This is a genomic window from Methanoculleus sediminis, assembly GCF_001017125.1.
Classification (GTDB): Archaea; Halobacteriota; Methanomicrobia; order Methanomicrobiales; family Methanoculleaceae; genus Methanoculleus; species Methanoculleus sediminis.
In genome coordinates this window covers 425,242-482,678 of record NZ_JXOJ01000001.1, presented here as the reverse complement: position 1 = coordinate 482,678, position 57,437 = coordinate 425,242, and the positions used below count along the sequence as shown (strand labels likewise).

The following is a 57,437-nucleotide window of genomic DNA, read 5'->3' as shown; positions in this document are numbered from 1 at the left end:
AGTCGGGCGGAGTGGCACGGGTTGCATACGACATCTCCCGGACCCTGCACGAGAACGGGCACGACATCACCGTCTACACGACGAACCGCAGCATCTACCCAAACGACCTTCCAACGAACCGCGCCACCACCGTCGACGGGATGAACGTCTATTATTTTGAGAACTTACGGAGATACGCCCGTGGGGCGGCCCTGCCGGTGATGCCCTACCGGATGCCGGCGGTCGCAAGAAGGGAGATTGCCGGGTTCGACCTGGTCCACATCCACGACCACCGCACCATGCTCACCGTCATCGCCTCCCACTACGCGAGGAAGTACGGCGTGCCCTACGTGCTCCAGGCGCACGGGGCGCTCCCGCAGGATACGGGCTCTGCGCGGATGAAGCGGCTCTTCGACCGGTTCTGGTCGGAGAAGGTGATCCTCGGCGCCGCGGGGGTTATCGCGCTCAACGAGACGGAAGCGGAGCGGTATCGCGAGCTGGGTGTCACCGATGAGAAGGTCGCGATCGTCCCGAACGGCATCGACCTCGCCGAGTACCCCGACCTTCCCGCCCGCGGCAGGTTCCGTGCGGCATGGGGGATCGACGACGCCGCGAAGGTCGTGCTCTACCTCGGGAGACTCGACCCGACGAAGGGGATCGATCTTCTGATCCGCTCGTTTGCCGTGGTCGCGCGGGAGTTCGACGACGCCGTTCTCATGCTGGTTGGGGGGGACATGGGCCACAACGACGAGTTCAGGCAGCGGGTCGGGTCGCTCGGTCTCGACGACCGGGTGGTCTTCACGGGGTTCGTGAGCAAGGAGGACAAGATGGCCGCATACACCGACGCCGACGTCTTCGTGACGCCGAGTTTCACCGGCTTTCCGGTCACGTTCCTCGAAGCGTGCCTCTGCGGGACACCCATCGTGACGACGGGCAAGGGGGACCTGCTCGGGTGGATCGACAACTCCGTCGGGTTCAATGCCGGGTACACGCCGGAGGCGCTCGCCGCCGCCATCGGACGCCTGCTTGCCGACGAAACACTGCGGGCAGGGTTCGGGGAACGGGCGAAAGAACTCGTCCGGACCAGGTACAACTGGGAGGCGATCGTCAGCGATATCGAGACGTTCTACGCGAAGGTTGCCGGGAAGGCGGAAGGGAGTATGCCAGCGGGGGTCTCGAAAGGGGTAACCCCGAAGGCTCCGGATACCTTTTGATCTTTCTTCCAGCCCGGCAAGAGCCGCTCCCGGGAATATCCGGCATACTACCAATAGAGGCCGGAGCATGAGAAGAACGAAGTTCTTCGAGGGCGCGAAGTCCGGATAGGTATTGACAGCCTCTCGAAACCCTTCGGGTTTCTCGTGCTCATGCTCCTGTCCGTTGACCGATCGTTCTTCGCGTTCTTCGCGTCTTCGCGTGAGGCAATTGTGCGAGAACAGCGATGCAGTCTCGCGCGAAGCCGCGAAGGCGCGAAATTGGTGAAGGTGTTAGCGGTTCCTTTCGCGTTCTCGCCGGAAGGTGCTCGAACTCCCGCTCTCATCCGGGGGTGCTCACGCTCCGGCCCTTTGGCTCATCGCACTTCGCGTTCTTCGCGTGAATCAGAGGTATGAATAATCCGGAGGGGATTCATCCTCAGGAGGGTTTTAACAAAACTTAAAAAAAGATTGGGACCGGGCCCGTCAGGCCCGATAGTATCGACCGGTTTACGCGCCGGCAGACGCAACCGTCATGCCGTCCGTCCGGACGTTCTGGCCGCCTTCGACCAGGAACGCTTTCTCGGAGCCGGAGGTTATATCTCCGGTGTACTGGACGTTCTGGTTGTTCTTCGCCCAGACGAGCGTCTCGGCCCGGTCACCGGAGGCGTGGATGTCCACTTCGGCATTGCTGAACTGGCCGTTCGTGCCGCCGAGGCTTGCACCCTTGCCGTCGATTCCTGCCGGGTTCACGAGCTCGAAGTTCTCGATCCGGATGTTGCTCGCGAGGTCGACCTGGAGGCCGTAGCCGTGCGAGTCGGTGCTCGAACAGTTCTCGAGCACCAGGGCGGGATCGGTCGAGCGGCACGGGATGCTGTAGTAGCCGGCCGGCTTACGGTAGGTGTAGTCGGTCTTCCCGGCGCCGGTGTCCTTCTCGACACAGTCGTAGAGTTTGCCGCCGTTGGTCGCGTAGAACCCATACAGCGAGTTGCTCTCCGCAACGCAGTTCTTGAACGTCACGTCGCAGTTCGGGGCGTAGTAGCCGCACCCGAAGTAGTGGGTCGACATGTCGCTCTGTTTGTAGGGCACCGTCGGGTAGGGCTTCTGCCCGTTGTTTACGCTCGTGCAGTTCTCGAGGACCGCGTTCGTCACGGTGGGGTCGAACTCGAAGTGGAACCCGGACTCCAGGTTACCTTCTGCATGGCAGTTCGTCACGCGAAGGCCGTCCATGTCGTTTAACTCCGCAAAGTCGAACCCGGTGATCCAGGGGTTGAACACACCTGTGCTCCCGCAGTTGATCGCAGCACAGTTGTCGTAGCGGACGTTCTTGATCACCTTGTTGGACGAACCCCATGCGTTGTGGATGAACCCGTAGGTGCCGGTGTCCACGGCCTTGCAGTCGACGAACTCGACATCTTCGAGGGTCGGGGCATAGACCGCCGGATCGTGGATCAGGAGGAAGACCGCCTGGATGCTTGCGTCGGCGGTTCCCGTGATGTTGTGGATCTTCGCGTGGCTTGCCCGGATGGTCATCACGCCGAGCCACTTGACGCCGCTGCTGTAGCCGCCGCCCTCGATGTGGAACCCGTCCAGGGTCACGTTCTCCTGGTCGACGCTGATACGCCCGTCGTTTGTGAACACGAGGTTCGTCGCATCCGGACCCTGCCCGGAGAGCGTCGTGCCTGCCGGCGGCGCGATGACGCCGGCGCAGTTGAACGTACCGTCCGAAAGGACTACTTTTCCGCCGTCGGGCAGCGCGGCAAGCGCCGCCTGGATCTCGGCCTGATCGTCGACTCCGTCACAGACATAGTCTGCCTGGTTCTTCGACAGTTCGGTGCTATCGCTTGCAGCCACGGTGAGCGTGGCCGGACTTGCGGACTCGGCTGCACTTACCGGGGAGAGTGCCGGAATAATCAGGCAGCACGCCAGAAGTGCTGCAGCCAGTCTCAGTATATTCTGCCTGTCTATCATGCCATTCAGCCTCTCTGTGAGGTATCACTACCGTCTTTCAATTGGCATATAAATATTTTATTGCGGAAATAAAATTGATTTAAGGGATTAATCGGCAATATAAGCCGTAAAAATGCAATCCGTTAAGACGATACCGCATCAAAACGGAGATCGATTCCTGCAAAAAGATATTATATAATTGATGGAATTAAAATCGAAGAATACAAATACTCGCGCTTTCTGCTATCGTTCGCCGGGAGTGACCCTCCCCGAAACGCTTTCATCCGGAACTGATGGGAATTCGGTTTGATGCGCCTGCATGGCACGGGCCCTCCGGCCCTCGCTACGGGGCGACGGCGTGAAACGGCACGGATTCCATCCGACCCCGACGAATCGGGAAGCACGGATACCGGATACGGCAGGCCGACCATGCGAATGCGCCCGGAAGAGAACGGACAGCGGGGCGGCTGCCGCAGAACCCACGCACACCTGCCGGGGGCGGATCCGCCCGGCAACGCCCCGCGACACAATCTCTATATAGGGCATCCTCCCAGAGAGAGCCCCTATGCGAGTGGCGTGCCTGACCTTCTGGTTCTACGACTACACCATCCAGATGGCGAACGAACTTGCCCGGCATGCCGAGGTGCTCCTCCTCCTCCCCGACTACAGGTCGGAGGAGTACGTGGAGAGCATCGACCCGGAGGTGAACGTCCACATCTTCGGCTACTCCCGGTATGCCGGGAGGCCGGGGCCGTCGTGCTACCCGATGCTCAAAGATATCGTGGCCGCAATCAACGACTTCAGGCCCGACGTCGTCCACTTCCAGGTGAACAATCCCATGCTCTGCCCGCTCCTCCCGATGCTCCGGAAATACCCGCTTGTGGCGACGTTTCACGACATCGAACCCCACCCTGGCGAAGACCGTCTCCTCGATGCAGGTTCGCTGCTCTACCGGCTCACCCTCTTCGTATCAAGGGTCATGCCCGACCGGATCTTCGTTCACGGGAAAGCCCTCCGCGAGACCCTGGTGAAAGACTACCGGGTCCCGGAACGGAAAGTGCACGTCATCCCCATCGGCGAGCACGAAGTGGCGCCGTTTGTGAAGTTCGAACAGGCCGACCGGGAGCCCGACGGCCGCCGGATCCTCTTCTTCGGAAGAATCCACCGCTACAAAGGGCTCGACTGCCTGATCCGGGCGGAACCGCTCATCACCCGGGAGATCCCGGACGCCCGGATAGTCATCGCCGGAACGGGCGAGGATTTCAGCAGGTACGAGGAAGCGATGGCCGGCCGGGATGCGTTCGAGGTCTACAACTACCGGATACCCTACGAAGAGGGCGCCCGGCTCTTCCAGCAGGCGAGCGTCGTGGCGCTCCCGTATCTCGAAGCGTCCCAGAGCGGCGTCATCCCGACCGCATACGGGTTCCGGCGGCCGGTGGTGGTGACGGACGTGGGGAGCCTGCCCGAAGTCGTCGATGACGGGGTGACCGGCTACGTCGTGCCGCCGCGGGACCCACAAGCGCTGGCAGCCGCGATCGTCCGCCTGCTGAAGGACCCCGGGGCGTGCCGCCGCATGGGGGAGCAGGGTTACGCGAAACTGAAGACGGACATGGCCTGGTCGACGATAGCACGATCTCTCCTCGCGGTTTACAGCGAACTCGGGTCCGCTCCGGGAAGGGGAACCGTTCCCGCGGATGAGGCATTCGCCGATACCGCCCCTGCCGCCGGGAAAGAGCGATGACCTGAACCTCCTTCCGCAACGGGGCCCGGACAGGCGCAACACATTAATAGGTTGACCGGAGAGTAGGTGCACCGATGCAGCGCACAGCCTGTCAGGTGTCACCGAAGGAAAAGACTCGTTGTCCATGCACGTAGCCGACCAGAGACAGAACAAGGGATACCATGCGCCTTCCAAACCCGTTCCGGATGAATGACTGGAATAACAAAACGTTTTTCTGGGTATTCCAGGCGATCCAGATCGTCTTCCTCGGGGTAGTCTGCCTCGATCTCGTCGGGTATTACATACCGATTGCAAGGGAAGCCCTGGCATTTCTTTATCTCACCTTCATCCCCGGAGTCCTCGTGCTGAAGGCGCTCAGGCTCCACGATCTCGGCACGATCGAGACGGTGCTCTACTCCGCCGGGCTGAGCCTCGTGGTCGTCATGCTCACCGGCCTTACGGCAAACTTCGTGTACCCGCTGCTCGGGTATACGCGGCCGTTCTCGTTCGCGATCCTCCTCCTCACGCTCGTCGCCGTCGTGCAGGTTCTGCTCTACCTCGCGCTCACCAGGGATAAGGGGCGTACCGGTGAGAGCCCGGGGCTGGCCGTCCCCTCCTCTCCTGCGGTGCCGTTCCTGATGCTGCTCCCGTTCCTCGCGATCATCGGGACGTACCTGCGCGACAACTACCACATGGTCACGCTCCTCTTCCTGCTCCTCGTCCTGATCGCCGTCATCGGCCTCGCCGTCGGATTCGATCGCCTCATTCCGAAATCCTGTTACGGGCTCGGGATCTACACCATCGCGCTATCGCTCCTCTACCATACCTCGCTGATATCGGAGTATGTCTGGGGCTACGATATCCACCACGAACTCCACCTCGCCAACGGCGTGCTGATACCGGGGCTCTGGGATATGACCATCCCGTATAACACGAACGGGATGCTCTCCGTCGTTGCGCTCGTCCCCATCTACTCGCTCATATGCGACCTGGACCCCGTCTGGATCTTCAAGATCGTCTACCCCCTTCTCTTCGCGCTCGTGCCGCTCGGCCTCTACCGGGCGGTTGAGAAACAGACGGACGCGAGGATCGGGTTTCTCTCAATCTTCTTCTTCTTCTCGTTCTTCACGTTTTATACGGAGATGATCTCCCTCGCCCGCCAGCAGATCGCGGAACTCTTCCTCGCGCTGACCGTTCTTGCGATGATCGACAAGACCATGGACCGGGGGAAGCGGGCGTTTCTCATGATCGCCTTCGCATTCGCCATGATCGTCTCGCACTACGGGCTCTCGTACATCTACCTCTTCTCGCTCGTTCCGGCATGGCTGCTTCTTGCCGTCCCCGAACGGCTGTACTCCTGGCTGCCGGAGAGGCTCGCCCGGGGCATCTCCCTCATGAGGCCCGATCCCCTCGTTCCGGCGAGAACCGGCGGGAGGGCACCGGTGAGGACCCTCGTCCTCCCCTACATCCTCATCTTTGCCGCCCTTACCTACCTCTGGTACTCAACGGTCGCCGAAGGCACGGCGCTCGCTACCGTCACGGGCATCGGGGACAAGATATGGAACACCCTCTTTACGGACTCGTTTAACCCGACAACCGCCCAGGGGATGCATATCCTCACCAGCCAGTCGACGACGCTCCTGCACGGCCTGGCGAAGGTCGTCCATATCGCCACCCAGGGCCTCATCGCCGTGGGGCTGCTTGCAACCCTTGCAAGACGCGAGCGGTGGCGGATCGAACCCGAGTATCTCGCCGTCTCGCTCGTCTTCCTCCTCATCAACGTAGCCGGTATCGTCGTCCCGTTCTTCGCAAGCTCGCTCAATACCAGCAGGCTCTACCACATCACCCTGATCTTCCTCGCCCCGTTCGCGATCATCGGCGGCATAGCGCTGTACGAGAGGTTGACCGGGTGGATACACGCGATCAGGGCCGCCCCGTTCATGGGGACGGCGTATCAGGCGCTGGCGGCATTCTTCGTCGTCTTCTTCCTCTTCAACAGCGGGCTCCTCTACCAGGTGATGGACGACAACCCGACGTCGATGGCGCTCGACACCGCCGGCGATAAACCGGTCTTCAACGGCAGGGAAGTACAGGGAGCGGTATGGCTCTTTTCCGAGGGAAACGAGCGCCCGATCTACGTCGACGGCACACGCTGGTGGCTTCTGCTGGGATTCAACCCGGGCAGCCAGCGGTACGTTCCGGCAAATGCATCGCTGCTGGAGCCCAACTCCTATCTCTACTTCGGCACGTACAACCTCATGCGGGAGAGCATCCGTATAGAGACGCAGGCGCACGCAGTCACCACGGCAACGTATACGGATGCGGAGAGGTTCATCCGGGACCACCACCGGATCTACGACAACGCCGGCTCCGCCGTCTACTACCGGTGAAGAGCCGGCTCCCGCAGCCCGCGCGAAAAATTATAGCCATCCCTTCTTCTTCAGGATCAGGCCGACGAGGAGCGTTCCCGCCACGTAGGTGGCGAGCCACGCGTATCCCATGCCGATGAGGCCGAACCGGTTCATCATGGCGTAGCCGAGACCGAGCAGGGCGACGCTGATGAAGCCGCTGAGGACGACGAGGCTCTGGATATCGTTTCGGACCTTTGCGATGGATATGAACGTCTGGCAGATGGAGACGAAGAGGGCGGATGCGGCAAGCACGCGGAGCAGGGCCATCCCTTCGACGTAGTCCTTGCCGATCAGGTTGAGGATCTGCTCCCCGAAGAGGGAGAGGCCGATGATCGCGGGTATCAGGAGGGCGAACATGCTCGCGAGCGTCCGGAGAACGCTTCTTTTCATCTCTCCTCCGTGGCTTCCCTCGACGAAGAGCGAGGTCGTGAACGCGTAGGGGATCATGAAGAGGATCGAGACGATCGCGTAGGTGATGTAGTAGTTGGCGGTGCTCTCCGCCCCGAGCACGTTGAGCACCATGATCGGGATGACCATGTTGGGGGCGGACATCAGGATCCCGGCGACGTACGCGCCGGCGGAGAACTGCCATGCCTCCCGCAGGAAGACCCGGTCGACGCACGGCGCCGGCCTCACGGAGCACCGGGCAAGGAGGACGAGAGCCAGGACGAGACCGAGGATGAACGAGAGGCCGAAGGCACCGAAGATGCCCATCGCGCCGAGGAAGACCAGGGGGACGAGGAAGAAGATCCTCGTCCCGTAGAGCAGGTTCAGGGCGAAGTAGTGTTCGGACTTCCGCAGGGCGTTGAACGCACCCTCAAAGACCCAGGTAATGGAGTAAGCACCGAGAATGACGAGGTAGAGCGGCGCGATCGATCTGACGATCGCGAGCTCGGGAGCCAGGACGTCGACCGCGGCGATGAAGAAGAGGCCCGCACCGAGCGCAACCGCCGTCGGGACGAGGACGGCGGTTCCGAGCACCCGGTTCTTGTCGCGGGTCGGGAAGAACCGGATCACCGACTGGTCGAGACCCAGGCGGGAGATGAGGATGAGGAGGCCCATCGACGACATCAGGGCGGTTGCAATGCCCACGTCCGCCTGCGAGTAGAACCGGGCCGCGATCATCCAGAAGAAGAACCCGAACCCGGCTGCAGCGAACGATGAAGCCATGATGAAGAACGAATTCCGGATAAGCGGCTGCTCTAAGTGCTGTCTGACCTCGCTGAAGTTTTTCGGGAATGCTACTGCCATTCGGTCGCCAGTATCGGTCGGCACCTATATAGATGTATCCACCGCTCCGGCCCCGGGAGAGCCGGAGATTCTCCAGGAACGAACGCTCAGGGCCGTGTTGCGCGATGCGGCAGCGGACAACGCTCACCGGAGGGGGTGAAAAGACCCGTCCATAACCAATATGTTCACGTACCGTACAGGTGTTAGGGGGCGGCACCTGTGGCAAAACCAGGAGGAGAGGAGGGATCAACCACTGCTCCTGGTAGACGCTTTAGAGAGAAGAGGTCCTGCCGAAGAAGAGATCGGCGAGCAGGGCAACGTCCTTCCAGTCCACAGTGCCGTCTCCATTAAAGTCGGCAGCAGGGTCGGACGGAGCGGTTTTCTGCGCCATGCCGGCGGCGATCGTCACGTCGGCCCAGTCGACGCTGCCGTCTCCGTTAAGGTCGCCCCTGACGGGAACCGGCAGGCTTCCGACGACGATCTCTTTGCTCATGACGTTGTTGTTTTCGTTCGACTCAGCAATCCTGTTGACATCGTCCACGTGCGCCTTCACGGTGTGCGTGCCGCCGGCGGCCTTCCAGGTTGCACCGCTTGAGCCGCCGCTCGCGGTCACGGTGACCGATGCGCCCGGGGCGAGGGCCGTGGTGTGAGTGTCGGACCAGACGCCGGGCCCGGCGGCGCCGTCATCGAACGTGAAGAGGACGCCGTGTTTCGTGCCCGCAGGCGTCGGGGCGGTACCCTGGTTCTTGATCGTGGCCTTCATCGTCACCGCATCCCCGGAGGCGGGGTTCGCCGGTGTCCAGGAGATGCCGGTCACCACGAGATCGGGCTTCCCGGCGGGTGTCGGGGTGGGGGTCGGGGTAGACCCCGACGCGGTCTTCGAGACCGTGATCTGTTCGGAACGAACGTTGTTAGCATCGTTCGACTCCGCAATCCTGTTGACATCGTCCACGTGCGCCTTCACGGTGTGCGTGCCTTCGACGGCCTTCCAGGTTGCACCGCTTGAGCCGCCGTTCGCGGTCACGGTGACCCAGGACCCGGGGGCAATCGATGCCGTGTGGGCATCGGACCAGACACCGGATCCGGCGGCACCGTCATCGAAGGTGAAGAGGACGCCGTGTTTCGTGCCCGCAGGCGTCGGGGCGTCGCCCTGGTTCTTGATCGTGGCCTTCATCGTCACCGCATTCCCGGTGGCGGGGTTCGCCGGTGTCCAGGAGATGTCGGTCACCACGAGGTCCGGCTTCCCGGAGGGAGCCGGGGTGGTGGGGACGGTCGGGGTCGCAGTCGGGGTCGGTGCCGGCACCGACGAGCCGGTGGACGTCACCTTCACGTTCTGGAGGGTTGCCTGACCTGCCGGAACCGTGCCGACGATGGTCACGCCGGGGGAACCGGCGGGGAGGGTCTTTGAGACGATCTCCATATCCTTCACGAGGACGTTCTGGGTCCTGTAACCCTCGATCACGAACGGTTTTGCCGAATCGGAGACAATCTGACCGGAGAAGACGGTGTTAACGTTCTCCTTCGCCCAGACCAGCGTCTCCACGCGGTTGCCGGATGCATAGATGCTCACCTCGGAGTTGTCGAACTGGCCGTTCGTGCCGCCGAGGCTGGAACCCTTGCCGTTGTACCCGACCGGGTCGATCAGGTGGAAGTTCCGGATCTTCACGTTGTTCGCGAGATCGACCTGGAGACCGAACGCACGCGAGTTGATGCTCGTGCAGTTCTCCATCACCGTAGAGGGGTTGACCGAGCGGCTCGGGATACTGTAGTAGCCGGCGGGCACCCGGTAGGAGAAGTCGGTTCTCCCGATGCCGGTGTCCTTCTCGACACAGTTGTAGAGTTTGCCGCCGTTCGTCGTGTAGAACCCGTTCATGGAGTTGCCCTCTGCGACGCAGTTGATGAACGTCACGTCACAGTTCGGGGCGTAGTAGCCGCACCCGAAGTAGTGGGTCGACATGTCGTTCGGGTTGTAGGCCTTCGTCGGGAAGGCTTTCTGCCCGTTGTTCCTGCTCACGCAGTTCTCGAGAACGGCGTTCGTCACCTTGGGATCGAACTCGAAGTGGAACCCGGACTCCAGGTTGCCTTCCGCAAGACAGTTCGTCACGCGAAGGCCGTCCATGTCGTTTAACTCCGCAAAGTCGAACCCGGTGATCCAGGGGTTGAACACGCCGAACTTGCCGCAGTTGATCGCAGCACAGTTGTCGTAGCGGACGTTCTTGATCACCATGTTCGTCGAGCCCCATGCATTGTGCAGGAACCCATACGTCCCGGTGTCAACGGCCTTGCAGTTGACAAACTCGACGTCTTCGAGGGTCGGGGCATATACGGTCGGATCGTGAATCAGGAGGTAAACCGCCTGGATGCTTGCATCAGCGGTACCCGTGATGTTGTGGATCTTCGCGTGGCTTGCCCGGACGTTCATCACGCCGAGCCACTTGACGCCGCTGCTGTAGCCGGTTCCTTTGATGTGGAACCCGTCCAGCGTGACGTACTCGCGGTCGACGTTGATCCGCCCGTCGCGGGTGAAGACAAGGTTCGTCTCCGATTCACCTGCCCCCTTGAGGGTGGAGCTTGCTTTGGGAGCGATGATCCCTGCACAGTTGTATGTACCACCGGAGAGGAGGACAACACCGCCGGATGACGGCAGGGCATTCAGTGCTGCCTGGATCTCCACGTGATCGTTGACCCCGTCACAGACGTAAGCAGCCGCCGCTTTATCGGCCGCACTGCTGTCGCTTGCCGCGACAATCGTAGTGGGGGTCGCTTCGAGCGCCCCGACAATCGGGATGAGCCCGACGATCAGGAACGCTGCAATAAGAAGCTTCGTTGTCCGTCTATCTCGCATTATCTCACCTCTTGGGAGATACTGCATTATCTGATAGCCGTATTTTAAAAGGTTTTTTAAATAAAAAGGACAATTTTGATTGATTCGATTTTTAAAAAAATCACGCATTTTTGAGATAATCGTCTATTTGCAGCATTTCTGAAATTTGCAACTCGACAACAAAGCATATATATTAATTATAACTTTAACGCGTGCACCCCGAAGAATACGCATCTTGACCGGGGATCCCCGGGGTCGTTCCGGACGGATGAACGGGAGCGGAATACCCATTATAATACGATAGATATTATAAAACTCGCGAAATCGTGAACCGACCCGTGCCCGGTCGGCCGCGACGGCAACCACCCCCCTGCCGCACCCCCGGCCGCAGCCGGGATCGGCCGGAGAAACGGGATCGGCGATCCAGGGACGGGGGGGCGATCACAACGCGCCCGAGGTGACCGCCACGTTCTCAAACGTCACCGCACCGGCAGGGACCGTATTCGTGAGGATGACGCCGTTGGTGAACGGCGAGAGGCTTGCGGAGACGATCTCCATGTTCCTGACCCTGACGTTCTGCGTGCGGTCGCCCTCGATCACGAACGGCTTTGCCGAGTCCGAGACGATCCTGCCCGAGTACTCGACATTCTCGTTATTTCTTGCCCAGATCAGCGTCTCGGCCCTTTCGCCCGATGCATAGATGTTGACCACGGAGTTGGCCAGCGGCCCGCCCTGCGACCCTCCGAGGTTCGTCGCCTTGCCGTCGATCCCGGCCGGATTCTCCAGGTGGAAGTTCTTGATCAGAACGTCGCTTGCGAGGTCGATATGGAGACCGTAGCCGTATGAGTCGATGCTCGAGCAGTTCTCGAGCACCAGGGACGGGGTTATCGATCGCGTCGGGGCGGCGTAGAATGAGGCGGGCTGGACAATCCGGTAATCGCTCTTCCCGGCCCCGACGTTTCGGTCGACACAGTTGTAGAGTTTGCCGCCGTTCGTCGCGTAGAACCCGTGCCGGCTGTTCCCCTCGGAGTAGCAGTTGACGAAGGTGATGTCTCCCCGCGGGGCGTAGTAGCCGCACCCGAAGTAGTGCGTGGAACGGTCGTCCTCGCGGTAGGCTTTTGCCGGGTAGGCTTTCTGTCCGTTGTTTCTGCTGATGCAGTTTGTGAGGATGCAGTCCCGCTTCTCGGGGTCCCACTCGAAGTGGAACCCGGACTCCAGGTTGCCCTCCGCAAGGCAGTTCGTCACCCGGAGGCCCTCGATGTCGTTTAGTTCCGCGAAGTCGAACCCGGTCACCCAGGGATTGAACGCACCGTGCCTCCCGCAGTTGATCGCGACGCAGTTCTCGTAGCGGACGTCCCGGATAACCCGGTTCGTCGTCCCCCATGCGTTGTGAAGGAACCCGTAGGTCCCGGTGTCCGCGGCTTTGCAGTTGACGAACTCGACGTCCTCGAGGGTGGGGGTGTAGACGTCGGGGTCGTGCAGCAGGAGGAAGACCGCCTGGGTGCTGGCATCGGCGGTCCCTTCGACGGCGAGGACCTTCGCGTGGCTCGCGTAGATGGTGACCACGCCGAGCCAGAGGTCTTTTTCGGCCTTCGGGTATCCGGTGCCCCTGACGTGGAAGTTGTAGAGCGTGACGGACTCCTGCGAGACAAGGAGCCGCCCGTTATCGGTGAACTCGATGAACGTCGCATCCGGCCCCTCTCCGCGGAGCATGGTCTTCGCGCCCGGATAGATGTTCCCGGCGCAATTGAACGTGCCTTCGAGGAGAGCGACCGTGCCGCCCGACGATAGCGCATCGAACGCCTCCTGGATCTCCGCCTGATCGTCGGTGCCGTCGCACAGGATGTCTGCCCGGGCTTTGGCCGTCGGGCTGCTGTCGCTCGCCGCAACGACGATCGTCGGTCCGGCAATCTCCGGGGGCACTGCCGGAGTCGTGGGGATCGGGGTGATCGGCGGGGGAGGAGGGGGCGGGGGCACCGGAACCGGGGGGTAAAAATGCAGGATCAGCACGACGGCGACGATCACCAGGAGTATGATCGCGACGGCGATGAGGATGCGCCGTTCTCTCTCCCCCAACTGCAGTTTTGCCGACATTGGACTACGACTCGCCTCTTATTCTTCGACATTGCCGGGGGATCGTACGGGCTGCGGGAGCCCGGTGACGCCGTCCACCCCGGCTCACACCTCTATGACACGGAAGTACCATTTAAGGCTTTAGCCGACCCGCCACCATCGAAGGGTTCCGCACGGGGGGCCGGGAGAGGAACGGCCGGCTCCGCAGCCCCGTGATATCCACGCACGATGCCTTTCGCACCACAGGCGCCCCGGAGACCTATGCCGTACCGCCGGCCGGCAGCACCTCGAGATCGGTCAGGTCCGCACCCCCCGCCAGGGTCCACTCGACCACCACCGGACGGGCGGCATCCGAGACGATCCTCCCGGAGTAGACGACGTTCCTGTTGTTCACGATCTGCACCAGCGTCTGCGGCCGGTCTCCCGATGCGGCGAGATCGATGACCGAGTCGGAGATACCCGCATCGATCGTCGAGTTTACCGGGAGTTCGCCGGACGGGCACCCGAGCATCGCCCCGATACCGTCGATCCCTGCCGGATCGGTCATGGTGAAGTTCCGGATGAGCGCGTTCTCCGTGCCGCAGACAAAGAGGCCCCAGCCGTACGAGTCGAGGCTCCGGCAGTGGTCCATCACGACGGACGGGCTCTGCGAGACGGGCAGGGACTGGAGGATGCAGTAGGATATGGGTTTTCTCGGGTCGCCGGCGGTCGAGTCGCGGCCGGTCTCGCTCTCGGTGCAGTTGTAGAGGAGCATGCCTTCCGGGTTGATGACGAAGTACCCGAACGCACCGTTCCCCTCCGCCCGGCAGTTCACCAGCGTCACCTCGCCTCCCGGGAGGTAGAAGCCGGCCCCGAAGAAGTCCGGGTCGCCCACCAGGTAGTCGTCGGGGTAGGGTTTTCGGCCGTTGTTGCGGCTCACGCAGTCGATGAAGACGCAATCGCGCTTCGTTGGATCCCACTCGAAGTGGAACCCGGACTCCAGGTTGCCTTCCGCAAGGCAGTTCGTCACCCGGAGGCCCTCGATGTCGTTTAACTCGGCAAAATTGAACCCGGTGACCCACTGGTTGAACGCACCGTCGCTCCCGCAGTTGACGGCGGTGCAGTTCTCGTAGCGGATGTTTTTGATCGTCGTGTTCTCCGAACCCCAGGCGTTGTGGAGGAACCCGTAGGTCCCGGTATCCACGGCCCGGCAGTCGACGAACTCGACGTCTTCGAGGACGGGGCCGTAGATGTTCGGGTTGTGCAGCAGGAGGAAGACCGCCTGGATGCTCGCGTCGGCGGTGCCCGTGACGTTGCAGACCCGGGCATGGCTTGCGTAGACGGTGAGCACCCCGAGCCACTGGTCGAGATCGAGGGTCGTGTCCGTGCTCGCATTCACGTAGCCGGAACCCCGGATGTGGAATCCGTCCAGGGTGACGCGCTCTTCCGAGACGTTGAGCATCCCGTTCCGGCTGAACTCGATGGATGTTTCCCCGGGCCCCTGACCGAGAAGCGTCGCTCCGGCGGCGGGGGCGAGGCTTCCCGAACAGTTGAACGTGCCGTCCGAGAGGACGACCGTGCCGCCGTCGGGGAGGTTCGCGAGCGCCGCCTGGATCTCCACCTGGTCGTCGATGCCGTCGCAGACGTAGTGCGCGTCCGCCATAGCACTGCTGTCGCTCGCCGCCACAACGATCGGCGCCGCGGATGCAACAGCACCCTGGACAAGCAGAAGGCCGGCAACTACGCCGACCAGGAGGACGACCGGCAGGTCCGCGGCGGGTGGGCGTGGCCGGGATGAGTCTGGCGCTTTCTGAAGCAGGCGGGTAGTCATCACGCTCCTTTGGCATATCATACGGGCTACCGGGTAGAGGTGCCGGAAACTTCACCCCTGTATAGGGGCAGGGATATAAAAATCCATGCGAGTGGGAATAGCCATAAACCCAATGTGCGGGGTTTCGGGCACCCCTGCCGGCCGTGGCCGGAACCGGCCCGGATACCCGGAAAAAACCCCAATCCCCATCGTGCAGCCGGCTGCCGACCCGGACCGCCCCCGGCACCGGGGGCGGAAAAACACGGCCGGACGGGCCGAACGGCGGGGCGATGCGGGTCGCCGGTGGAATTGTATATAATGGAATACAATATTTACGTGAATATATGTCCAGCAAGAAGGAAGTCACCATCGGGATCACCATCAACCTCGAGAACTACGAAAATCTCCGTCTCGAGGTCGAGGGGGATGTAGAGACCCAGGAGGATGCGGACGACCTTATCACATTCCTCGACGGGATTCTTGCCCGGCTCGGGCGCGGCGATCAGGCGACCGCCGAGCGCGTGGACGCATACCGGCGGCGGGTTCTCGCGGCGAGGCCCGCGGTCCCGGCGGCCCCTGCCCCGGAGAAGAAGGCTGCCGAGCCGGCGGCGCCGGTGACGGAACCGGCCCCCCCGGAGGAGAAAGCCTGCCCCTCGCCCGAGGTCATCGCAGCGGCGATCCCACCGGCCCCGGAGCACCCGGAGCCGCCCCGGATACCCAGACCGCCCGAAAAGCCGGAGGAGAAGCCCGCCGCACAGCCGGAGGCAGCCCCGGCGGAGGCACCGCCGCAGCAGGAACCGGCTCCGGCGAAGCCGTCCGGGGCTCCGGCGGAGGACGTCTGCGAGGTCTGCGGGGCGGAAGTGACGAAATCACAGGCGAAACTCTCTCAGCTCTTCATGAGCAAGACGCTCTGCAAAAAGTGCATGGAACAGCCGTAATTCCTGCAGGATCCGCGCGATGAGGAGATCCCAACCTGGAGGATATATATACTACCGTACCCGAGGATTGTATAATGAAGAAGAACCTGCTTATGTGGGACGAGACGCTTTTTCGGGACCCCGAGGTCTTCGAGATCGATTACGTCCCCGAGCAGTTCAACCACCGTGACGCCCAGATCCGGGAACTCGCGTTTCAGGTCAAGCCCGGGCTGCGGGGGGCGAGGCCGCTCAACACCATCTGCCGCGGCCTCCCGGGAACCGGGAAGACGACGAGCGTCAAAAAGGTCTTTGCCGAGATCGAGGAGACCACGAAGAAGCTCGTCCCCGTTTACATCAACTGCCAGATCGACAACACCAAGTTCGCCATCTTCTCCCAGATCTACCGCCGCGTCACCGGGCACCCGCCGCCGCCGTCGGGCACGTCGTTCAAGCAGGTCTTCGACGCCATAGCGAGAGTGCTGCAGCGCGAGGAGCAGGTTCTCCTGGTGGCGCTCGACGACGCGAACTACCTCCTCTACGAGAACGAGATCAACCAGGTGCTCTATCCCCTGCTGCGCTCGCACGAGGCCTACCCGGGCGTCCGGATAGGCGTCGTCGCCATCGTCAGCGATATGTCCGTCACCCTGCAGACCGAGGTCGACGCACGGGTGGCGTCGGTCTTCCGCCCCACGGAGATCTACTTCCCTCCCTACTCGGAGGAGGAGGTCCACGGCATCCTCGAGGAGCGCGTCCTGCAGGGCCTCTACCCGAACGTCATCCGGGCCGAGATGCTGGATCTGGTGGTGGAGCAGACGATGAAGAGCGGCGACCTTCGCGTCGGGATCGATCTCCTGAAGCGTGCGGCCCTGAACGCCGAGCGGGAGGCACGCCGGTCCGTCGAGCGGGAGGATGTCTGCAGGGCATACGAGGTCTCCCGGTATCTCCACCTCGCGTTCTCGCTGCGGGCGCTCAAGGCCGAGGAGCGGGAGGTGCTGGCCAGGATCGCGGATATGTCGGCCCGCGACGATAAGGAGATGAACGCCGGCGACGTCTACCGTTTCGTGAAAGAACAGGTGGGCGGGGTCAGTTACACCAAGTTCTACGAGATCATCCAGAAGTTCGATTCGATGCGGCTCCTGAACCTCCACTACCGCCAGGGAAGGGGGCGAACGAGGCTGATCAGTCTCCGTTACGATCCCGGGCGCGTGCTGGAGCACCTGGGGCAGGAGCAATCGATTTGATAATCCTTATCTGTTCCCCCACCGTTTGTACTCTGATGAGGTTTTCCACATGCTCAGCGTGAACGAACTGGCACTGGATATTTTTGAGGAACTCTTCGAATATGCCGAGGAGTTTCATGCCGTCCCGCACGAGCTCGACAACGGCGCACGCATCGTTGACTGCGGCGTCAGCACTTCTGGCGGGTATCTGACAGGAAGGCGGTTCACCGAGATCTGCATGGGCGGGCTCGGCGAGGTCGACATCACCATGGGCCGGATCAGGGACATCCCCATCCCGTTCATCGAGGTCAGCACCGACTTCCCGTCGATTGCGTGCCTCGGCGCCCAGAAGGCAGGCTGGACGATCAACGTCAACAAGTACTTCGCGATGGGGAGCGGCCCGGCACGGGCGCTCTCCCTGAAGCCCAAGCACACCTACGAGGTCATCGACTACGAGGACGAGTTCGATTACGCGGTCATCTGCCTCGAGAGCGACCACCTCCCGAACGCCGCGGTGATGGAGAACATCGCCGAGGCCTGCAACGTGGACGTGGCGAACACCTGCGCGGTCGTCGCCCCCACGGCCTCCCTCGTCGGCTCGATCCAGGTCGCCGGCCGCTGCGTCGAGACCGCGATCTACAAGCTGAACGAGCTCGGGTTCGACACGAAGAAGATCTCCGCCGGCATCGGCCACGCCCCGATCGCGCCCGTCAAGAAGGACGGCACGAAGGCGATGGGCAGCACCAACGACGCGACGATCTATCACGGCAGCATCATGCTGACGATGAACGCGCCGGAGATCAAGGACTACCTGGACCGGATCCCGAGCAACAAGTCCAAGGGATACGGAAAACCGTTCTACGATATCTTCAAGGAAGCCAACTTCGACTTCTACCAGATCGACACCTCGCTCTTCTCCCCGGCGGAGGTCGTCATCAACGAGCTCTCCGAGGGCAAGGTCTACCACGTGGGCGCCGTCAACCCCGAAGTGACGCTGAAGTCCTTCGGGTTTATCTGAACTCTTTTTTTTGCGATTTGTTTCGCAACGTTCGATCCTGCAGAGATCTTTCGATCGCCAAACTCATCACCAACGGCGCTATCCGGCGTTGCAGGAGGCAATCCACCGGGGCGGCCCGGGGTCTCCTTCGCGGCTTCGCGCTCTTCGCGTGAGACTGTATCGCTATCTGCACCAGCTACCTCACGCGAAGCCGCGAAGAACGCGAAGTCTGCAGAGTCCGAACTTCCTTCCCGCCTATTCCAATAAAGCATCCCTGCGAGCACGAGCCACAAAGGACAGGAGATGCCGCGCACGACGCCCCCGGAATCAGGAGCAGGCAACACGTTTATCCGTCACGGTGCAAAACACTATAAGGCATCCACGGGGCTTGTGGTCTAGCTGGTTATGACGTCGCCCTTACACGGCGAAGATCCCCGGTTCGAATCCGGGCAGGCCCATTCCTTTTTCGAAATAAATGCATAAGAAAATTGAATCCCATCAATTGGATATTATATAGGATTATCTGCCGTTTTAGAGGCATTTGTATCCCACACCCCTCATCCGGCTTTTTTAAGCATCCTCTTCAAATCTTCAAGTTTCTGCTGAACCTGCCTCTTCAGAGTCTGAATCTTGCCGATGATTACTTCCAGAGGGCGGTCGGGTTAGCATCTCGCCGCTCTCTGAATCGCTCGATGATATCAGGGATATCAGTTCGTAGCGCCCCAACCCTCCTCTTTGCGGTAGACGTCTATTCTCCCTTTCTGCGTCTGAAGTTCGTTTAAGTCCGTACAATTGCTCCACAATGAGGTAAATAGGAAAATCACGAGCCTTACCAATTAGATAGTAAAAACAAGTGTGTAAATAAGGATTTTGAATTAACTTGGTTGATTATTGTTCATCTAAAGTAGTATTAGACAAAATGAATTGGGTAAATGAGGATTCTCATAGTAAAGGAGAAAAGTTAAAAGAAAAATAAGAGCTCATTTTATTTATCCGATTTGTAAATGTATATTATTAAAAAAATCCCGTTGAGTGGTTTCTTTGTTTCCTAAAAAGGGTGGGACTGAAGAGGAAGACGCATTTTTAGGACTTTTCGCAGGCTTTAGCCAGAAGGCTCATGAAAATTGGCGGAAATATGTTAGAGATGGATTCTTATGGTTGATACTATATCTTTTTCTAGCGGCCATAATTTACGATTTTTTTGTCTTTCAAGTGCTTAACAGCCACATATCGCTAATCTTTTCTATTATGATTGGACTTCTCTTGGTGTCTTACTTTTATTTCAAGCGCAATTTAAGAGACAGCGAGAAACTGTTGATTTTATTTATTATTACAGTTTGGTTCGTCTTCCAAATATCGCTAATAGGAAGTGTCGAGTATCAGTATCAATATGTGGTAGAGGATTACAAGCAGGAATACGCAGATACTATCGATACTGGCAATTATACTGCATTAAGTGCCTCATGGCTTCTTGCAGAAAAATATTGTAACGGAATGGATATCACGTATGGCCAGAAGGGTGTAACGCTGCCAAACAGAGCATTGTCCGGCACCCCAATTAGTATCATGCTGCTAGGAGTTAATCCATGCCTTGCGATTTATTTCTCGGATTTTACTTCTCGAAATAAACTGATTTTCCTTCAAAATGCAGGTAACTGCGGGGAATTTGCGAGGGCAATTGCCATAATGTTAGAAGATGCTTCTAGCATGAATACGAGAGTCATTAAGATGGAAGGCGCTGATCACGAGTTTCCAGAAGTCTATTATGAAGGAGAGTGGTGGGTTTTTGATAAAACTTACACTACTTCCATCAGCCCGGTCAGGGCGCGAGATTATGCTACACACTTGGAAGATAGATATAACTATTTACATCACTCCATTGCGAATTTGAAAGTGGCTAATGAAGAGATATCTGTCCTGGAAGAACATGGGTTTGACGCTTCAAATGTAACAATTTCGGCTCTTTTTGACACGATCAGCTATTCAGAACCTGACACCCCATTATCATATGCTGAAATCAAGGTTTATGCAATCACGTACACAAGAGATTCAATAGTATTTACAGGAAAAACCGATGTCAACGGAAAATGCAACCTTATCCTAAACGGAGATAAGGAATATGTAATCGTGGGCAACTATGATATGTATAATGGCATTAAAATCGTGAACACGTTGCCTTCAAAAGACGAATTAGTAATACTTCTTCTCTGTTGACCGGAAAGCTGAATACTACAGCAAATAGCAGTTGCCAAACGGGAGGCACATAAGTGCATTCCCCACCCCATCCCAAAAAATTCTAATCCCTCCCAACCAAACACCCCATCAGGAACACACCGCCGGCGGTCCCCTACAGCCCCCCGGCCGTGCACCCCAGGGGTCAACCATACCAAAAAAACGTTCAGGAGAGATCTCATGCTACTTCTTGTTCTCACAACCGCAGCGGTGCTGCTCGCGCTCTGCATCATGACGGACCGGACGGCCGACCGATCGAACGTCACCGTAACCAGAACCGACGGCGACACCCGCGAGGGCTACGTCGACGTCGCCGGCGGCCGGGTCTGGTTCCGGATTGTCGGCGCGGAGAGCGCGGGAACGCCCCTCCTCGTCCTCCACGGGGGTCCGGGGATGACGCACGACTACCTCGAGCCGCTCGAAGCCCTCGCGGACGAGCGGCCGGTCGTCTTCTACGACCAGCTCGGGTGCGGGAACTCCGACACTCCGGACGACCCCGCCCTCTGGACGGTGGAGCGCTACGTCGCGGAGGTCGGCGAGGTCCGCGACGCGCTCGGCCTATCACGGGTGCACCTTCTCGGGCAGTCGTGGGGGGGCGGGCTCGCGGCCGAATACGTCCTCTCAAAAAACCCCGGCGGCGTCGAGAGCCTGATCCTCTCCGGACCGCTGCTGGACGCCGACCGGTGGGTGGCGGACCAGAGGGCGAACCTCGCGGCGTTCCCCGACGGGATGCAGGAGGCCGTCCGGGAGGGGGAGGCGAGCGGGAACTTCGACTCGCCGGCATACCAGGAAGCCATGGAGGCGTATTACGCCCGGCACGTCTGCCGGACGGACCCCTGGCCGGAGTGCCTGAACAGGTCGCTTGAACGGCTCGCAATGCCGATCTACCTCGGGATGTGGGGGCCGAGCGAGTTCACCTGCACGGGAACCCTCCGGGAGTTCAGCGTCGCCGGCCGGCTTGCCGAAATCCCGGCCCCGGTGCTCTTCACCTGCGGAGAATACGACGAGGCATCGCCCGCGACGATGGCATACTACCGGAGCCTGGTGCCGGGGTCAAAGCTCGCGGTCTTTAAAGGCGCCTCGCACAGCCACCACCTTGAAGAGGCCGATGCGTACCTCGCGGCCGTGCGGGAGTTCATGGGCTGTGCGACGTTCCGAAGGAACGGAGCTTGAGCACCGTCAGGTACGAGTGTCGATGCGGCACGCTGACCCGGCGCAGGCGAATCCACCTTTTGATACCCGTGCGGGATTCGGACACAGCAGGCACCGCTCCTCCTCACCCCGGAACCCACAGCGACAGCCGGCATTCCCGTCTGCAGGGAGAGAATGCGCACGACGCCGGTTGTCCCGGGCATCGAAACCTATATTGCCCGGAGAGCAGGATTACCGCCGCGGTGCATCATGAAGTTAAGTGCAAGAAACCAGCTTCCCGGAAAAGTAAAGGCCCTGAACGTGGGCGTGGTCACCGCCGAGGTCGTCGTCGAACTGGACGGCGGCGGCGAACTCATCGCGGTCATCACGAAGAAGTCCGTGGAGAATCTCGGGCTTGCCGTCGGCAAGAAGGTCCACGCCGTGGTCAAGTCGACCGAGGTCATGGTCGCCGTCGACTGAACAAACTCACCTTTTTCCACGCAGGGGCGGCAACGCATAAATACGGCGGAAACCGTTCTGCCCGTACCCCTCACGGGGACAGCGAGGTGCCGGCATCATGCTCCAGGAACGCTCCCCCCTGCTGACCGCGATCATCATCTGCGCCCTGATGACCGTACTCGCCGTCGCCTATGCCCTCCTCGCGAACGAGGGTGCGCCCCCTCCGAAAGAGCCGGCCCTCCCCCCGGTCCCGGCCGGAACACCGGGAACCCCGGCCGCGACCGGAGCCCCGGTGCAGCTCACTTCCCGCACGTTCTCGATCAACGTCACCCCGGCATTCGCCACCGCCCGGCCCGGCGATACCGTCAGGTTCACGCTCACGGTGCACCCCGAAGGCGGATTCGACGCGCCCGTCCGGGTCAGGGTCTCCGCCACGGCCCTCGGCGGCGCATACCGCGAAAACCATGACCTCGGCACGATCTCCGCACCCTACCCGCCCCTCACCTACGAGGCCGCGGCCCCCGGCCTCCCGCCCTTCGTCTCCACCGCAACCGTGGACGCCGTGGTCACGGCGACCGGAGGGGGCACCGTGAGGACCGAACGGGTGCAGCTCGTCATCAGGAGGTAGAGCACCGGCACGACACATCGGCCGGCAGAGGTGTTACGGGCGGATCGCGGCACGTCCGGGCCACATCCCCATTCCTGTAACCCCGCATCACGGACACCCCTCTATGATATCCCCAAATTGCCACCGAATCACCCAAAATCGTTCGAATTGAAGGGAGATTCTGGGGTGCCCGCAGGGCCGGCGGGACGGTTACAGGGGTCGGCAGGCATTACCGGCGATCGAGAGAATCTCAATGATTCGGGGAGGATATTGCAAACCCCTTGATTTCCACTGGAGATTTCGGCAGACCAGTCTGAACGGCCCGGAAAGGGTGGGCCGGCCCCCCGGCACCCGGTTCGCGATACCGGTAAACGCCGTCGCCCTCCGGGATTCAATCGGAACGAAAAGAGCCCGGAAAAGGAAATCACCGTGATCCCGGACCTAAAAACACTCACTCCACAGCATCGAACCAGACGGGGTCGGGGCAGTCCGGCAGCCCGCCGTAGTTGATGGTGATCTCCTCGCCCCTCGAGATGGGGCGGTGAGCGGAGATGCGAATCTCGCCCCGGAGGAGATCGCAGACGTGATCCGCGTTCGCGTGGTAGGAGTGGTTGTAGAGCGACCCGTAACCCAGCGCCACGGCGGCGAGCTCCCCCCACGCAAAGTAGTAGTCAAAGAGGTGCGTCTTACCGAGAAGTTCCTGCTCGTCCGCTCCTCCGAGCACGATCACCGGGCAGGTCTCGATCAACTCGCCGGGCACGAGATCCCTGCGGGCGAAGACGCCCCGCCCGCGGCATCCCGACGAACCGATGTATACGGTCTCCGGAGGGGAAAAGACCCCTACCGTCTCTCTGGAATTGTCGATCATGGTTTCGCTGCGACTCCACACGTGCGGATAAGAGCGGTTCGCTCTGCCGGGCAAAAAGGCTGCGGTGGCTCCGCCCCGATAGAAAGGAGTTCCGGCCCGAACCGAGCGGGAACTGCGGCATGCACCCCGGCAGGGAACCGCCGGCGCGGCAGACGGGTGAGCGAAAGAATGTTGTAGTCGCACGACTCCACTGACCCATCGGGAGGAGAGACGATCGGGGACGTCATCGCAGCGCACGACCTCTTGAAGCGGTTCGGAGACCTCATTGCGGTCGACCGCATCGCCTTCCGGGTCAGAGAGGGAGAGGTCTTCGGGTTTCTCGGCCCGAACGGAGCGGGGAAGACGACGACCATGAAGATGATCCAGTGCATCTCCCCGAAATCCGGCGGCACCCTGGAGGTCTTCGGGATGGACGTCGATACCCGCCAGCGGGAGATCAAGAGCCGTCTCGGGGTGGTGCCGCAGGAGAACAACCTCGACCCGGACTTTTCGGCCTACCGGAACCTGCTGGTCTACGCCCGCTACTTCGGCATCCCGAGAAGAGAGGCGGAGCGGCGGGCAGACGAACTCCTCGCGTTCATGCAGCTCGACGAGAAACGGGACGTCCTGATCGACAAACTCTCGGGCGGGATGAAACGGCGGCTGATCATTGCCCGGGCGCTCGTCAACGAACCGGAACTGCTCATCCTCGACGAGCCCACCATCGGGCTCGACCCGCAGGCGCGGCACCTGATCTGGGAGAAACTCAGGAGCCTCCGGGCCGAAGGAAACACCCTCGTCCTCACCACCCACTACCTCGATGAAGCGGAACGCCTCTGCGACCGGCTGGTGATCATGGATCACGGAAAGATCCTCGTCGAGGGCACCCCGGCGGACCTCATCCGGGAGCATGCCGGGAGCGACGTCGTCGAGGTCGAACGGACACAGAAGGCGGTTTCCCGCCTGGAAGAACTCGGCGTGAACTACGACCTTGCCGGCGACGTGATCCAGGTATTCACGGATCGCCCGAACGACGTTGCCCGCGATCTGCTCGAGGCCTGCCGGCACGAGGCGGCGGTGACGGTGCGGCCGGCAACCCTCGAAGACGTCTTCCTGCGGCTGACCGGCCGGAGCCTGCGGGAGTGAGCGATGATCGACATAACCGCGAGAGTGCAGAGCGTCTGGCGGAGGAACTGGGACGCCTTCCTCAGGACCTACCGGGTCAATTTCATCCCGCCCTTCATCGAGCCGGTCCTCTACCTTCTGGCGCTGGGGTTCGGTCTCGGGACCTACATCGAAGCAGTCGACGGGATCCCCTACCCCGTCTTCATCGCACCCGCCCTCGTCTCGATATCGGTGATGTACTCGGCCTTCTTCGAGTGCACCTATTCGTCGTTCGTCAGGATGTACTACCAGAAGACGTTCGATGCCATCATCGCGACCCCGGTCGGCATCGACGAGGTGATCGCGGGGGAGATGCTCTGGGGCGCCACCCGGGGGATGATCTACGCCGCGCTGATGCTCCCCGTGCTCCTCCTCTTTAACGTCGTCGCCATGCCGTCGTCCCTGCTGCTCATACCCTTCGCGTTCCTCGCCGGCCTCCTCTTTGCAGGCATCGCGATGTGCTTCACCGCGATCACGCCGAGCATCGACGCCCTGAACTACCCGTCGTTCCTCTTCATCACCCCGATGTTCCTCTTCTCGGGGACGTTCTTCCCGCTGGACCTCCTGCCCGAACCGATCCAGTACTTCGCCCTCGCCGCCCTCCCGCTCACGCACGTCGTCGGGTTCAACCGGGCAATCACGCTCGCGACGTTTTCGCCGGTAAACCTCCTCAACCTCGCCTGGATAGCAGCGGCTACCGTGATCTTCTTCGTTCTCGCCATCAGGCTGATGCGAAGACGGCTCGTCGTGTGACGGCGCCCGGCTCAAAAAAGGGTTAGAATCGGGGTTTTCTGTGCTTCGGGAGGCAGTCGCGGCAGTAGACGGGCCGACCCTCCGTAGGCTTGAAAGGAACTTCGCACTCTTTGCCGCAGTCGGAACAGACCGCCTTGTGGAACTCGCGGGGACGGTCGTCATAAGAACGGGGGCCCCTGCGGGGGTATCTCTCTTCCATATACTTCAACCATGCAGATAATCTGCACATACTCAATTACCTGCCTGCATATATAGATGCGTCTCAGCGATCCGGGGCGGCAGGATTCGTCCTGCGCAGGCCGGTGCGTGGCCGGGATGCCCGGGAAGGAAAATCCCTCTCCAACGTGTCTGTTTCCCTCTGCAGGGAGGTACGTGACGCAATGCTTTTATCGATACTATCCTATCGAAAGATCATCCAACTATGAACAGCATAACCGTTCTCTTTTGCAACCCGGCAGAACACCGGTTCTATTCCGGAAACGGAGCCGGGGGGAGTGGGCCGGCATGATCGACGAGGTCCACACCGACGAACCTCCCGATAGCAGACGGAAGGCAAAACACCGGGACAGGAGGACGATCGGTCCGGTCCCGAACCTTGAAGACCACGTAAAACCCGACTGGTGGAGGGGTATCTTCAATCGCCTTTACCTGAAGACCGACGGCGACGTCGTCGACGACCCCCGGATCACCGAGCGGGAGATCGACCGGATCGCCCGGATTTTGCAACTCCAGCCCCATGAAAAGGTTCTCGATCTCTGCTGCGGCCAGGGCAGGCACACCCTCGAACTCGCGCGCAGGGGCTACAACGCCGAAGGCCTCGACCAGTCGCACTACCTGATCCAGCGGGCCCGGTCGACCGCGAAGAAAGAGGGGCTCCCCATCCGGTTCCGGGAGGGAGACGCCCGGCGGCTCCCGTACCGCACCGACACCTACGACGTCGTCCTCGTCCTCGGGAACAGTTTCGGCTACTTCGACTCCGTCGAGGAGGATCTCCGGATCCTCACCGAGATCCGGCGCATCCTCAAACCCTGGGGGCGGCTGCTCCTGGACGTCGCCGACGGCGAGTACTTACGCGAGCACTTCCAGCCGAGGTCGTGGGAGTGGATCGACGATGGCATGTTCGTCTGCCGTGAGAGGTCGCTCTCGTTCGACGAACAGCGCCTGATATCCCGCGAGGTGATCACCGACGTCGAGAAGGGCGTCGTTGCCGACCAGTTCTACGCCGAACATCTCTACACCCCCGATGCGCTCCGGCGGCTCCTGGAACGGGCGGGGTTCTCCGACGTCGCCTCCCACGAGATCGCGACCGAGTCGCAGCGCAACCAGGACCTCGGCATGATGGAGCGCCGCCACATCGTCACCGCGCAGGTCAGGAAGGAGTGGTCGGCGGCGAAGACGAAAGGCCGGGAGAGGGCAAAGCACGTCGCGGTGCTCCTCGGCGACCCGGCCAAGCCCGACGCCCTGAAACCCTCCTGCACCTTCGACGACGACGACTTCTACACCATCGACCAGATGAAGGCGGCGTTGCGGGAACTGCCCGGCTACCGGTTCACCTATCTCTGCAAACACGAGACGCTGATCCAGGACCTCCCGAGACTGAAGGGGAAGGTGGACTATGTCTTCAACCTCTGCGACGAGGGGTTCAACAACGACCCGAGGAAAGAACTCCACGTGCCGGCGCTCCTCGAGATGTACGGCATTCTCTACACGGGATCCGGCCCCCAGTCGCTCGCGTTCTGCTACGACAAGTCGCTCGTGCGCGGGATTGCGAAGGAGATGGGGATCCCGGTCCCGGACGCCTGTTTCATCACCCCCGGCGACCGCACCTACGACGTCGGGATGAAGTTTCCGGCGATCGTCAAGCCGAACGCGGGCGACTCCTCCTACGGCATCACGCAAAAGAGCATCGCCCACAGCATCGAGGAGCTCTCCGACATCATCAATTCGCTCCGGATGACGCTCGGCTACGACCGCTCGCTCCTCGTCGAGGAGTTCCTCACGGGAAAGGACATCAGCGTCGGGATCATCGGGAACCCGTCGGGATACAGCATGGTGCTGCCCGTCATCGAGGAGGACTACTCCGCGCTGCCGCCGGGTCTCCCCCGGATCTGCGGCTACGAGGCGAAGTGGCTCCCGGACTCGCCCTACTGGAAGATCACCTCAAAGCCGGCGGACCTCCCCGAGGAGACCGAGAAGGCGATCGTGCGGTGCTGCCTCGCCCTCTTCGAACGCCTGGAGTGCCGCGACTACTGCCGGTTCGACTGGCGGCTCGACGAGCACGGCAACCCGAAACTCCTCGAGGTCAACCCGAACCCCGGCTGGTGCTGGGACGGCCACCTCGCCAAGATGGCGAAGTACGCGGGCCTGACCTACTCCGAGATGCTCGGCCGGATCCTGAAAGGCGCGGAGGAACGGTTCGGGATGGAGCCTGAGCGGGATACGCGGGAGGCCGGCAAGGATCAGCTCCCGTTCGACCTCAGCCAGGAGACGGCCTGACCCGCACCACCTTTTTTGTGCCGCCAGGGAAGACCGCAACCATCAGTATATAATATCCTCCGGCACATAGATCAGTCATATGGCCGACGAGTATCGGACCGCGACGGTCCAGGGCAGGGAGGTTCCTTACGATCCGGAGCAGCTACGTAAGATCAGCGAGCACCCCTGCTACTCCGATAAAGCGTGCCACGCCTTCGGGCGATGCCACGTCCCCGTCGCCCCGAAGTGCAACATCCAGTGCAACTACTGCATACGGGACTTCGACTGCGTGAACGAGAGCCGGCCGGGCGTGACGAGCAGGGTCCTCTCCCCGGAGGAGGCGCTCGATCTCGTCAGGAACGTCGTCAAGGAGTACCCGTACGTGAAGGTGGTCGGGATCGCGGGGCCGGGGGAGCCGCTCGCAAACCCGGAGACGTTCGAGGCGCTCAAACTGATCCACGAGGAGTTCCCGCGCCTGATCATGTGCATCAGCACGAACGGTCTTATGCTCCCCGAGTCGATCGAGGAACTCGCGAAGTACGACGTCGGGAACGTTACGGTCACGCTCAACGCCGTCGACCCGGCGATCGGCGAGAAGATCTACTCATGGGTCGAGTACGACGGGAAGAAGTATCACGGGCGTGAGGCGGCTGAACTCCTCCTCTCCCAGCAGATGAAGGGGATCGAGATGGCGGTCGCTAAGAAGATGTTCGTCAAGATCAACACCGTCTACATCCCCGGGATCAACGACGAGCACATCCCCGAGATCGCGAAGAAGGTCGGGGAGATGGGAGCGTTCACCTTCAACGTCATCCCGCTCATCCCGCAGTACAAGTTCGCCTCCATCACCCCACCGACGCCGAAGGAGAAGCGGGAGATGCAGGATCGGTGCGCCCAGTACATCAAGCAGATGCGCCACTGCGCACGCTGCCGGGCGGACGCGATCGGGAAACTGGGCCAGGACGTTCAGTCCTGTGTCTACCAGCAGATGAAAGATGAGAAGGCAGAATAATCGATTCTTTTTTACCCGGCGGTGCCGCCGGCCATGACGACGATCGAACTCCGCCCCGACCAGCCGTTCGACCTCGACCTGACGCTCGCCTGCGGGCAGGCCTTCCGCTGGGAGAAGGCGGACGGGTGGTGGCGGGGCGTCGCCGAAGGCCGGGCCGTCCGGATACGGCAGGACGCAAACCGGCTCACGTTTGAAGGGGCGGATGAGGGGTTCGTCCGCGACTACTTCCGGCTCGACCAGGATCTCCCGGCCATCCTCTCGTCGATCGACCGCGATCCGGCGATCGGCGCCGCCATCCGGGAGTGCCGGGGGCTCCGCCTTGTCAGACAAACGCCGTGGGAGTGCCTGGTCTCCTACATCTGCGCTACGAACACGAACATCCCGGCGGTGAAACGGCGGGCCGCGCTGATGGCGGAGCGCTACGGGGAACCGGTGGATGGCCCTTCCGGCAGGGCGTATGCGTTCCCGGAGCCGGAGGTGCTCGCCGGGGTTCCGCATGGGGAGTTATGGGACTGTAAACTCGGCTACCGGACGGGCTACGTTCGCGAGGCTGCCGGATATGCGGCGGAGCACCCGGACTGGGCGGAGCGGGTTGCCGCCCTTCCGTTCGAGGAGGCGCGGCAGGCGCTGATGCAGTTAAAGGGAGTCGGGCCGAAGGCGGCGGACTGCGTGCTCCTCTTTGCGTTCGGATTCTTCGAGGCGTTCCCGGTCGATGTCTGGATACGCCGGATCGTGGGGGAGACGTATCTCCCCGATCTTGGCGGCAAAAACTGCACCCCGGCGGAGTACGAGCGGATCCGGCGATTTAGCCGGGACTACTTCGGGGAGTATGCCGGGTACGCGCAGGAGTATCTCTACTGCGCCCGGGGCCCGGCACGCCGCCCGCAGTGATGCTCACTCGTTCCCGTTGCGGATGCGCTCCAGGATGAGAGCGACCGCTGCGAGCAGGGCAAGGATGATGATACCAGCGAGGCCGAGGATGGCGATACCCACAATCGGGATGGGTACCCCGCACACCGAGGTCACGGGCGAGGCGGTGGCGATGGCGACTTTTCCCATTATCAGGGGCGGCACAAATTCCCCGTCGGCACCAGGAGGCCGTTGCCGCGCCATCGTCGTGTTGTAGAGATGCGCCCTCGTCTCCGGGGGCATGTTTTCCAGGAATTCGGGGCAGATCCTCTCATAGTACTCGCCGAGGGATGCGTTCCGCTCCAGCATCCGCTCGTAGATCTCCGCGTGCGACTCGTTGAACGAGTAATCGATGGGGATCTCCCCGCCCGCGGCCGATCCCGGCACGAGAGAGATCGCCGCGAGCAGTGCCAGGAATAGCACGTGGCCTTGCTTCTTCATGGTCGTTATCAGAGGGGCCGGGAATCCGGCAGCCTCCGGCTATGACCAGTGATTGGCGCCCGGGGCATAAAGCCGTTGTGGGGTTCCGACCCGGCAAAACTCGCGATGAACCCGTTATCCTGCATGCCGAGCACCTCCTCCGGCGCACCCTCGGCCACCACGTTCCCTTCTTCGAGGAGGCAGAGGCGATCGGCGAGTTCGAGGGCGTCGCCGAGGTTGTGGGTGACGACGATGCAGGGGATGCCGGTGCTCCTTATCCGATCACGAAGTTCCTTCCGCATCGCTCCTTGAGCCCGCATATCGACGGCGGCGAGCGGTTCGTCGAGGAGGAGGATGTCCGGATCGAGCACCAGCGCCCGGGCGAGGGCCACCCGCTGCCGCTGCCCTCCCGAGAGCCGGGCGACGTTGACGTCCGAGAGATCGGCGAGGTTCATCGCGCGAAGCTGGTTCGTCACAGAAAAAGCGATCTCCGGCCGCGGGACCTTCCGGCACCGGAGGCCGAACGCCACGTTCTCGGCGACGGTCATGTGCGGGAAGAGAGCATAGGACTGGAAGAGGTGGCCGATCCTCCGGTTCTCGGCGGGGACGTCGATCCCCTCCTCGCTTGAAAAGAGCGTCCTCTCCCCGAGCGCGATCTCGCCCGCGTCAGGCGTGAGGATGCCGGAGATCAGGTTCAGCACCGTGGATTTGCCCGCCCCGTTCTCCCCGATAAGGACGAGGGTTTCCCCCCGCCCGACCGAGAGCGTGACGTCGAGGATAAAGTCGCGGAGGTGCCGGACGGCGGAGAACGAGAGCATCAGAGACTCCTCCGGGTCATGATCTTCACCGAAGCGATCACCGCAAACGATATCGCGACCAGGATGATCGCGAGGCTGATCGCGGCATCAAGATCGCCCTGCATGGTCGTATAGATGGCAAGCGGCATTGTCTGAGTTCTCCCCTGGAAGTTCCCGGCAAACATGATCGTGGCGCCGAACTCCCCGAGCGCCCGGGCGAACGAGAGTATCGCCCCGGAGACGAGCCCGCCCCACGCAAGCGGGATGGTGACCCGGAAGGCGACGGTCGCCGGGGACGCCCCGAGCGTCCGCGCCGCATCTTCGTAGAGGCGGTCGACCGCCTCGAAACTCGCCCTCGCCTGCCGGATGTAGAACGGCGAGGCCACAAAGACCTGCGCGAGGATCACCGCGACCGTGGTGAAGGCGATGGAGATGCCGAATTGGTCGAGGTACTGCCCGACCACCCCACGACGGCCGAACGCCATCAGCAGCGCGATGCCCGCCACCGCCGGCGGCAGGACGATGGGGAGATCGGTGAGGGTATCGACGAGCGCCCGCCCCGGGTAGTCGCGCCGGGCGTTCACCAGGGCAAGCGGCGTCCCGAAGAGGACGACGATCGCCGTGCTCACCGTCGCGGTGGCGAGCGAGAGGGAGAGAGCGTCGAGCACCACCGGTTCGGCAAGCGACCGGAGGAACGCCTCCGGCGATATGCGCAGGAAGAGCGAGGCGACCGGCAGCGTGACGAAGAGGAGGAAGATCGCGAGAAGGACGGCGATGAGGAGGGTAAGTGCCGCCCTCCCAAACCGCGTCCGGCTGCCGGAGACGGGGGCCCCATGCTCAGGCAGGGATCGGGTCAAATCCATACTCTGTCAGGATGGCGCTGCCGTCCGGACCCCGGACGAATGCTATGAACGACTCTGCCTCAGCCTTGCCCGGCGACTCTGCAAGGATGCCGAGCGGATAGGTGGCCTTGACGTTGTACCCGGCCGGGATGTCGATCCGCGTCACTTTCTCCAGGTCGTCCTTTGAGACGTCCGACTTGTAGACGATCGCCGCATCCGCCTCGCCGAGCGCCAGCTTGGGCACCACCGAGCTCACCGCTGTCTCCTCGGAGATGACGTTCGCCATCACGGTTTCACGGTATGCTTCGCCGTATGCAGGATCGGCAGCCAGTTTTTCTAACATCTGCCGGGTATAGTCGCCGAAGGGAACATCCTTGGTGCCGATGACGAGTTTTACGCCCGATCTGTTCAGGTCGGCAAGACCATTGATATCTGCCGGATTATCGGCCGGGACGATCAGGGCCAGATTGTTCTCGAGGAATGGGGTCACGGTCCCGTTATCCATGAACCCGCCGTCCTGGAGCGCCTTCATGTGCTTCGTGCTCGCGGAGACGAAGATATCGGGGTTCGCTCCCTGCTCGATCTGGGTGCGGAGAGCCTGCGATCCGTCGAAGACCAGATCGATCCTGACGTTTTCGTTCTCCGCTTCGTAGGCCTTGCCGATATCCGTGAAGGCTCCCGTGAGCGACGCGGCCGTAAAGACGGTCAGGGTAGTCTCTCCCGGGGTCTCCTCCGTGGTCGTGCATCCCGCGACCAGGAGACCGGCGATGATCATGAGGGTTATGGCAACAAGGGTTGCCGGGGTTGATGCTTTCATAATGACACCTTGCTATAGAGGATTGCGGCACGGTATATTTAATTTAGCTTATTTGAGGCCCAAATAAACGATATTTGATTTACGTGCCCGGCGAGTATAAAAACATGTTGTGCTGCCAGCTCCCGGAGCGTGCAATAAAAGAGTCCGAGAGGGGTCTGCCGGCCCGGGGGAAAACAGATCGTCACCCCGGCTATGGCTGACGCGCGGAGGATGGATGATGATTCCGGGTCAGGTACGCCGTCGCTTCACTTCGTCCAGGAGCTCACGGCGGACATGTTCAATCCGCTCGTTCACCATCCGGGCAAGGGATTCTCCTCCGGAAACATCGTAATGCGAAGTCTCCCGCAACCGCATATCTTCGAGCGTCCTCGCCTTCGTCAGTTCCCCGATGACTGACTGTGCCATATTCGAGTATTCCCCGCTGTCGACCTTCTCCTTCAGCCACCGGTAGAGATGGCCCGGGAGCCGCACACCCACCTGCTTGCTTGAGATGTTATCGGGAGACTCCATCTTCCTATTCAGGTACCCCGGCAGGACAATTATATCATACCGTTTTTATTTTTCCAATTAGATACCCATTGTTACCAATAGGTATCATTAAGCAGTGGGAGCGCACACAGAGGGGCATGAGACAGAGCAAGCCGACCGGCCTGTACCTGCCTGACGAACGCAGGCGGACCCAAAAGGCATGGAGATGTGGCATTCCGTGGAGAAATAACCGCATCGTAAACAGGGGGACGGGTGTGTGCGCGGGTTGAACGTGCCCGGGAAGATGCCGTGCCCGCCGCGCGACGCCGGTGATGCCGGAGAGGACGGACCTGTCCCCTGCCCATTCTGCGGGTGCCGGAACCACGTCAAGGAGATCATGACCGCCAACCCGCGGGTCCATACCGTCCATCAATGCCTCAAATGCGGCCACTGGTTCGATGACCGGGGGCCGGCATGCCCCCGGTGCGGCTCCCCGGGGGAACTCCTGGGGAATGTCGACGCTCCCGGGTGCGGCATGTATGCGCAGTACCGCTGCTGCGAGTGCGGCCACGGGTTCATATTACGAATGAATTGTGACGGAGACGCCTGTCAGACCTGACGGCGTATCGGTCCCGGCCCTTCCGTTTTTTCCACCCCGGATCTTGCACAGGGATTTGTATTAAAAAAGTGGATTTACGTCCCGATCGTCCAGCTGCTCATATAGGTCTCCTGCTCGGGCGTCAGCCGGTCGATCGAGAGGCCGAGCGCGTCGAGTTTCAGCCGTGCCACAGCCTCGTCGATGGCGGACGGGACGTCGTGCACACCGGGCGCGAGTTCGCGGCCGTGCTTCGCGATGAACTCGGCGGAGAGCGCCTGGACGGCAAAACTCAGGTCCATCACCTCGACGGGGTGGCCCATGCCCTTCGGCGTCGCGAGGTTCACGAGCCTTCCTTCGGCAAGGACATGGACGGCTTTGCCGCCGAGCACGTAGGTGTCGATGCCGTCCCGGTGGACGGTGGAATCCGCGTGCGACGCCAGCCAGTCGACGTCGATCTCCACGTTGAAGTGGCCGGCGTTCGCGAGGATCGCCCCGTCCTTCAGGTTCGGGAGGTGCCGTTCGGTGAGGATGCTCGTATTGCCGGTGGTGGTGACGAAGATATCGCCGAGGGGAGCAGCCTGGTCCATCGTCATGACCTCAAAGCCGTCCATGTGCGCCTGCAGCGCCCGCCGGGGATCGACCTCGGTCACGATGACGCGGGCGCCGAGGCTCCGGGCCTTCTGCGCGAGCCCCCGGCCGCAGTAGCCGTAGCCCGCGACGACGAACCGTTTGCCGGCGATGAGAACGTTTGTCGTGATCATGATCGACGCAAGCGAACTCTCACCGGTGCCGTGGACGTTGTCGAAGAAGTGCTTCATCGGGGTGTCGTTGACGGCGACGACCGGGAACCTGAGCGCCCCCTCCTGTGCCATCGCGCGGAGCCGGTGGATGCCGGTCGTGGTCTCCTCGCACCCGCCGATGATCGCGTCCAGCACATCCCGCCGCTCGGTGTGGATGCGGTGGATCAGGTCCATCCCGTCGTCGATGGTGATCGCGGGGCGGGCGTCGAGCACCCGGTCGATGGCCGCGTAGTACTCCTCGATGCCGGCCCCCCGGCGGGCGTAGGAGTGAATCCGCTCCCGGGTATCGAGCGCCATCGCAACGTCGTCCTGGGTCGAGAGGGGGTTGCACCCCGTGATGTGCACCTCGGCGCCGCCTGCTGCGAGCGTCTCGACCAGCACCGCGGTCTTTGCCTCGACGTGCAGGGCCATGCCGATAGTCATGCCGGAGAACGGCTGCTCCTCGACAAAACGCTTCCGAATGGACGAGAGCACCGGCATGTACTGCCGTGCCCACGCAATTTTTAGGTCTCCAGACTCCATAAAAACCACCAGACCGGTTATCCCGCCCGGATATTCTCCGGTTTGCCTGTAAAGGTGTCTTTCGTGAGTACTTAAAAGTAGGGGAGCAGCACGGGCTCCAGGGGATAGGGTTCGCCCGAGTGTATGTGCAACCTCTATTGATGGATATCCTCCAGGAGCATCTCCCCTCCCCTTGTCTCCAACCCGCATCTCCTGTGTTCGAACTCCGGCCGCTCGCTCCGCTCCCGCCCGTCGCAAGTCGCACCTGGCGGTGCTCCTGCTCCTGCCCCCGCACCTCGCACCTCCGGTGCTCGAACTCCGTTCCCATGGAACGTCGTTCCTACCGGTGCTCCAGCTCTGTTCCAGAGGGAACATCGCACCTTCGGCCAGTCGCATAGGCAAACCCTCATCATCTCCGCCTCAAAACCACTACACATGGTTCTGACCAAGCGGATCATCCCCTGTCTTGACCTCAAGGACGGGCGGGTGGTCAAGGGCACGCACTTCGTCGGCCTGCGCGACGCGGGCGATCCCGTGGAACTCGCCCAGCGCTACAACGAGCAGGGCGCGGACGAGGTGGTCTTCCTCGACATCACCGCCACCAGGGAAGACCGGGGCACCATTATCGACGTCGTGCAGCGGGCGGCCGACCAGCTCTTCCTCCCGCTCACCGTCGGCGGCGGCATCCGGACGATCGAGGACATGAAGCAGATCCTCCGGGCGGGCGCGGACAAGGTGAGCATCAACTCGAGCGCCGTCGCCGACCCGAACCTGATCTCGCAGGGCGCCGAACGGTTCGGCACCCAGTGCATCGTCGTCGCCGTCGATGTCCGGCGCAACTACGAGACGGCACCGGGAAAAACGCCGATAACCCTCGCCGACGGCCGGGAGTGCTGGTACGAGGTCGTGACCCACGGCGGCAGCCGGGGCACGGGGCTTGACGCCGTCGCCTGGGTGAGAGAAGCGGAGGAGCGCGGGGCGGGCGAGATCCTGCTCACCAGCATGGAGACCGACGGGACGAAGGAGGGGTTCGACATCCCGATCACGAGAGCTGTCTCGGAGACGGTCGGCATCCCGGTGGTCGCGAGCGGCGGCGTGGGGACGCTCGACCACTTCTACGAAGGGTTCACGGAAGGAAAGGCCGACGCCTGCCTTGCGGCAAGCGTCTTCCACTACGGCGAGTTCACCGTCCGCCAGGTCAAGGAGTATCTGGCAGGGCGGGGTATCCCGATACGGCTGTAAGGTCGAGCGCGAACGCCGCGACCGAATGCTCGAGGTCGAATGACCCGAGAACGGCCGGGTGGATCTCCCCGAAGACCCCGACTATTCTCCCGTTGACGACGATATCCCCGCGGCGGCCGTCGAGGAACGCCGGGTCGGCCGACTCGGCGACCGTGTAGGAGAGCGAGAGTTCCCGGCAGAGGACGTCCGCCGCCGCGTATGCCTCCGAGAAGTCGGCCGCCGGGTGGATGCTGACCGCCGCCGCTTTCTGGGAGGTGACGCAGTCCACGACCACGTCGCCCACCGCAAAGAGCCTCTGCGGGAGCTCGCGGTGCTTGTTTGCCTGGAGCATCTCCATCAGCAGGGGAAGGAGGTCGGTCCGGACCACCGTCTGCTCCTCGCTGATCGGGTGGAGCACCCGCAGGGTTCCGGGAGCGGGCTCCCGCTGCATGTTCGTATACAGCACCCGGTCGTTTGAGAGGGTGAACGGGATCGCCTCGAGGTACCCGAGGCCGGTCATCACCGACCGGACCGCTCCCGTGATGGCACTGATCGGGTGCTCCTGTGCAACGGTGGAGGTCGCCGGGAGGGCGGCATCGAAGTTCTCGATGCCGTGGGCGATCGCCACGTCCTCGAAGATATCCCAGTCGTGGAGGATGTCCGAGCGGTAGCAGGGAACGAGGACCCGGACCCTTGAAGCGCCGTCGGGCTCGGCCCCGAATCGCATCCGGCGAAGGAGCCGCGCCATCTCCTGCGGCGTGAGAGAGAGGCCGAGGAGGCGGGAGCACTCCACGACCGAGACAACCCGCTCCGCGGGAGCGAGCGTCGGCATCTCCTCGCCCTCGACGGTGACGGTCTCGACCGTCGCCCCGGCCTCGGCGAGCGCCGTGCAGATGATGTTCACCGCCGTCATCACCGCCTTTCTGTCGGTGCCGGTGCAGTCGAGCAGGATGTTCTTCGTCGCCGCCGTGACCCGCGTCAGCTCGCCGTTGATGATCGGCGGGAAGGAGAGCACCCGGTTCTCGGCATCGACGATCAGCGGGAACTTATCGAAGTTCTCCACCAGGTGAGCGTAGTCCCGGCCCTTCGGGTGGTCGGCGAGCATCTCGTCCATCGTCATCTCCTGCTCGAAGTCCAGCGGGACGAACGACCGGTTCCGGGGGGAGGCGACGTAGCGGAAGGGAGGCTTGACCGTATCGAGGTCGTGGACGCCGATCGCCACCTTGCCGCGCCCGCGCCCGACCGCCCAGTGGAGGGCTTCCTGGAGGGCCATCAGGCTCTCGATCGCCTCTTCGTCGAGACTGACGTTCCGGATCACCGCCGAACCGAGGTAGGGCCGGATAGCGGCAAGGTCCGGGTCGACCGAGAAGGTGATCCCTGAAGGGCGGACGGTGTAGTTCGGAAGCCCCTCCTCGATACCGAGGAACCCGCGCATCGCCCGGGCGACGCCCTCGGGCGAGTAGAGGTCCGGCCGGTTCGGGAAGAACTCGACGTCCACGTGGTCTTCCTCAATCCGCTCGATGTCGGCCCCGATCATCGGAACGCGGTCGATGATCGTCTGCCGGTCGGTGCCGGCCAGCCGTTCCAGGTACCGGTAGGGTAACGTGATTATTGCCATATTACCGCCTCCCGCCGTAGGTGGGCGTCTCCCGGACCCACTCGACGTCGCTCCTGTAGAGCTGCCGGAGATCCCGCAGCCCGAGCCGGAGCATCGCCACCCGGCTGATCCCGAGACCCCACGCGAGCACCGGGTGCTCGATCCCGAAGGGCTCGGTCACCTCCTGGCGGAAGATGCCCGACCCGCCGAGCTCCACCCAGCCGAGCCCGTCGACGTAGACCTCCGGCTCCACGGAGGGCTCGGTGTAGGGGAAGTAGCCGGGACGGAACCGGACCTTCTCAAAGCCCATCTTGGCGTAGAACTCCTTGAGGAACCCCAGAAGGTGGCGTAAATTGACGTCTTCGTCCATGACGATCCCCTCGAGCTGCTCGAACTCCGCGAGGTGGGTGGGATCGATCGCCTCCCGCCGGTAGACCCGGCCGATGCAGAACGCCCTGACCGGCGGCTTCGGGTGCGCGGCGAGGTGCTGGATCGAGAGGCTCGTCGTGTGCGTCCGGAGCACGCACTGCTCCGCCTTCTCGGCGCTCCAGGTGCCGCCCCACCCGGTCGAGGAGGTCCCGCCGCCGTGCTCGTGCATGTCGCGGACGCGCTCGTAGCCCGCCGGGAGCGGCCGGCGCTCGCCGAGGAAGAAGGTGTCCTGCATCTCCCGTGCCGGGTGGTCCTGCGGCTGGAAGAGGGCGTCGAAGTTCCAGAACGAACTCTGGACGATCCCGCCCGACATCTCCTCGAATCCCATATCGAAGAGGATGCCGCGCATCTCATCGATGATGCGCTGGTAGGGATGCACCTTCCCGGGATAGGCGCGTTTCGGGAGTTTCGTGACGTCGTAGCGCCGGAGAGGGAGAGACTTCCACTCACCGGAGAGGATCTGCTCGCGGGTGAGCGTGCCCGCCTCTTCCCGCAGGTCGAGGCCCTGGCTGAGGAGTTCGCGGCCGCGAGGCGTGATCGAGACGGTGTAGGCGACCGTCTCCTCCTCCTGCACGAGCCCGCGCTTCGCGAGATCGGCAACCCCTTCGCCGTCGGCGATCTCGCCCTTTTCGGCGAGCCGGGCAAACGCGGCTTCGTCGGGGCCCGGGGCGGTGTTGCCGGACTTCTGCACGACTCCGTCCCTGATGGCGATCCAGCCCTTCTTGCGCATCCAGCCGATGGCGATCTTCGCAAGCGGGTGGCCCTGGAGGTCGCGCATCGGGATTGACTCCTCGAAACTCTCGAGCACCTGCCGCTCGGGAAGGCCCCTTCCGATGTAGGCCCGTCCCTCTTCCGTCGGGACATACCGGCGGGCGACGTGCTTTTCCACGTCCACAAGCCCCCGATCACCGGCGAGGTTCGCGTACTGCACCACCGCCTCCCGGCGGGTATCCATCTTCTCCGCAAGGACGGCCGCGTCGGCCGATCCCATCGGCCCCAGGGCAACCAGGAGTTTCTTCTCGTTCAGCGTCAGTTCCACCGTCACACCTCCTCTGCAAGATGCTCGACCGCATCCATCTTATCCCGCAACTCCGAAAGAAACGCATTCACGCGCTCCAGCGTCTCCTTCTTGCACTGCCCGCAGGTGAGTTCTCCGCTCTCGCACCGGCGCCGCAGGTCGGCGAGTTCCACGTCGTCCTCGAGCATGTGGAAGAGATTCAGGAGATAGACCGAGCAGGCGTCCGGCTCGCCCCCGAGACGCCTCTGCTCCTCGAGCGTCATCCGCCCGCCGGTCTTCGCCGCCATGACCTTCTTCTTGATCGACCTGTCGGACTCGTAGAACCCGAACGAACTCTCGGCCACGCTGCTCGACATCTTCCCGCCCTGGAGCCCGGGCATGAAGATGTGGTAGGTCGACGAGGGGAGGTAGAACCCGAACCCGCCGTGAGCGATCTCGACCTCGCGGACGGCGTCCTCCACCCGCCCATGCGGAAGGCCGGTGACGTCCACGTGGCCGGCATACTTCTTCGAGCCGGGGAAGGCGCGGTGCACGGCCTCGATAGCCGCCTCGGGAGCGTTCTTCGACCGGACGCTGATATGGTCGCCGCGATCCTCGACCGTGAAGAGCCTGAGTTTGTAGGCCACGTCCCGGGTGAGCCGGATGTGCGGGTCCTGATCGAGGCCGACCGGGACGATCGTCGGCGCAGGGCCGGCATCGAGCTGCGGGAAGAGGATATCGGCGACCTGGGTGATGACGCTCATCGCGTGGGAGAGCGAAGTGTCCGGCCCGAACCCGTAGATCGCCGCGAGCTCCGAGAAGTTCACCTTCGTGGACGCCTCGAACGCGAGGTCTTTCAGGCGCTCGTTTTTGCTCTGGTAGTAGGTCGTGCCCTCGAATCCCAGGGCGTAGAGGGCTTTGAGGTACTCTTTCCCGTACTCGCGGCACTTCTCCCACGATATGCCGCGGACCGCGTGCGCCTCCCGGTCGGCGACGGCGACGTAGCCGTTCCCGCCCTGCCGGACGTGCCAGACGACCTCCTTCATGACCATCAGGTGCCCGAGGTGCGGGAGACCCGAGGGCATGAACCCGGTCAGCACGTGAAACGGGGTGCGGTTTCTGATGGCGTCGGCTACCAGGTTGTAGTCCCGGTGCCCAACGACGATACCCCTGCGCATAAACGACGGTACCTCGGGAAGCCTTCGTGCGACCTCACTGACCGGCTCGATGCCGAACTCGGCAAAGAGTCGATCTACATCAACGGTCTGGTTATTCGACCACGGGTTCACTTCTGAATGCATGTACTGACGCTCACAGTTTTATTCGCGCGAATTCGACGTATCTGATATCGGTGTTATATATGCAGGCAAACAACATCTTCTTTTTGACGCTGTGAGCCAGCCTGACCGAGCGGGAGACGCCGCTCATCGGCGTGGAGGTCCCGGACGGAACGGCGTGAACGAGCATCTCGGAATGGCTCTTCTTCCCGGAGTAGACGCGGAAGTGGTGGCCGAACTTGTAGCCCGTCCGGGGGATGTAGCCTTTCTCCCGGAGATCGGAGAAGACCCGTTCTTTTTCGCGGATCTCGACGTCTTTCCCCGACGCCGCATCGAGGAACTGCTCTGCGGTCATCGGTTCCCCTTCCTGCACGATCGAGAGGCAGTCTCTGCGCATGAGAAAGATCGACTCGACCGGGCGGAGGAGCAGCCGCTCGGGATCAAGCCTCTTGCCGTACCAATCCTCCTCAAGCGGAGTTCCCGGCGGCAGGTGGGCGAGCGCGTAGGTCCCGAAGAGTGTGGCCTCCACCGGCGCCGCGCATCCCGCAGGCTCCCCGACACCGGGGAGATCCTGCACCCGCACCTCGTAGTAGGTCAGCTCGTCCTCGTCGTCGACGACCGCGAGGAGGTACTGTTTGCGCATGTTGACCGCGGCAAGCACGTCCTGGCTCAACCGGTCGAAGTCGACGATGTCGCGCTCGGAGAGGACCCGGATCAGGTACCGGGACTTCCCGGCGCCGGGCTTGTGGCCGCGGCGGAAGACGCGGAAATCCTGCGGGCCGGGCTGAATCACGTATCCTCGCTCGCGGATGTCGCGGTAGACGAGATATCTGCGGACGAAGTTCGGCTGGCCGGCAAAGAGGCCGAGCAGGGCGTCGAAACCGAAGTCCTTCACGTCGATCTTGCTCCTCTCCATGAGGTAGAGCGCCTCTTCGGGAGAGAGGCGGAGGCCGGTTCCCTCAAGCCTGCCGTAGCCGCCCTGCTCGTAGAGCGCCCGTCCTTCACCGCCGAGGCGTACCCAGGTTCCGTCGAATATCGCCAACACGTGCTAGAGCTATTGGAAGTTCACGTTCATTAATGGATTGTCGGGAGCGAACCACTACGCTTTTTGCGTGCCGAACCGCACCAGTGATCGATTCCATGACGGAAAATGTCCGAGACTTCTGGAAGCCGGGGGCGATCCTCGCGGCACTGCTCATCGCGGTGGTGCTGCCGGCAGGGATCGTCTCTGCGACCGAGACCTCACCGGAGGTCGCCTGGAACGTGACGTTCGCGCCGGAGAGCAACAACAAGTTCGACGCCGTTGCGCCGACCGCGGACGGCGGGTTCATCGCCCTCGGTTCGACCCTTGCGGAGAAGTACGGGGGGAGCGAGAGCCTGCTGCTCGTGAAGACCGACGGCGAGGGCAACGAGGTATGGAACGCGACCTTCGCGGATATCTCGCCCGCCTCCGTTGCAGAAACCGCCGACGGGGGTTACATCGTTGCCGCCTTCAACGTATCATCGACGGGATCGGACCAGGACCTCGCCTACGAGGGCACCTCGCTCCTGATCCGGACCGACACCGCCGGGGAAGAGGAGTGGCGGCAGGTCATTCCCGGGATGAAGGTCTCGTCCGTCACGGAGAGCGCCGACGGCGGCTACGCCGCGATCGGGTGGCTCTGGAACTCCCCCGGGTCGGAGAACGAGACGACGGCGGTCATCGTGAAGACCGGCGGTGAGGGGACGCCCGTCTGGAACCGGACGTTCCCCGGCACCGCCGCGAACGCAGGAATCGCGACCGCCGACGGGGGCTACGTCATCGGGGGCACTTCGTCGCCCTTCACCTACGACATCGGCGACGGCTTCCTCATCCGCCTCGATGCCGACGGCAACACGCTCTGGCATGAGAACTACCAGGTCCCGGTCATCTTCGACGTCAAAGAGACCGGCGACGGGCGGTTCGTCTACTCGGGCAACTACTGGTACGGCCTCGTCGACGGAGACGGAGAAGAGGTCTGGCTCCGGAATATGGAGGGGCTGACCGGATACGCCGTCGCTCTGCGGCCCTCCGGCGGGTACGTGGTTGCAGGCACGGATGCAAGGAACGGGGAAGGCTTCGTCTTCGGAACTGATGCGGACGGGACGATCCTGTGGGACACGGCGTTCACCGCTACCGGGATCTACGGGGCCAGCAGTGCGCCCGGCGTGTACACCCTTGCGGGCATCCGGTTCCTCTCGTCCGATACCAGCGCCGCCTGGCTGGCCGGGGTCACGGAGCCGGTGAGCCCCGCCCCGACGGCGGCACCGGGCTTCGGTGCGGCGGCTGCCGGGGCGGCGCTCCTCCTCCTCATCGCGGGGAGGAGGCGGAGAGAGTAAACCCCTCCATCACTCTTTTAACCGTTTTCAGGGCTCACCCTTCCGGAAGTAGAGGAGTGCCCCCGCCCCCGCGATGACGAGGGCAAGCAGGCCCGGGATGAGGTGCGCGTACGGGATGTCACGGGCCACGGGTTTCTGACCGGTATCGGCGGCGACTGCCTGTGCCGCACCGTCTTCGGGTACCGCGGCAAAGAGCGCGTAGGTGCTGAAGTGAGAGACTTCGGCTGTGACGCTCCGGGTCTCCGGGAGGACGGTGGTTGGGACTTCCTCCCAGGTGCCGGCCGACCGATCGTATCGCTGCACCACGAGCCCGCCCTGCACGCTGCCGTTGTAGACGGCGTTCCACTGCTCTTGTGTGAAGTTGAACGAGAGCGTCGCCGGCGGGGAGAAGACAGCCCCCTCCGGCCCGGCGGTGCAGGCGTACCCGGCAAACACGTATGCGCCGGGCACCGCGGGCACGTCGGCCGCACCGATCGCCGCAAGGGTCACCGCGCGAAGCGGGTTGCCGGCGGCATCGGCCGCCCTGACGCCCTCCGCGATCGTGAGGGTCACGATCCCGTCGGCCGAACGGATCCTGGCGACCCGGTCGACGAGACCGGTCGCCCCGAGGTGCAGGCTGCCGGAGTCGGTTTCACCAGGGGTGGGATTCGCCGTCACGGTGGGGGCAGGCGTGGCCGTGGGCTTTTGCGTGCTCCAGCCGGGGTTGACCGGGGCGGAGCCGCCGCCACCCCCACCGCCACCACCGCCTCCTCCTCCCCCTCCGCCGCCACCGCTGCTGCCCGCGGGCTTCTGTGTCGCGGTCGGGGTGGCCGTCTGGGTTGGGGTTGGCGTCACGTTGACCGTCGGAGTCGGGGTTACGGTCGGGGTCACAGTCGGGGTCACAGTCGGGGTGGGAGTTGCGGAATAGACGGTGATGTAGCCGTACTCCGTGTGCGTCGCGCTGGCTCCCGCGTTGTCACAGGTCAGGGAGACGTTGTAAACACCGGGACGATCGTAACGGTGCCGCGTGTCCCGGTGTGGCGATGTCTCGCCGTCACCGAAGTCCCAGAGCCAGGCCGTCGCGTAGTCCGGGGAATCGCCGTACAACAAGACCGTAAGGGGTGCTGGCCCCGACAACGGTTCCGCGCGGAAGCTGATAACCGGCGGTTCCGGGGGACCCACGTGGATGAGATCGGTCTTCGTGACGGTATCGGACCCGAACTCGCTGCTCACCGTGAGCGAGACGGTGTAGTTCCCCGGGATCTCGTAGAAGTGCCACGGGTATTGCGAGGTCGAGGTGTTCCCGTCGCCGAAATCCCACTCCCAGGTGTCCGGGCCGCCGGCCGACTGGTCGGTGAACCGGACGTAGAGCACCGCCCCTCCTTCGGTCGGGTCTGCCGAGAACTCCGCTACCGGAGCCGATCCGTTGAAGTAGATGAAGGCGTGGATGTCCGAGCCCTCTCCACGGCCGTGCTGCCAGACGACCCGATCACCGCTGACGGCAGGGTAGAGCTGTTCGATCGCGGAAGGAAGGACCGGCATCTGCTTATCCTTCCCTGCGGCGAGGTCGCAGATGTAAACGTTCCAGATCCCGCTCCGCCTGTCCTCCCAGGCGATGAGGTCACCATCGATCGCCGGGGAGACCTGCCAGTCGGGATTGGTGGTGATCCTCTGCTCTCCGGCGGCAGGGTTATCGAGATCGAAGAGGTAGATGTCGGGAGCCATGTTCCGGTAGTCCTCCCAGACGATCCGGCTCCCCGATATCGACGGGTAGGTCTGCCGTGCACCGTTCCCGGTGATCTGGCGCCGCTCTCCGTTCCGGATATCGTACGCCCAGATATCCCCGCCCCCGGTGTCCTCCTCCCAGACGACGTACCTCTCCGAGAGCGCGGGCTTCCAGTCGGTCACCGGCGAACAGGAGAGGAAGGTCTCGCTGCCGGTCTCGAGATTATACAGACAGATATCCGTGCTCCCGCTCCGGGCATCGTACCAGACCACATGCTCCCCGTGAACGACGGGCATCCACTGGTCGGCCGGGTCGTCGGTGAGCGCCGTCGTCATGCCGGTCGAAAACCTGAAGAGGCTGATGTCCGGGCTCATGTTCCGGTTTTCATCCCAGACGACGTAATCCCCCGAGACGGACGGGTACCTCTGCCCCGTCCCCCCGCCCGCAACCCTCCGGCCGTCGCTGCCGGGGCCGCTCGAATAGTAGATCGACTTTCCGTTCCTGCCGTCCTCCCAGACGGCCATATCTCCATCGATGTCGGGGTGCTCCTGCGATCCTCCAGCGATACAGACCGCAACGGTATCTCCCGGGGCCTTCTCCCCGGCCATGGCGGGAGATACCAGCAATCCGATAACAATGACGGTACAGACGACAATCAGCGCGTTATATTCAGCCATTCTTGTATCACCACGATGAGAACGCCCCCTTCGTCCCATACGATGGTGTCTGTACGCGCGCCGGGGGAACGGGGCTCCCCGGCCGGCGTACAAACAGAGATCCTGTGGAATTCCGGAGAATCACCAGGATTCCACAGGATAAAGGGTTCGCGCGTTGCAGGATAGAATTATTAATATAAATATCTTGCCATGAACCGGAGCGAGTGGAGAGGGTATTCCAGACTATTATAATAAAAGAGAGATATTAATCGTAGCAGGAGCCGTCGCACAATAGCCGGTAGCACGGCCTCTTTGGAGAAGCACCCCGGGGCGCTCACGCGCCCGCAAGTTCGCGGACCTTCGCGATATTTCCGGAGTCGCTCCGCCGCTCGTCCACCGGCGTCTCGCAGATGAGGGGAAGGCTCCGGACGGCCGAATGACGGAGGATATGCCGGAACCCATCTTCCCCGATCCTCCCGAGCCCGATGTGCTCGTGCCGGTCGAGCCCGCTCCCGAGGTCCCCTTTGCAGTCGTTGAGATGGACGACCCGGAGGCTGGCAAGGCCAATCGTGTCGTCAAGCTCCGTAAAGACCGCATCGACCTCCTCCGCGGTTCGGAGGTCGTAGCCGGCGGCGAACGCATGGCAGGTATCGAAACAGATCCCGACCCTCTCTTTTGCGTCGATACCTTCCATGATCCGCGAGAGATCGTCGCCGGTCGTCCCCACGCTGTTCTTCTCCCCGGCGGTGTTCTCGAGGAGGAGCATCACGTCGCTCTCTCCTGCATCCGCAAACGCCCGGTTGACGGCGGCGATGACCCGCTCCTGTCCCACTGCCGTCCCGGCGCCACGGTGGTGCCCGAGATGGGTCACCAGGTAAGGTATCCCGAGGAGGGCGCACCGCCGGAGTTCCCCGGCAAGCGCAGCGACCGATTTTTCGTAGATCTCGGCATCGGGCGAGGCCGGGTTCGGGAGGTAGGGCATGTGGTCGACGACCGGGCCGATGCCCGATGAACGCACCGCCGCCCTGAAGGCCTCGGCCACGCCGGGGTCGAGGTCTTTTGCCTTCCAGCCGCGGGGATTTCTGGAGAAGATCTGAAACGTATCGCAGCCTGCGTCAAGGGCCCGCCCGACCGCAAGGTCGATCGAGCCGGCGATGGAGACGTGGCATCCCACCAGCACCATACCGTAATTCTCGACCCTGAAGTGTTTAGGCCTTCCCCCGCCCGACCTCGCGGAGCACCGCCGCCCCGAACTCCCGGGTTCCGGCGGTCCCGCCGAGGTCGGGTGTCCGGATGCCTGCGGAAAGCACCCGGTCGACGGCCTCCTCGACAGCCGCCGCGGATACGGGATCGCCGAGGTGGTCGAGCAGCATCGCTCCGCTCCGGATGGCCGCGACGGGGTTTGCAATGTTTTTCCCCGCGATGTCGGGAGCGCTCCCGTGAACGGGCTCGAAGAGGGCGGCACGCTTCCCGATATTCGCGCTCGGGAGCATCCCGAGCCCCCCGACAAGGTAGGCGGCGGCGTCGGAGAGGATATCGCCGAAGATGTTGGTCGTCACGATCACGTCGTAGCGGTCGGGGTGCATCAGGAGGTCGAGGCAGAGCGCGTCGATGTAGCAGAACGTGCAGGGCACTCCCGCACGGGCGGCTTCCGCCGTGCAGGCCTCGACGAAGAGGCAGTCCGACTTTAAGACGTTCGCCTTGTTGCCGACGGTGAGGTGGCGGCGGGACTTCGCGAGGGTGCAGGCGTAGCGGGCTATCCGCTCGCTCCCCCGGCGGGAGACGACCCGGACGGTGCAGGCGCGATCGGGTTCCGTCCACTCGATGCCGGAGTAGAGCCCTTCGGTGTTCTCCCGCACGATGACGACGTCGACCCCCTCGCCCCGGATCGGGCGGACGTTCGCGTAGAGGTCGAGTTCGCGGCGGATCTGCACGAGAACGCTCCGGTATCCGGGGTCGGGCGGGGTCGTGATTGCCCCGAAGAGGATGGCGTCGGCCGACCGGAGGTCGGCGACCGTCTCCTCGCCGCAGGCGCTCCCGGTCCGCTCCCACCGGCCGTAGCCCACCTCGACGTCGAAGAACTCGATATCCGGGCGCACGGCCGTGAGGATATCGCGAGCGACCGGGACGACCTCGCGCCCGATGCCGTCGCCCTCAACGACCGCTACCTTCACCATTCTGCTTCCTCCACGCGGTTGCGACCGCTCTTGCCGCCTCCGCGATCTCCCACGACGACGACCCCCAGTGAACCACCGCGCCGAAGAGGCCGTTCCAGAGGCCGATGCCGGCCCGCTCGCTCCTGCAGCACCGCGCGATGAACGGTTCGGCCGCCACCGATTCAAGCGGGCAGATGTTCTCCACCGTAACCCCCTCGCCGTAGCACTCCCGCAGGAGTTCCCGTGCCGTCAGGCAGCCCGCCACGCGGTCGCCGGGCCGGAGCGGGTCCGCGTCGACGGTGCGGGGGAACCCTGCCGCCCGGCAGGGGTAGACGTCGGCTTTGATCTCGCGGATGTCACGGACGTGGTGCTCGAAGACGACCTCGAGGTCGCCGAAGAGCCCGGTTCTCTCGAGGTCGCCGAGCGTTGCCGAGAGGTGGGGGCGGGGCGGGGTGATGTCGTAGACGTGGATCCGGAGGAAGGCCGAGAGGTCCGGGTCGAGCACGAACGTGGTCTGTTCGCCGTGGCCGCAGAAGACGGTGCACCGGTACCCGGACCGCATCGCTTCCTGTACTAAGAATGTTCGATCCTGAACGTTCACGCGTTCGGGGTAGCGGTAGACATCGTCGCCGGAGGCGAGCACCCGGGCCGAGAGGACGTCGCGCATCAGGCCGGTTCCGTTCGGGTCGGTCTCCACCTCGAGCACCTCGGTGCCGCCGGGAGTCTCCCGGACGAGGTAGCGCGAGAGGAAGTAGGCCCGCTTCCCGCACGGTGTGCCGTTCGCGGAACCGACGAACTTGCAGTGGGGCGGGAAGATCATCGGGACGACCTCCAGTAAGGGACCAGCCCTCCGGCACGGAGGATGGCGACCATCTTCTCCGAGAGCGGGCGGGCGGGGTACCGCTCTCCGTCCACCTCCACCCACCCGCTATCGAGGTCGAAGGCGACGCGGGCGCCGTCGGTGCAGGCGACGGAGGCCTCGATCACCGGCAGGCCGACGTTGACGGCATTCCTGAAGAATATCCGGGCGAACGACTCCGCGACGACTGCGACCACCCCGGCCTCGCGGAGGGCGACCACCGCCTGCTCGCGGGACGACCCGCAGCCCATGTTCCTCCCGGCGACGATGACCGAGCCGGAAAGGCGGGGGGCGAGCGTCGGGTCGAGGTCCTCGAAGACGTGCTCCCCCCAGACCGAGCGGTCTTTCGTCCGGAGGTAGCGGCCGGCGATGATGAGGTCGGTGTCGATGTCGCGCCCGAGGCAGATTGCCGGCCCGGTTCCCTGCATCATGCCACCTCCGGCACGGTTATCTCCCCCGCAAGGGCGCTCGCTGCGGCGGTGGCGACCGACGAGAGGTAGATCTCGCCCCCCACGCCCATCCGGTTCTTGAAGTTCCGGTTGGCGGTGGAGAGGCAGACCTCCCCCTCCCCGAGCACCCCGGCATGCGCCCCGAGGCACGGCCCGCATCCCGGCGATCCGACGACGCAGCCCGCTTCCACGATCTCGGCGAGGACGCCGGCGGCGATCGCCCGGGCGAGCACCGATCGGGATGCGGGGATCACCAGGGTGCGGACGGCCACCTTCTTCCCCCGGACGATCCGGGCGAACCGGGCAAGATCCTCGTAGCGGCCGTTCGTGCAGGTTCCGACGAAGACCTGATCGAGGTGTGTGCCCGCGACCTCCTCCGCCTCCCGGACGGTATCCACCCGGTGCGGAACCGCGACGAGCGGCACGATCTCGTCGAGGTCGATCGCGACCGTCCGTTCGTAGCGGCAGTCCTCCGGCACCTGGGGGGATGCCGTAACCCCATGACCCGCGAGGTAGCGGACGGTAGCCGCGTCGGCGTAGAAGATCCCCGTCTTCGCCCCCGTCTCGACCGCCATGTTCGAGAGGGTCAACCGCCCGTCCATGGAGATCGTCGCCGCCCCGTCGCCCACGAACTCCAGCGCCCGGTAGGTCGCCCCCTCCATCCCGAGTTCCGCGACGCAGGCGAGGGCGAGGTCTTTCGGCTCCGCAGCACCGGAGAGTTGTCCGGAGAGGTCGAGCGCAATCGTCTCCGGGACGCGGAACCACGTCTCCCCCGAGGCCCAGATCGCCGCCATATCGGTCGCTCCCACCCCGGTGGCGAACGCGCCGAAGGCGCCGAGGGTGCAGGTGTGGGAGTCGGCGCCGACGACGATCATGCCGGGCCGGACGACCCCTTCGCTCATCACCTGGTGGCAGATCCCCCCGCCGGCATCCGAGAGCGCGATCCCCGCTACCCGGGCGTACTCACGAAGCTCGGCCTGGAGCGTCGCCGTCGTCCCGGTGTTCGCCGGGACGATGTGGTCGAAGACGAGCCGGAGGCGGTCGGGGTGCGGGAGCCGCTCCACCCCCATCTCCCGGAGCGCTTCCCGGGCGAGGACGCCGGTTCCGTCGTGGGCGAAGGCGATATCGACCTCTCGATCCACGTATTCCCCCGCCGGTGCGCCGAGGATCACTTCGGAGAGCGTGCTCACTGGACAATCCCCTCCTTTGCCGCCCGCAGGAGGCTGCAGAGCACCTCGCGGGTGACGCTGCACTTCCCCTCGCTCTTCTGTTTGACCTGCTCGAGCACCCACCGCGCCTCGTCGTCGGAGAGGTCGAATCCATAGGCCTTCGCGACGTGCTCGAGCGCCCGCTTCCCCGTATGCTTCCCGAGGACGAACCGTCGTTCGCCGCCCACCAGTTCCGGCGGGACGTACTCGTAGGTCGTCGGATCGCAGAGGATCGCGGCGATGTGGATGCCGCTCTCGTGGGCAAAGGCGTTCTCGCCGACGATCGGCCGGGTGCGTTCCGGGGCAACGCCTGAAGCCCGGGCGACCAGGCGCGAGATCTCCTGCAGGCGGGTAAGATCGTAGCGGTCGACGCCGCCCTTCAGCCGCAGGACGGCGAGCACCTGTTCGAGTGCCGCGTTGCCCGCACGCTCCCCGATCCCGTTGACGGTGGTGTGGAGCTGGAATGCACCGGCGGCCGCGGCCGTGACGGTGTTTGCCGTCGCAAGCCCGAGATCGTTGTGGCAGTGGATGCAGAGCGGAAGCGGGGCCGCGTCGAGGAGACGGGTGACGACCGCGTGCGTCTCGAGCGGCGTGAGGCAGCCGACGGTATCCGCGAAACTGACGAGGTTCGCGCCGCGCTCGACGCCGCGGGTATACATCTCGGTGAGAAACGCCGGGTCGGTCCGGGAAGCGTCTTCGGCGGCGAACCGCACCTGGACACCGTGATCGGAGGCGAACTCCACCATATCGAGGGCGCCGTCGAGCACCTCCTCGCGGGGTTTGCGGTACTTGTGCCGGATGTGGAGGTCGGAGGTCGCGAAGAATATGCTGACCATATCCACGTCACAGTCGAGCGCCGCCTCGATATCGGGCTTGAGCGCCCGTGCGAGGCAGCAGACCCGGGCAGAGAGACCGCTTCCGGCGATCGCCGCGACGCACTCCTTCTCCGCCGCGGAGACCACGGGAAACCCGGCCTCGATCACCTCCACGCCGATCGCGTCGAGCAGTTCCGCGATCGCCGTCTTCTCATCACGGGTAAACGAGACGCCGGGAGTCTGCTCCCCGTCTCGCAGCGTTACGTCACAGATCTCGATATGCCACGGTTTCATGGGTCTCACCTTCTGGGCAGGCGCCTTCGATAACCACCGTCCGGGGGCCGTCATCCGGGAGGACGAGAGCCCGGCGAAGCGCCCCGATATCGTCTGCGGCACAGACGACCGGGTTCGCCCAGGCGATGTAGCGAAGGATCTCGGGGACGGGGTGACCGCCGGTCATCCCCATCCGGTTGTTCGCAAAGACGATACAGAGGAGCGGGAGTTTGCGTTCGTAGACGTCGATGAGGGCGTTCAGGCCCGAATGCAGGAGCGCGTAGTCGCCGGTGAGCGCGACACCCGGCCCGGTCGCGGCCACGGCGACCGACGAGCCGAGGCCGTAGGTGGCGATGCCGATGCGGTATGGCGGGTTCATCGCGAGGATCGCGCACCCGGCGTCGCAGGCCGCCCGGAGTTTGCGTTCGCGGAGGATGGCGAGGGCCGGGTGGAACGGGCAGTTCCGGCAGAACGTCCGGTAGCGGCCCCGGGTGGAGAACCGTTCCGGCTCTCCGGCGGGTTCGGGTGGAACGAGCAGCCGGTGCTCCCGGAGGAAGGGGCGGCCGGTCTCGTGGAGCGAGGCGAGCATCTCCGGGGCGGCCGGCGGCGGGTAGACGGTGACGGCACGGGATCTACCGCCCGAGAACCGGTTGAGGGGAGAGGAACGCGACCAGGCAAACATCTCTGCCGTCCGGCGGTCGGCCATCAGCGCCCGGCCGGCCATCGTGAGCCCGGGGTCGGCGAGGCATCCCTCCCGGCGCCGCCGCGGAGCGGAGAGGGGTTCGGGCACGTCCGCACCCAGGAAGGCGGGCGTGACCCTGACGATGGCGACCCTCGAGAAGGTCTCCGACGCCTCGAACGCCGCATCGACGGCAAGGCCGAGCGTCTCGCCGTCGGGCTCCAGCACCGGAACCCGGGCCACCTCGCCGTAGTAGCGGGAGTCCTGCACGACGTCTGAAGCCGCCGCACCGACGTCGTCGGCGGCGACGATGACGACGCCCGACCGGAGTCCCTGGGCGGTGGCGTGCACGAGCGGGTCGGCGCAGGCGTTGAGGCCGACGTGCTTGACGAAGACGGCGGCCCTCCGGCCGGAGAGGGAGTCGCCGAGGGCGTACTCGAGCGCCGTCTTCTCGTTGACGGTGTTCACGGCCTCCGCCAGGGCAGCAACCTCCGATACCGGGTAGCCGGGGACGGCGTAGCAGCGGTCAGCCGACTGCCGGACTGCCCGGGCAAGCACCTCGGCGCCCTTCATGCGTCCCTCCCCGGCGTGAGATCGCAGCCGGTGCATGCCGCACACATCGTCAGCGCCCGGCAGGGGTCGAGCCCGGCCCGGCGGAGGATCCTCCCGTGAACCTCGAAGAGCGAGAGCAGCCGTTCGGCGGAAGGGCGGGGCATACCCGCGAGAGACGCCGCCGGGGTGAGCGGGCGGAGAACCGGGATGACACCGCCGGCGGCGAGGTCTTCCATCACCCGCTCCAGGTCTTCGTCGGTCTCCCCGAGGCCGACGATGACGTTCGAGTAGACCCTCCCCCGCCCGAAGAGCGCGACGGAGGACGAGAGCGACTCCCGGACCCCTTCCCACGAGAGCCCGGGGCACATCTCCGAGAAGAGTTCGGGCGTCGCCGTCTCGATGTTGAACTTCACCTCGGCGACGCCGAGCGCGTGAAGCCGGGCCGGGGTCCCGGGGCAGGGGTAGATCGAGACGCCGATGGGAAGATCGAACGGGCGGAGCGCCGCAACGACATCGATGACATAGGCCTCCTCCTCCTCGATCGAGGAGGCGACGCCGCTCGTGATCGAGACGGCGTCGATCCGGTCGGCGACGCTTTCGACCATGCGGACGATCTCGCCGACCTCCTTCCGCCGTCCGGGAAGTTCCGGCACCGGGCAGTAGCGGCAACGGAAGATGCACGTCCCGCTGACCGTGATGTAGGCCTGGCGGGGGCAGTGGAGGGCGGCAGGTTCGAGCCGGCCGGCGACGGATTCGCCGTCGATGAGGAGGTCTGCCGCGCCGCCTCCCCGGTGAACGACCTCGATGGGGCTGTTATCATCGACGCCGGCCCGGACACGCCGGCCGCCGCCGGGAGAAAAGAAGAGTGAACCGGGCGTGCCGGCCGAGGGGCCCGCGGCGGAGCGGGATACGTATTCGTCCGAAGATTCGCCGGAGAGGCGGACGGAGCCTGTCTCGAGCACCCGGGCTTTCAGCCGCTTCCATTCCATAGCGCCAGCGCCTCCTCGTACCGTGTGTAAAACGGGATCGCCGCAACCGCCCCGATCACGCCCCGGCCGTTCATGACGATGGAGAGACGTTCGTCATCGAGGGCGGCAAGGTCGTCCGCGGAGACCTCGCCCCGCTTCACGCGGCAGCCGAACTCTTCGAGCGGCGAGGGATCAAACCCCCGCCAGACCGCCATCCCGGTCTCGTCCGAGAGGGTGTACTCCTCGAGGAGATCCCGATAGTTCCTGATCAGCCCGGCAGGATCGGAAGTGGCGAACTCGCAGGCGATGGCGACGCAGTTCTTGGTCCGGTAGGGGACGGGATAGAGCTGAACGATGGTGTGGGAGAGGTAGCGTGAACGGTCGTCCTCGACGGCGCGGGCGATGTTGTGCGCGAGTGTCCAGGTGGCCCCCTCCTCGGGGGTATCGGTGTCGTCGATCCCGACGAGCACCCGCTCAAGCCGGGGGAGCCAGACGGTCGAACCCGCGAGCCGCCCTCCGCCGGCAGGGTCGCTCACGCAGCGGACGACGCCCTCCGCACCGGCGCGGCAGACCGACGCCCCCACGCCACCGCCGCCGAGCCCCCGGTAGGTGACGGCGATCTCGTCCTCTTCGACGGCGACTTCGGCGATTCCCGCCGGAAAGACCGAGCCCTCGAGCGCGAGGTCGGCGCTCCCGGTCGAGAGGAGGTAGCGGTTGGTCGACCCAACCGTGCGGACGGAGCGGACGAGCGGGCTCTGCGCGTAGTGCCGCTTCACCCACATCGCGCCGCCGGTGCAGTCGAAGAACTCGACGAGTTCCACCTGCCCGCCGCTCTCGTCGGCCACCGCCACGATCTGAGGATACCGTATCGTATACGGACTAGAGAGTCTCTCCATACAGTCCTGCCGCCTCAACGCCCTTGTTCCCCCAGAGAACGGCACCCAGAGCTCCGATTCTGCCCTTCCGCCCGGTCGAGTCGATGAACCGGACGCCCATCCGTGCCGCCTCCGCCTCCGCGTCGTCGACCGTCAGGAGCTCGGTCTTGACCCTTTTCGCGTAGGGTGATTCTTCGGCAAACGCAATCCCGCGGTAGACGGCGATGCCGGTATCGTTGCTGACCGCTTCGGACTCGATGAAGTCGCGGACGTATTCGAGGAGTTCGTCCACCTTCCCCGGGCGCACGGCGAAGTTCAGGGCCGAGCCGACGCAGTTGGTGGTCTTCTTCGGGACCGCGGGGTTCAGCTGCACGAGGCGCATGTCCAGGTACTCGACCCCCGGGATCGTGCAGCCCTCCGCGCACTTGAGCGCAAGCACCCACGTGGCGCCCTCCTCGCGGGTATCGGTGTCGTCGATCCCGATCGTCACCTTCTCATACAGCGGCGATACGATCCGCACCCGGCAGACCCGGGCGCCGCCGATCTTGAGATCGTCTTCCGTAGGATACTCCGCCCGGATCACGCCCGGCGCCTGCGGCAGGCAGGCGGCGACGCCGACGCCCGCCCCCGCGATGCCCGACCAGGTCGTCACCACTTCGTCCCCGACGACCTCGACCCCCTCGAGCGCCTGGCCGCCGATCTCCTGGCCGGCAGCCCCGAACTTCGCGGGGGATACCCCCAGCCGGGCGAGCATCGTCATCGTCGTGCCCTCGACGTGGCAGGACTCGACCGCGCCCTTCGCCCGCACCCGGTTCGCCGCGTCCCACTCGATCGTCCCCCGGGCCCGGCAGTGCTCGCGGATCTCCGCGAGACCGGCGTTCTGGTCGACCATGGCGAGGAACTTCATCGAGAACAGCGGCCCGAACCGGGCCCTGACTTCGTCGGGTGTGAGCGTAATCATGATGTCACCGAAATAATCGTTAACAAGAATGTCGTTGATAACGATATTTAAGGGGATCGGTTGAAGAGAGGAAGAGGGCAGGCACCGGGACTGTCCGGCCCATAGGTGAACGACATACCAGGATTCGCTTTCATACGTCAAGTTCAGCCATGCCCTCTGGATGGTTTTAAGCGGCGGCTTTTTTGAACCGACGCGTTTCCGGAATAAGGTCGGGCAAACGGGGTCGGCATCATGCTCGCTACCAAATAGATAATGACCGGATTGCCCGGCAGCAATACATCTCGGTCGCGTCATGCGAAAATATTTATACCCCAAACAGTATTGTAACGCGTCGCCACAAAACCACATGAATCGAGCAATAATTTGCTCCTTTTTTTGTTCTGCCAAAAATTACAGAGTCATCAAATTTCAGGTGACGCTAGGGGAAATTGGATTTGAACAAAGCGTATGAAAAAGAGGACGTGGACAATGGAGGACACCATAACCTTGGAGGATATACGCAGTGCACTCCGCACTGAAGGTGAACCCTGGGAGGCCGGTGTTACCAGCCTCTCCGTGCTTTCTATTGAGGAGCAGAAGAAACGCCTGGGAGTGTCGCCACCGCCGGGTGAACCGGATGTCGCTGAGATAGAGCGGCGCTGGCCTGCACTGGAGCAATCGCTGAAATCAGAAGCACTCTCGGCTATCACCGCACCTCCCGCGTACGACCTCCGGAATGTCGGAGGGAAAAATTTCATCACCCCGGTTAAAGACCAGGGAAGCTGTGGTTCGTGTGTCGCCTTCGGAACTGTCGCCACAGTCGAAGGCAGAGTTCGCCTCTGGTACAGTGATCCGTCTTATGCGGTCGATCTCAGCGAGGCACATCTCTTCTTCTGCCACGCTCGCGAAAAAGGCAGGTCGTGTTCAAACGGATGGTGGCCGAACGAGGCGTTAGACGCCTTCAAAAGCAAAGGTGTCGCCGATGAAGCATGCTACAAGTATGAAGACGGGAATGTAAAACAGGACTGCTCTGGCCTGTGCTCAAACTGGGCTGACCGCGTCGTGAAGATCACCGGATACACGGTACTCACGGGCAAGCCCGCCCAGATCAAAGAGTGGCTATCGACGAAGGGTCCCGTATGCGCCTGCCTCACCGTGTACCAGGACTTCTTCAACTACAAAAGCGGCATCTACAAGCACGTCACCGGATCTCAGGCCGGAGGCCATTGCGTAACGATCGTCGGATACAACGACAGTCCGGGATACTGGATCTGCAAGAACAGTTGGGGCACCGGATGGGGGGAGCAAGGATTTTTCAATATCGCCTACGGCCAGTGTGGAATCGACAGCTGGCTTAACCACGGCGTTGACGGCATCGTAAATACCGGGTGGCGGAATAACCGCCGCGTTATCGGGCTGTGGGCCATCAACGAAGACCGCAATGCATGGGTTCACATACAAGGGCTTGGGTGGCGCAAGGTTTCGCCGGATAACGACAACATCTTCTTCAATATGCTGGCCGTTCTGATTGCAGCGAAAGCTGCAGCACGCCCGGTGAACATCTACGAGGAAAATGGCGTCATCAAACAGGTTTACGTGTACTGAGGAAGGGAGCCAGATGACTGTAAAAAAATCCAAACCGGAATTGAGCCTGAGCGAATTCGCGGAGGGAATGCAGAAGGAAAGCGGGGGTGCGTCGGCACCCCGGGACATGCCGCCGGAGAGTGCTCATGAAGCCGGGGGCGCCACGGCTGTGACGCCGGCCCTGGAACCAATGATGACGGGTACGGGAGATGCCGCGCCGTCTCTCCCGGCAGAAGGGGGTGCGATCACCGGCATCGCAGCATGGCAAAACAATAAGAAGGTTGTCTCCCTCTGGTCGTTGAGCCAGAACCGCAATGCATGGGCAGGAATCGAAGGCGTGGGCTGGAAGAAGTTAAGCAATAAATCCGACAGCATCACTGTTGCCTTCACCATGCTGGCGGCCCATGCGCGTGAAAAAGGATCGCTGGTGAGTTACCGGGAAGAAAGCGACGGTATGATTCACGAGTTGTATGTCTGGTGAGTGCAGGACCTGCCGACCAAACGTGTATTGCCGTGACCCCTGCGGGTCAGAATCATGCAAACCCTTTTTTAGAAAGGGATAATCCTGGTGATCGGGGTAAACACGATGATTGTCGATGAGGGGGACCGGGACCATACCGTGACGGTGAAGGTCGGGAGTCCGGTTACTGTCCGTCTGGGCGAAAATCCGACAACGGGTTATCGTTGGGCATTGGTGGATCAAGGAG

At 63.1% G+C, this 57,437-nt stretch carries 49 protein-coding genes and 1 tRNA gene (2 of these 50 only partly in view); 22 read left to right on the top strand and 28 right to left on the bottom strand.

Going from position 1 to position 57,437, the window contains the following annotated elements; genetic code table 11:
* Positions 1–1,193, top strand: the 3' portion of a protein-coding gene (locus tag SZ63_RS02410; protein ID WP_048180461.1) for a glycosyltransferase. 43 nt of this gene lie to the left of the window's left edge; only the last 1,193 of its 1,236 coding nucleotides appear in the window; its start codon lies off the left edge, out of view; its stop codon occupies positions 1,191–1,193.
* A gap of 486 nt (positions 1,194–1,679) precedes the next feature.
* Here SZ63_RS02410 and SZ63_RS02405 read toward each other — a convergent pair whose 3' ends face one another.
* Positions 1,680–3,140: a right-handed parallel beta-helix repeat-containing protein gene (locus SZ63_RS02405; protein ID WP_048180457.1), complete on the bottom strand. Its 1,461-nt coding sequence runs from the start codon at positions 3,138–3,140 to the stop codon at positions 1,680–1,682.
* A 544-nt stretch (positions 3,141–3,684) separates the two neighbouring features.
* Here SZ63_RS02405 and SZ63_RS02400 point away from each other — a divergent pair.
* Together SZ63_RS02400 and SZ63_RS02395 are read left to right on the top strand one after the other, a co-directional pair.
* On the top strand, positions 3,685–4,860 hold the full coding sequence (locus tag SZ63_RS02400; RefSeq protein WP_048180455.1) for a glycosyltransferase family 4 protein: 1,176 nt from the start codon (positions 3,685–3,687) through the stop codon (positions 4,858–4,860).
* 185 nt (positions 4,861–5,045) lie between these two features.
* Entirely contained in the window at positions 5,046–7,229 is a 2,184-nt protein-coding gene (locus SZ63_RS02395; protein ID WP_241481223.1) for a DUF2206 domain-containing protein, read from the top strand.
* 30 nt (positions 7,230–7,259) lie between these two features.
* Here the strand turns inward: SZ63_RS02395 and SZ63_RS02390 are convergent, their stop codons facing one another.
* The 4 genes from SZ63_RS02390 to SZ63_RS02375 all read right to left on the bottom strand — a co-directional run bounded on the left by SZ63_RS02390 (position 7,260) and on the right by SZ63_RS02375 (position 15,187).
* Positions 7,260–8,501, bottom strand: coding sequence for a lipopolysaccharide biosynthesis protein (locus tag SZ63_RS02390; protein WP_048180448.1), 1,242 nt, complete (start codon positions 8,499–8,501; stop codon positions 7,260–7,262).
* A 250-nt stretch (positions 8,502–8,751) separates the two neighbouring features.
* Complete coding sequence (locus SZ63_RS02385) at positions 8,752–11,325, bottom strand: CARDB domain-containing protein (protein ID WP_048180446.1); 2,574 nt, start codon at positions 11,323–11,325, stop codon at positions 8,752–8,754.
* Between the two features lie 420 nt (positions 11,326–11,745).
* Positions 11,746–13,398: a hypothetical protein gene (locus tag SZ63_RS02380; RefSeq protein ID WP_048180444.1), complete on the bottom strand. Its 1,653-nt coding sequence runs from the start codon at positions 13,396–13,398 to the stop codon at positions 11,746–11,748.
* Between the two features lie 238 nt (positions 13,399–13,636).
* Positions 13,637–15,187, bottom strand: coding sequence for a right-handed parallel beta-helix repeat-containing protein (locus tag SZ63_RS02375; RefSeq protein ID WP_052959035.1), 1,551 nt, complete (start codon positions 15,185–15,187; stop codon positions 13,637–13,639).
* 323 nt (positions 15,188–15,510) lie between these two features.
* Between SZ63_RS02375 and SZ63_RS02370 the strand changes: the two genes are divergently transcribed.
* From SZ63_RS02370 to SZ63_RS02335, 8 genes are all read left to right on the top strand, one after another.
* Positions 15,511–16,104: a hypothetical protein gene (locus tag SZ63_RS02370; RefSeq protein WP_048180441.1), complete on the top strand. Its 594-nt coding sequence runs from the start codon at positions 15,511–15,513 to the stop codon at positions 16,102–16,104.
* 74 nt (positions 16,105–16,178) lie between these two features.
* On the top strand, positions 16,179–17,324 hold the full coding sequence (locus SZ63_RS02365; RefSeq protein ID WP_048180438.1) for an ORC1-type DNA replication protein: 1,146 nt from the start codon (positions 16,179–16,181) through the stop codon (positions 17,322–17,324).
* A gap of 49 nt (positions 17,325–17,373) precedes the next feature.
* Positions 17,374–18,321: a methenyltetrahydromethanopterin cyclohydrolase gene (gene mch / locus SZ63_RS02360; protein WP_048180435.1), complete on the top strand. Its 948-nt coding sequence runs from the start codon at positions 17,374–17,376 to the stop codon at positions 18,319–18,321.
* Between the two features lie 363 nt (positions 18,322–18,684).
* Positions 18,685–18,758 (top strand) — tRNA-Val (locus SZ63_RS02355).
* Positions 18,759–19,341: 583 nt separating this feature from the next.
* Positions 19,342–20,514, top strand: coding sequence for a hypothetical protein (locus tag SZ63_RS02350; protein ID WP_156168329.1), 1,173 nt, complete (start codon positions 19,342–19,344; stop codon positions 20,512–20,514).
* Between the two features lie 198 nt (positions 20,515–20,712).
* Positions 20,713–21,705 carry a proline iminopeptidase-family hydrolase gene (locus SZ63_RS02345; protein WP_241481222.1) on the top strand — a complete coding sequence of 331 codons (993 nt, stop codon included), beginning with the start codon at positions 20,713–20,715 and terminating at the stop codon, positions 21,703–21,705.
* 228 nt (positions 21,706–21,933) lie between these two features.
* Entirely contained in the window at positions 21,934–22,143 is a 210-nt protein-coding gene (locus SZ63_RS02340; protein WP_048180840.1) for a TOBE domain-containing protein, read from the top strand.
* A 97-nt stretch (positions 22,144–22,240) separates the two neighbouring features.
* Positions 22,241–22,750, top strand: coding sequence for a hypothetical protein (locus tag SZ63_RS02335; protein ID WP_048180429.1), 510 nt, complete (start codon positions 22,241–22,243; stop codon positions 22,748–22,750).
* 430 nt (positions 22,751–23,180) lie between these two features.
* Here SZ63_RS02335 and SZ63_RS02330 read toward each other — a convergent pair whose 3' ends face one another.
* On the bottom strand, positions 23,181–23,597 hold the full coding sequence (locus SZ63_RS02330; protein ID WP_052959034.1) for an SET domain-containing protein: 417 nt from the start codon (positions 23,595–23,597) through the stop codon (positions 23,181–23,183).
* 243 nt (positions 23,598–23,840) lie between these two features.
* On the opposite strand from SZ63_RS02330, the gene SZ63_RS02325 reads away from it, so the two are divergent.
* Both SZ63_RS02325 and SZ63_RS02320 read left to right on the top strand, forming a co-directional pair.
* Positions 23,841–24,722, top strand: a complete 882-nt coding sequence (locus tag SZ63_RS02325) for an ABC transporter ATP-binding protein (RefSeq protein WP_048180426.1) — start codon at positions 23,841–23,843, stop codon at positions 24,720–24,722.
* 3 nt (positions 24,723–24,725) lie between these two features.
* Positions 24,726–25,493 (top strand): ABC transporter permease, encoded by a 768-nt coding sequence (locus tag SZ63_RS02320; RefSeq protein WP_048180423.1) that lies wholly within the window; start codon positions 24,726–24,728, stop codon positions 25,491–25,493.
* A 22-nt stretch (positions 25,494–25,515) separates the two neighbouring features.
* Here the strand turns inward: SZ63_RS02320 and SZ63_RS12600 are convergent, their stop codons facing one another.
* A complete protein-coding gene (locus SZ63_RS12600) occupies positions 25,516–25,692 on the bottom strand; it encodes a CxxC-x17-CxxC domain-containing protein (RefSeq protein WP_074370462.1) in 177 nt (58 codons plus the stop codon).
* A gap of 305 nt (positions 25,693–25,997) precedes the next feature.
* On the opposite strand from SZ63_RS12600, the gene SZ63_RS02315 reads away from it, so the two are divergent.
* The 3 genes from SZ63_RS02315 to SZ63_RS02305 all read left to right on the top strand — a co-directional run bounded on the left by SZ63_RS02315 (position 25,998) and on the right by SZ63_RS02305 (position 29,871).
* On the top strand, positions 25,998–27,989 hold the full coding sequence (locus tag SZ63_RS02315; protein WP_048180420.1) for a methyltransferase domain-containing protein: 1,992 nt from the start codon (positions 25,998–26,000) through the stop codon (positions 27,987–27,989).
* A gap of 79 nt (positions 27,990–28,068) precedes the next feature.
* Positions 28,069–28,980 (top strand): nitrogenase cofactor biosynthesis protein NifB, encoded by a 912-nt coding sequence (gene nifB, locus SZ63_RS02310; RefSeq protein WP_048180415.1) that lies wholly within the window; start codon positions 28,069–28,071, stop codon positions 28,978–28,980.
* A 33-nt stretch (positions 28,981–29,013) separates the two neighbouring features.
* Positions 29,014–29,871 (top strand): DNA-3-methyladenine glycosylase family protein, encoded by an 858-nt coding sequence (locus SZ63_RS02305; protein ID WP_048180413.1) that lies wholly within the window; start codon positions 29,014–29,016, stop codon positions 29,869–29,871.
* Positions 29,872–29,874: 3 nt separating this feature from the next.
* Here the strand turns inward: SZ63_RS02305 and SZ63_RS02300 are convergent, their stop codons facing one another.
* The 5 genes from SZ63_RS02300 to SZ63_RS02280 form a co-directional block, all read right to left on the bottom strand.
* Complete coding sequence (locus tag SZ63_RS02300) at positions 29,875–30,312, bottom strand: hypothetical protein (protein WP_156168327.1); 438 nt, start codon at positions 30,310–30,312, stop codon at positions 29,875–29,877.
* Positions 30,313–30,338: 26 nt separating this feature from the next.
* On the bottom strand, positions 30,339–31,127 hold the full coding sequence (locus tag SZ63_RS02295) for an ABC transporter ATP-binding protein (RefSeq protein ID WP_048180406.1): 789 nt from the start codon (positions 31,125–31,127) through the stop codon (positions 30,339–30,341).
* Positions 31,127–31,969 carry an ABC transporter permease gene (locus tag SZ63_RS02290; RefSeq protein WP_048180403.1) on the bottom strand — a complete coding sequence of 281 codons (843 nt, stop codon included), beginning with the start codon at positions 31,967–31,969 and terminating at the stop codon, positions 31,127–31,129. Before SZ63_RS02290 ends, SZ63_RS02295 begins: the two co-directional genes overlap by 1 nt.
* Positions 31,944–32,765 (bottom strand): molybdate ABC transporter substrate-binding protein, encoded by an 822-nt coding sequence (gene modA, locus SZ63_RS02285; RefSeq protein WP_048180401.1) that lies wholly within the window; start codon positions 32,763–32,765, stop codon positions 31,944–31,946. The genes SZ63_RS02290 and modA overlap by 26 nt, the downstream gene beginning before the upstream one ends.
* 228 nt (positions 32,766–32,993) lie before the next feature.
* Positions 32,994–33,275 (bottom strand): hypothetical protein, encoded by a 282-nt coding sequence (locus SZ63_RS02280; protein WP_048180398.1) that lies wholly within the window; start codon positions 33,273–33,275, stop codon positions 32,994–32,996.
* Between the two features lie 235 nt (positions 33,276–33,510).
* Here SZ63_RS02280 and SZ63_RS12595 point away from each other — a divergent pair, with 235 nt between their 5' ends.
* Positions 33,511–33,852, top strand: a complete 342-nt coding sequence (locus tag SZ63_RS12595) for a hypothetical protein (protein WP_241481221.1) — start codon at positions 33,511–33,513, stop codon at positions 33,850–33,852.
* 74 nt (positions 33,853–33,926) lie between these two features.
* Here the strand turns inward: SZ63_RS12595 and SZ63_RS02275 are convergent, their stop codons facing one another.
* Positions 33,927–35,153 (bottom strand): adenosylhomocysteinase, encoded by a 1,227-nt coding sequence (locus SZ63_RS02275; protein WP_048180396.1) that lies wholly within the window; start codon positions 35,151–35,153, stop codon positions 33,927–33,929.
* A gap of 414 nt (positions 35,154–35,567) precedes the next feature.
* Here SZ63_RS02275 and hisF point away from each other — a divergent pair, with 414 nt between their 5' ends.
* Entirely contained in the window at positions 35,568–36,374 is an 807-nt protein-coding gene (gene hisF, locus SZ63_RS02270) for an imidazole glycerol phosphate synthase subunit HisF (RefSeq protein WP_048180393.1), read from the top strand.
* Here hisF and pheT read toward each other — a convergent pair.
* Genes pheT through endA form a run of 4 tightly spaced genes read right to left on the bottom strand, consistent with a single transcriptional unit; the run spans position 36,331 to position 41,698 of the window.
* On the bottom strand, positions 36,331–37,971 hold the full coding sequence (gene pheT / locus SZ63_RS02265; RefSeq protein WP_048180391.1) for a phenylalanine--tRNA ligase subunit beta: 1,641 nt from the start codon (positions 37,969–37,971) through the stop codon (positions 36,331–36,333). The two genes, hisF and pheT, sit on opposite strands and share 44 nt — an antisense overlap.
* 1 nt (position 37,972) lies before the next feature.
* A complete protein-coding gene (pheS, locus tag SZ63_RS02260; protein ID WP_048180389.1) occupies positions 37,973–39,418 on the bottom strand; it encodes a phenylalanine--tRNA ligase subunit alpha in 1,446 nt (481 codons plus the stop codon).
* Positions 39,419–39,420: 2 nt separating this feature from the next.
* Positions 39,421–40,677, bottom strand: coding sequence for a tryptophan--tRNA ligase (locus SZ63_RS02255; protein ID WP_048180387.1), 1,257 nt, complete (start codon positions 40,675–40,677; stop codon positions 39,421–39,423).
* Positions 40,678–40,687: 10 nt separating this feature from the next.
* Positions 40,688–41,698 carry a tRNA-intron lyase gene (gene endA, locus SZ63_RS02250; protein ID WP_048180384.1) on the bottom strand — a complete coding sequence of 337 codons (1,011 nt, stop codon included), beginning with the start codon at positions 41,696–41,698 and terminating at the stop codon, positions 40,688–40,690.
* Positions 41,699–41,793: 95 nt separating this feature from the next.
* Here endA and SZ63_RS02245 point away from each other — a divergent pair, with 95 nt between their 5' ends.
* Positions 41,794–43,011: a hypothetical protein gene (locus SZ63_RS02245; RefSeq protein WP_048180381.1), complete on the top strand. Its 1,218-nt coding sequence runs from the start codon at positions 41,794–41,796 to the stop codon at positions 43,009–43,011.
* Between the two features lie 27 nt (positions 43,012–43,038).
* Here the strand turns inward: SZ63_RS02245 and SZ63_RS02240 are convergent, their stop codons facing one another.
* From SZ63_RS02240 to SZ63_RS02190, 11 genes are all read right to left on the bottom strand, one after another.
* Positions 43,039–45,393: a PKD domain-containing protein gene (locus SZ63_RS02240; protein WP_048180378.1), complete on the bottom strand. Its 2,355-nt coding sequence runs from the start codon at positions 45,391–45,393 to the stop codon at positions 43,039–43,041.
* Positions 45,394–45,706: 313 nt separating this feature from the next.
* Complete coding sequence (locus SZ63_RS02235; protein ID WP_048180375.1) at positions 45,707–46,555, bottom strand: deoxyribonuclease IV; 849 nt, start codon at positions 46,553–46,555, stop codon at positions 45,707–45,709.
* Positions 46,556–46,580: 25 nt separating this feature from the next.
* Entirely contained in the window at positions 46,581–47,549 is a 969-nt protein-coding gene (locus tag SZ63_RS02230) for an isocitrate/isopropylmalate dehydrogenase family protein (RefSeq protein ID WP_048180832.1), read from the bottom strand.
* Complete coding sequence (locus SZ63_RS02225) at positions 47,527–48,348, bottom strand: DUF7714 family protein (RefSeq protein ID WP_048180373.1); 822 nt, start codon at positions 48,346–48,348, stop codon at positions 47,527–47,529. The genes SZ63_RS02230 and SZ63_RS02225 overlap by 23 nt, the downstream gene beginning before the upstream one ends.
* Positions 48,345–48,815 (bottom strand): LeuD/DmdB family oxidoreductase small subunit, encoded by a 471-nt coding sequence (locus SZ63_RS02220; protein WP_048180829.1) that lies wholly within the window; start codon positions 48,813–48,815, stop codon positions 48,345–48,347. The genes SZ63_RS02225 and SZ63_RS02220 overlap by 4 nt, the downstream gene beginning before the upstream one ends.
* Positions 48,815–50,026 (bottom strand): aconitase/3-isopropylmalate dehydratase large subunit family protein, encoded by a 1,212-nt coding sequence (locus SZ63_RS02215; protein ID WP_048180370.1) that lies wholly within the window; start codon positions 50,024–50,026, stop codon positions 48,815–48,817. The genes SZ63_RS02220 and SZ63_RS02215 overlap by 1 nt, the downstream gene beginning before the upstream one ends.
* A complete protein-coding gene (locus tag SZ63_RS02210; protein ID WP_048180367.1) occupies positions 50,023–51,153 on the bottom strand; it encodes a homocitrate synthase family protein in 1,131 nt (376 codons plus the stop codon). The genes SZ63_RS02215 and SZ63_RS02210 overlap by 4 nt, the downstream gene beginning before the upstream one ends.
* Positions 51,125–52,384: a thiamine pyrophosphate-dependent enzyme gene (locus SZ63_RS02205; RefSeq protein ID WP_048180364.1), complete on the bottom strand. Its 1,260-nt coding sequence runs from the start codon at positions 52,382–52,384 to the stop codon at positions 51,125–51,127. The genes SZ63_RS02210 and SZ63_RS02205 overlap by 29 nt, the downstream gene beginning before the upstream one ends.
* Positions 52,381–53,352, bottom strand: a complete 972-nt coding sequence (locus tag SZ63_RS02200; RefSeq protein ID WP_048180361.1) for a radical SAM protein — start codon at positions 53,350–53,352, stop codon at positions 52,381–52,383. Before SZ63_RS02200 ends, SZ63_RS02205 begins: the two co-directional genes overlap by 4 nt.
* Positions 53,334–54,227 carry a methanogenesis marker protein 11 gene (gene mmp11, locus SZ63_RS02195; protein WP_048180358.1) on the bottom strand — a complete coding sequence of 298 codons (894 nt, stop codon included), beginning with the start codon at positions 54,225–54,227 and terminating at the stop codon, positions 53,334–53,336. The genes SZ63_RS02200 and mmp11 overlap by 19 nt, the downstream gene beginning before the upstream one ends.
* Positions 54,211–55,167, bottom strand: a complete 957-nt coding sequence (locus tag SZ63_RS02190) for a tRNA(Ile)(2)-agmatinylcytidine synthase (RefSeq protein ID WP_048180350.1) — start codon at positions 55,165–55,167, stop codon at positions 54,211–54,213. The genes mmp11 and SZ63_RS02190 overlap by 17 nt, the downstream gene beginning before the upstream one ends.
* Positions 55,168–55,635: 468 nt before the next feature.
* Here SZ63_RS02190 and SZ63_RS02185 point away from each other — a divergent pair, with 468 nt between their 5' ends.
* From SZ63_RS02185 to SZ63_RS02175, 3 genes are all read left to right on the top strand, one after another.
* Positions 55,636–56,751: a C1 family peptidase gene (locus SZ63_RS02185; protein ID WP_048180826.1), complete on the top strand. Its 1,116-nt coding sequence runs from the start codon at positions 55,636–55,638 to the stop codon at positions 56,749–56,751.
* Positions 56,752–56,764: 13 nt separating this feature from the next.
* The gene (locus SZ63_RS12325) at positions 56,765–57,211 is read left to right on the top strand and encodes a hypothetical protein (protein ID WP_052959033.1); all 447 of its coding nucleotides are present in this window, start codon (positions 56,765–56,767) and stop codon (positions 57,209–57,211) included.
* Positions 57,212–57,316: 105 nt separating this feature from the next.
* Positions 57,317–57,437, top strand: partial view of a protease inhibitor I42 family protein gene (locus SZ63_RS02175; RefSeq protein WP_048180820.1) — the 5' end (the start) only. The gene runs 185 nt beyond the window's last position; 121 of the gene's 306 nt are visible here — the first part of the coding sequence; the start codon lies at positions 57,317–57,319; its stop codon lies off the right edge, out of view.

What these genes read in the sequence shown, in the direction of transcription:
- pheT (WP_048180391.1), bottom strand. Translation starts at nt 37,971, where the DNA reads ATGGCAATAATCACGTTACCCTACCGGTACCTGGAACGGCTGGCCGGC.
- mch (WP_048180435.1), top strand. Translation starts at nt 17,374, where the DNA reads ATGCTCAGCGTGAACGAACTGGCACTGGATATTTTTGAGGAACTCTTC.
- SZ63_RS02210 (WP_048180367.1), bottom strand. Translation starts at nt 51,153, where the DNA reads ATGAAACCGTGGCATATCGAGATCTGTGACGTAACGCTGCGAGACGGG.
- SZ63_RS02280 (WP_048180398.1), bottom strand. Translation starts at nt 33,275, where the DNA reads ATGGAGTCTCCCGATAACATCTCAAGCAAGCAGGTGGGTGTGCGGCTC.
- SZ63_RS02200 (WP_048180361.1), bottom strand. Translation starts at nt 53,352, where the DNA reads ATGGAATGGAAGCGGCTGAAAGCCCGGGTGCTCGAGACAGGCTCCGTC.
- SZ63_RS12600 (WP_074370462.1), bottom strand. Translation starts at nt 25,692, where the DNA reads ATGGAAGAGAGATACCCCCGCAGGGGCCCCCGTTCTTATGACGACCGT.
- SZ63_RS02315 (WP_048180420.1), top strand. Translation starts at nt 25,998, where the DNA reads ATGATCGACGAGGTCCACACCGACGAACCTCCCGATAGCAGACGGAAG.
- nifB (WP_048180415.1), top strand. Translation starts at nt 28,069, where the DNA reads ATGGCCGACGAGTATCGGACCGCGACGGTCCAGGGCAGGGAGGTTCCT.
- SZ63_RS02365 (WP_048180438.1), top strand. Translation starts at nt 16,179, where the DNA reads ATGAAGAAGAACCTGCTTATGTGGGACGAGACGCTTTTTCGGGACCCC.
- SZ63_RS02320 (WP_048180423.1), top strand. Translation starts at nt 24,726, where the DNA reads ATGATCGACATAACCGCGAGAGTGCAGAGCGTCTGGCGGAGGAACTGG.
- SZ63_RS12325 (WP_052959033.1), top strand. Translation starts at nt 56,765, where the DNA reads ATGACTGTAAAAAAATCCAAACCGGAATTGAGCCTGAGCGAATTCGCG.
- SZ63_RS02375 (WP_052959035.1), bottom strand. Translation starts at nt 15,187, where the DNA reads ATGACTACCCGCCTGCTTCAGAAAGCGCCAGACTCATCCCGGCCACGC.
- SZ63_RS02190 (WP_048180350.1), bottom strand. Translation starts at nt 55,167, where the DNA reads ATGATTACGCTCACACCCGACGAAGTCAGGGCCCGGTTCGGGCCGCTG.
- mmp11 (WP_048180358.1), bottom strand. Translation starts at nt 54,227, where the DNA reads ATGGAGAGACTCTCTAGTCCGTATACGATACGGTATCCTCAGATCGTG.
- SZ63_RS02220 (WP_048180829.1), bottom strand. Translation starts at nt 48,815, where the DNA reads ATGCAGGGAACCGGGCCGGCAATCTGCCTCGGGCGCGACATCGACACC.
- SZ63_RS02255 (WP_048180387.1), bottom strand. Translation starts at nt 40,677, where the DNA reads ATGCATTCAGAAGTGAACCCGTGGTCGAATAACCAGACCGTTGATGTA.
- SZ63_RS02305 (WP_048180413.1), top strand. Translation starts at nt 29,014, where the DNA reads ATGACGACGATCGAACTCCGCCCCGACCAGCCGTTCGACCTCGACCTG.
- SZ63_RS02335 (WP_048180429.1), top strand. Translation starts at nt 22,241, where the DNA reads ATGCTCCAGGAACGCTCCCCCCTGCTGACCGCGATCATCATCTGCGCC.
- SZ63_RS02385 (WP_048180446.1), bottom strand. Translation starts at nt 11,325, where the DNA reads ATGCGAGATAGACGGACAACGAAGCTTCTTATTGCAGCGTTCCTGATC.
- SZ63_RS02405 (WP_048180457.1), bottom strand. Translation starts at nt 3,140, where the DNA reads ATGATAGACAGGCAGAATATACTGAGACTGGCTGCAGCACTTCTGGCG.
- hisF (WP_048180393.1), top strand. Translation starts at nt 35,568, where the DNA reads ATGGTTCTGACCAAGCGGATCATCCCCTGTCTTGACCTCAAGGACGGG.
- SZ63_RS02185 (WP_048180826.1), top strand. Translation starts at nt 55,636, where the DNA reads ATGGAGGACACCATAACCTTGGAGGATATACGCAGTGCACTCCGCACT.
- SZ63_RS02225 (WP_048180373.1), bottom strand. Translation starts at nt 48,348, where the DNA reads ATGATCTTCCCGCCCCACTGCAAGTTCGTCGGTTCCGCGAACGGCACA.
- SZ63_RS02390 (WP_048180448.1), bottom strand. Translation starts at nt 8,501, where the DNA reads ATGGCAGTAGCATTCCCGAAAAACTTCAGCGAGGTCAGACAGCACTTA.
- SZ63_RS02400 (WP_048180455.1), top strand. Translation starts at nt 3,685, where the DNA reads ATGCGAGTGGCGTGCCTGACCTTCTGGTTCTACGACTACACCATCCAG.
- modA (WP_048180401.1), bottom strand. Translation starts at nt 32,765, where the DNA reads ATGAAAGCATCAACCCCGGCAACCCTTGTTGCCATAACCCTCATGATC.
- SZ63_RS02275 (WP_048180396.1), bottom strand. Translation starts at nt 35,153, where the DNA reads ATGGAGTCTGGAGACCTAAAAATTGCGTGGGCACGGCAGTACATGCCG.
- SZ63_RS02230 (WP_048180832.1), bottom strand. Translation starts at nt 47,549, where the DNA reads ATGGTGAAGGTAGCGGTCGTTGAGGGCGACGGCATCGGGCGCGAGGTC.
- SZ63_RS02295 (WP_048180406.1), bottom strand. Translation starts at nt 31,127, where the DNA reads ATGCTCTCGTTCTCCGCCGTCCGGCACCTCCGCGACTTTATCCTCGAC.
- SZ63_RS02380 (WP_048180444.1), bottom strand. Translation starts at nt 13,398, where the DNA reads ATGTCGGCAAAACTGCAGTTGGGGGAGAGAGAACGGCGCATCCTCATC.
- SZ63_RS02330 (WP_052959034.1), bottom strand. Translation starts at nt 23,597, where the DNA reads ATGATCGACAATTCCAGAGAGACGGTAGGGGTCTTTTCCCCTCCGGAG.
- SZ63_RS02240 (WP_048180378.1), bottom strand. Translation starts at nt 45,393, where the DNA reads ATGGCTGAATATAACGCGCTGATTGTCGTCTGTACCGTCATTGTTATC.
- SZ63_RS02235 (WP_048180375.1), bottom strand. Translation starts at nt 46,555, where the DNA reads ATGGTGCTGGTGGGATGCCACGTCTCCATCGCCGGCTCGATCGACCTT.
- SZ63_RS02345 (WP_241481222.1), top strand. Translation starts at nt 20,713, where the DNA reads ATGCTACTTCTTGTTCTCACAACCGCAGCGGTGCTGCTCGCGCTCTGC.
- SZ63_RS02395 (WP_241481223.1), top strand. Translation starts at nt 5,046, where the DNA reads ATGAATGACTGGAATAACAAAACGTTTTTCTGGGTATTCCAGGCGATC.
- SZ63_RS02340 (WP_048180840.1), top strand. Translation starts at nt 21,934, where the DNA reads ATGAAGTTAAGTGCAAGAAACCAGCTTCCCGGAAAAGTAAAGGCCCTG.
- SZ63_RS02370 (WP_048180441.1), top strand. Translation starts at nt 15,511, where the DNA reads ATGTCCAGCAAGAAGGAAGTCACCATCGGGATCACCATCAACCTCGAG.
- SZ63_RS02205 (WP_048180364.1), bottom strand. Translation starts at nt 52,384, where the DNA reads ATGAAGGGCGCCGAGGTGCTTGCCCGGGCAGTCCGGCAGTCGGCTGAC.
- SZ63_RS02290 (WP_048180403.1), bottom strand. Translation starts at nt 31,969, where the DNA reads ATGGATTTGACCCGATCCCTGCCTGAGCATGGGGCCCCCGTCTCCGGC.
- SZ63_RS02245 (WP_048180381.1), top strand. Translation starts at nt 41,794, where the DNA reads ATGACGGAAAATGTCCGAGACTTCTGGAAGCCGGGGGCGATCCTCGCG.